This window comes from Bacillus sp. SH7-1 (assembly GCF_008042405.1).
In the GTDB taxonomy this organism is placed as follows: Bacteria; Bacillota; Bacilli; order Bacillales; family Bacillaceae_G; genus Bacillus_A; species Bacillus_A thuringiensis_N.
On sequence record NZ_QNUD01000037.1, the window covers coordinates 1 to 57,671 of the forward strand.

The following is a 57,671-nucleotide window of genomic DNA, read 5'->3' on the forward strand; positions in this document are numbered from 1 at the left end:
AGAACCGTTGCCGCCAGAGCCATTGCCACCAGAACCACTATCGTCCTGAGAACCACTGTTTCCTGGTGGTTTATTATTATCTTTTGAGTTACCTTCTGCTAAATGATCGTTATTTTGTACAATCGCGTTTGTTACTGGAGAGAAGTTTTCCGTTGCTGCATTACCGATATTTAACCCACTAAAAAAAGATAAAGAAAGTGTTGATGCTAAAATAAAGATTTTCGTCATGGATTTCCTCCTGAAAAATTAATATTCCATCTAAAATACATCCCTTTGTAATATTTCATAGGAAAAAGAGTTTTATGCAAAAAAAACTATATATAGAAAAAGGTGGTGTATTTCTAAAGAGAGAAAAGAGTTAGTGTAAATTCTTTATAATAGTAGAGTGGTGGGGATTTTACACTCATTACAGTAGAGGAAGTGACAGCAGATGAAAGAATATATTGCATTTGATATTGGTGGTACGCAAATTAAATATGGAATTGTTTCAGAAACAGGGACGGTATTAAAGCATAAAAAAGTTTCAACAGAAATTCATTTGGGTGGGGAACAAATCATTCAAAAACTTATTCTTCTATCCAAAAAATTAATGAATGAACATACGATTTCGGGAATTGGCATTAGTACTGCGGGAATTGTTAATATTTATAAAGGGGTTGTAACAGGAGGAGTGGAGCATATTCCGAACTACGCGACTATTCCTATTATTGATAGATTGCAAGAGGTATTACAAGTTCCTGTGTCCGTTGAAAATGATGTGAATTGTGCAGCTTTGGGAGAGACATGGAAGGGTATTGGAAACGGAAAAAGAAATTTTATTATGCTTACTCTTGGAACCGGTATTGGAGGAGCAATTTTTATAGATGGAGAGTTGTACCGAGGACATTCATTTAGTGCTGGTGAATGGGGAAATATGTTAATAGAAGGTAAAACGTTTGAAGAGGTTGCTTCCATTTCAGGGTTAATTCATCTTGTACGAAAATATAAAGGTGAAAGTGATTGGAATGGAAAAACAATTTTCGAATTGTATGATAAAGGCGATAGGGGAGTTGCGCAAGCTGTCGAAGTTTTCTTTAAACATTTAGCTATTGGAATTAGTAATCTTGCTTATAGTTTTAATCCAGAAATGATTGTTATAGGTGGCGGAATTACTGATAGAGGAAATAAGTTCTTAAAAGAAGTAAAAGAAGAGGTAGAAAAATATTTACACAAAGAGATTTATAGTAATTGTGAGATTGAACTTGCACAAAACGGTAATTGTGCAGGAATGATTGGTTCTATTTACCACTTCTTACATCATTATAAGTAAATTATATGAATGTTTTCATATAACTGAGAATTTATCCTTTTTATCACTAGGTAAATAATGCTACAATATAAGGGAAGAATACAATATTTTCCGTCTTGGAAAATGCTTTGTAGAAAGGAAGAAACTTCATGCCTATTATTTTAGAAAAAGGTCAAAAGATTGATTTAACGAAAGGACAACCAAAAGTAGCAAAACTACAGGTTGGCTTAGGCTGGGATCCAATTGGGCAATCAGGTGGGTTTCTGTCTTCATTATTTGGAAGTAAACCAAATGTAGATTGTGATGCATCTGTTGTTATGTTAGAAGGGGATCGTTTTGTAAACAAAAACGATTTAGTTTACTTCGGAAACAAGCTTTCTACTTGTGGTAGTATTATTCATTCAGGAGATAATTTAACAGGTGAAGGTGCTGGTGATGACGAAACAATTTTCGTAGAATTACATAAAGTTCCGAGCCGTATTAATCGTTTAGTATTCGTTGTAAATATTTATGACTGTGTAAATCGTCGTCAAGATTTCGGGATGATTCGTAATGCATATATTCGTATTCAAAACCCGCAAACTGGCGAAGAATTAGCGCGCTATAATTTATCGGATAATTATGCTGGCAAAACGACTCTAATCGCAGGTGAAATGTATCGCCACGGAAGTGAATGGAAGTTTTCAGCTGTTGGAGAAGGCACACAAGATAAAAACTTAAGTGAGATTGTATCACGTTATCAATAAAATAAACCGAGGAGGAATTGAATATGGCATCAATTTCATTGAAAAAAGGACAAAAGGTAGACTTAACAAAAACGAATCCGGGTCTTTCAAAAGTTCTTGTAGGACTTGGTTGGGATACGAATCGTTATGACGGACAAAACGATTTCGATTTAGATGTTAGTATTTTCTTAGTAGGTGCTAACGGTAAAGTTTCAGGTGCAGAGGATTTCGTTTTCTATAATAACCCTAAAGGTGCGAATGGTGCTGTAGAGCATTTAGGAGATAACCGAACTGGTGACGGTGAAGGTGATGACGAAGCGATTAAAGTAGATTTGAAAAATGTACCTGCACATATCGAACGTATTTGCTTCACAATTACAATTTATGACGGAGAAGGCCGTAGCCAAAACTTCGGACAAGTCTCTAACTCTTTCGTACGTATTTTAGATGAAGAAAAGAATGCAGAATTAATTCGTTACGATTTAGGAGAAGATTTCTCTATTGAAACAGCTGTTGTAGTAGGTGAATTATACCGTCATGCAGGCGACTGGAAGTTCAATGCAATCGGAAGTGGATTCCAAGGTGGATTAGCGTCTCTATGTAATAATTTCGGTTTAGATGTAGAGTAATAGATTTGCCCGGCTATTCGCCGGGCAGTAGACCCCCACCTCAAAATTTAGCGAGAGCAAAGAAGTTAGGTGGGGATCAACTGCCCGCAAAAGCCTGATTGGTGAGGGCTGATTAAAGTTTCACTTTATATATCCATCGGTGAAACAGATGTTTACTGATGGATATATTTTTAAATATTAAAATATAGAGGTGAATATAAATGGTAATTCAATTGCAAAAAGGGCAGAAGATTGATTTAGGTAAGACAAGCCCTGGTTTAACAAAAGCAGTAATCGGTCTTGGTTGGGATATTAAATCTTATGATGGTGGATCAGATTTCGATTTAGATGCATCTGCTTTTTTATTAGATGCGAACGGAAAATGTACGAAAGAAACTGATTTTATCTTCTATAACAATTTACAGTCTCCCTGTGGATCTGTTTTACATACAGGAGATAACCGTACAGGTGAAGGCGACGGGGATGATGAACAACTTGTTGTAGATTTGAAAAAGGTTCCAGCAGATGTTCATAAAATTGCTATTACAGTTACAATTTATGATGGAGAAGGCCGTAATCAAAACTTTGGACAAGTAGGAAATGCGTTCGTTCGTTTAGCAAATGAAGAAACAAACGAAGAAGTTCTTCGTTTTGATTTAGGGGAAGACTTCTCCATCGAAACAGCAGTTGTCTTTTGTGAATTATACCGTCATAATGGACAGTGGAAGTTTAATGCAGTAGGAAGTGGATTCCAAGGTGGCTTAGGTGCGCTTGTAAGAGCGTATGGCTTGGATGCATAAGAAAGGAAACGATATTCGTTTCCTTTTTTTGACCTTTCTATAAATCTAGCAAAGAATAGGGGATAAAGGTAAGATGAGTATTTTGCAAGGAATCCTTGATACGTATGCTCAGTTTTTCGACTTGGACATGTGGATTAAAGTGTTGCAGGATCCAGTATCTTGGGGATTAATTGGTACACTTGTTGTACTTGAAGGATTATTATCTGCTGATAACGCACTTGTATTAGCAGTAATGGTAAAACACCTTCCGGAAGAAAAACGTAAAAAAGCATTATTCTATGGACTTATTGGAGCCTATGTATTCCGATTTATTGCAATTGGAATTGGAATGTTCTTAATTAAGTTAGCATGGGTAAAAGTGTTAGGTGCACTTTACTTAGCTTGGCTTTCAGTTAAATACTTCATTGATAAAAGAAAAGGTAATGCAGAAGAAGAGGAAGCTCATGGTATGAACCAAAATAGTATTCTCTTCAGAATGTTTGGTGTCTTCTGGGGAACAGTTGCGATGGTTGAATTAATGGATATCGCGTTCTCTGTAGATAGCGTACTTGCTGCATTTGGTGTATCAAATGAAGTTTGGATTCTATTATTAGGTGGAATGCTTGGTATTTTAATGATGCGCGGTATCGCTGGTGTATTCTTAAAATTGTTAGAGCGTATTCCAGAACTTGAAACGACAGCATATATTTTAATCTTAATTATTGCAGCAAAAATGTTACTCTCTGTTATTCATATTGAAGTAAGTCATACATTGTTCTTTATTATTTTAGTTGTAGCATTTGGAGCAACATTTATACTTCACTACATGAAGAATTCTGGACAAGCTAAAGAAGAAGTTGCAGCTACTAAAAATAATCATAAATAATTGAAATGGGTTTGCTCGTTTTACGAGCGCCCATTTTTTATAACCAAAAATAGTTTATAATAGAAGAAGGACTTAGAAAAAACGTAAATGTTTTTGGAGGTGAACTGTTGTGTTTTCACGTTTTACACTTCAACCATATGCATTACAAGATGAATCAGATTTAAAGCAATTTGAAACACTTTTAGAAAAACGTCCACAATATGAGCTGACAGAGAATGAGATGAAATTTAGTTATATAGCATGTCGAATCCTTGGCGTTCCTAATGATGTAGATGAATATTTTAATGACCTATTTGATTATAGTGAGGCGAAAGGAATCGAAGTTTTACACGAACAAAATTTAAACAAAGTGATTGATTCGGAAAAACTTCGTCATATTCAAGAAGTGTTCGGATTACATCAAGAAGCACCAAATGGTTTGACAGTAAATAGGCTAGTGGCGCACTTATCTGGGAAACAACTTTTACCGAAAGTAGACAATCCTGATTTACAGCATTATATACATACGACGTTTATTTCAGTATTGAAATTATATGAGAAACAACATAATCAGTCGTTAAAGACAGAAGGCTTCCGTCGTTTCTTAATCGACATAATTAAATTAAGCGAAAATTACGTAGCGAAGTGGTTTTCTACGATTAATTATAAGAAACAAATGCCGCGTATCGTTTGGTACGGTGATGCACAGGAAAGCCGTATATATTTCTTATACTTTCTTATTATGCTCGGCTGCGATGTACTTTATTATCATCCAGAAGGAAAAGATGGATTTGAGAATGTTGATGAAGAGGGAAGAACTTTTATTGTGTCTCATCCGGGTCGCATTTCTCTTGAACCATTTCCAGATCGCCGCCGCGAGCGTGTGGCAACAGTAGCATATCAAGCTTCAAAAGAAATTGAACAAGTACTTCACCATGATAATTCACTATTATACAAGCCGTGGCAATTCCGTTCCTATACGCCTGTAGCTCGTACCTTAAAAACAACATACGATGAACTCTTTTTAATTACGAAGGAAAAGGCGTTTGTACGCCCGACATTCTTTGTTGAAAATAAACATATTTATATTCCTTCTTTATTTGCGAAAATATCAGGTGTTTCAAAGAATGATAAAGAATATTTTCAACGATTAAAGGCGGTTACATCATTTGATAACAGTGTATTAATTAATACATTCCCGTTTACGAAAGAACAAAAAGCAAATTTCCAATATCATTATCGAGATGCATTAGACCGCGGGGGGAAATTACATCCAGATCTAATTATGAATAGCCATTGGTGGCCACATAAGCGTTTACCGGAAGGTTTACAACATGGGATTGCAGAGGCGATTATCCATACGTGTGAAAGTGAAATGTGTAAACCAATTGCGAAAGAAACGAAACAAGATGTAGCGCTATATGTTTTCGCACAACTCTCTCAAATACCACCGAATATTTTAGAACAGCTTGAGAAATTTGATTATTCACAAGATGTACCGAAAATTGTTATATTTAATAATGAGAAGAGTGGAGAATTAACTCGCTCTGATGCTGTTTTATTACTATTTTTAAATCAAATTGGAGTAGATGTATTCCATTTCAACCCAACGGGAAGAAACGATATTGAACCGTATATTGAAGCAGGAGCATTTGATTCACATTGGCTTGAAGAAGTTAATTTCGATCTTGAGTTTCATGGTTCATCAGCCTATAAAAATTTATCACAAACAATAAAAGGACTATTTCGTCCATTTTTATAAGGAAAGGGAGAATACCATATGAATAACCCAGTCGTACTAGATTCGAAAACAGAATTAAATGAGCAAACAGCACAAGATGTTCGCTTACAACTTAGACAAGATGCGGATGTACAACGTATTTATAATGCGGTAGATATTAAAGATCAGTTAGAATTAATTGAACTTGGAAAAGAACCTTCTATGGAAATTTCACGTTTTGCTGATCAAATTTTACATACAATGTCATTATCAAAAATAGAAGATTCAGGTGAATTATTAAAACAACTTGGTAAGATTATGGACAGGTTTGATAGCAAAGACTTTGCAGAAGAGAAAAGTGGTTTCTTCTCACGTATGTTCAAAAAAGCGGATAAAATGATTGAACAAATCTTTAGTAAGTATCAAACGATGGGCCGTGAAATTGATAAAGTGTATGTGGAAATTACGAAGTATCAAGATGAAATGAAAAAATCAATTGGTACGTTAGATGGTTTATATGAGCAAAACTTAAAATATTACTTAGACTTAGAAAAGTATGTAGTAGCAGGAGAAATGTTATTAGAGCGTTTAAATACAGAGTTAGTTCCAATGTATGAAGAGCGCGTACGTAATAATGATCAAATAGCAGGTATTGAATTAGAATCACTTAAAAACTCTGTTGAAATTTTAGAACAGCGTATTGATGATTTAGAAAAAGCGCGTATGGTTGCACTACTTACAGCGCCACAAATTCGTATGATTCAACGTGGTAATAATAAATTAATTGGTAAAATCAATACCGCATTTATTACAACGATTCCTATCTTTAAAAATGGTATCATTCAGGCGGTAAATGCGAAGCGTCAAAAGCTTGTGGCAGATTCTATGGCTGAACTGGATCGCCGTACAAATGAATTACTTAAGAAAAATGCACAGAACATCGCAACGCAAAGTGTGGAAGTAGCAAGATTATCAGGTTCTTCTAGTATTAAGATGGAAACACTTGAGGAAACTTGGAACATTATTTCAAGAGGCATGCAAGAAACACAACAAATTGAAGAACAAAATAAACGTGAGCGTGAAGAAAGCCGCAAACGTATGGCTACATTAACAGAGAACATTAAAAAAGAATTACAAGGATAAATGAAAAGGCAATGAGGAATAGTCCTCATTGCCTTTTAGTTTTTCTTCGCTAATTTAATGATTTCATTCACAACAAGTGGAATGATACTTAATAAAAGAACAAATCCCCAATCTCGCATCGTTAATGCATGCACACCGAATATATTTGCAAGGGACGGGATGGAGATGATACAAACTTGCATAAGAACACCGATAAGAAGGGAGAAGACTAAATATTTATTTGTAAAGATCCCAATTGAAAAAATCGATTTCGTTCTTGAACGCAAGTTAAATGAATGAACGAGCTGAGAGAAACTAAGAACAACAAATGCCATTGTTTGAGCATGTAATAGAGCATCTTCATCAATTCGTTCTGGGAAAAGAGGGAATAAATTTGTATCTCCAGTATAGAATTTTGCCCCAACGATAAAGGCTGCTAGCGTTAAAAGTCCAATTAGAGCGCCATTGAAAATAAGAAAAGGGACGCTACCGCTAAATAGGCTTTCTTTCGCACGGCGTGGCTTTTCTTTCATCACATCTGAATCTTCAGGATCAACGCCAAGTGATAGTGCAGGAAGTGTGTCAGTAATTAAATTGACCCACAAAATATGGATTGGGCGTAATGGTGTCGCCCAGCCAAGTAAAATCGCTAAAAATAAAGCAATAATTTCTCCAAAGTTACAAGAGAGTAGGAAGAGAATTGATTTTTTTATGTTACGATAAATATTTCTACCTTCCTCAACAGCTTTCACGATAGATGAGAAATTATCATCTGTTAACACTACATCCGCTGCCCCTTTTGCAACATCTGTTCCTGTAATGCCCATCGCTACGCCAACATCTGCTTGCTTTAAAGATGGAGCATCATTGACACCATCACCAGTCATAGAAACGATATTTCCTTTCGCACGTAAAGCTGTTACAATCTTCACTTTATGTTCTGGAGAGACTCTAGCAAAGACATTTAAATGATTAATTTTATTTGCTAATTCTGCATCTGAAATGTTATCTAAATCAGTTCCAATCATAACTTCAGATTCTTTTTCCGTAATACCAAGTTCTTTGGCAATTGCAAAGGCGGTATCTTTATGATCACCAGTAATCATAACTGTACGGATACCGGCTTTTTTACATTCTGTAATAGAATCTTTTACTTCTATACGCGGTGGATCAATCATACCGACAAGACCGATAAAGATGAGGTTTTCTTCAAGATGCTCTATATCCACATCGCTTGAGTTGTATTGTTTAAATGCGAATGAAAGTACTCTTAAAGCTTCTTGAGACATTGCCCCGGCGGCTTCTAATATTTGATTTGTGTCAGAATCAGTTAAAACCTCGATTTTGCCGTTTTTAAAAATATGGGTACAGTGAGGTAAAAGTTTATCAATGGCGCCTTTTGTCATACTGTAGTAGCTTTCATCATATGTATGCACTGTTGACATCATTTTACGATCTGAATCGAAAGGTATTTCGTTAACACGTTTATGCTTATTTTCTAAATCGTCCTTTTGAATGTTAAAAGAGCTTCCCGCAACGAGAAGAGCAATTTCAGTAGGATCTCCGGTTTGTGATTCGTTGTTGTAAGACGCATCATTACATAGCACCATATTTTCTAACAATAGACGCTGCGCATCATTATTTACATTTAAACTTTCTAAGCGATCGTATGTGTTATCACTATAAAAGTGAGTAACGGTCATTTTATTTTGTGTTAATGTACCTGTTTTATCTGAACAAATAATTGTGACAGAACCGAGAGCTTCGACAGCTGGTAGTTTACGAATAATAACATTTTGTTTAATCATACGCTGCACACCAATTGCAAGAACGATGGAAACGATAGCTGGCAAGCCTTCTGGAATAGCTGCAACAGCTAAACTAATAGCAGTCATAAACATTTCTAACGTATCCCGGCCTTGTAAAAAACCGATGAGAAACATAACGATACAAATAGCAACAGCGACAAAGCCTAAATACTTTCCGACTTGTGCTAAGCTTTTTTGAAGTGGTGTCATATCATCGTCTGCTTCATGTAAAAGGGTAGCAATCTTACCAATTTGTGAGTTCATTCCAGTTTCAACGGCAACACCGACACCTCGTCCGTATGTAACAAGAGTAGACATAAAGGCCATATTTTTTTGATCACCTAATGGTACTTGCTCATCACTTTGCATAGAAGGGTGGTAGATTGCATCTTTATCAACAGGGACAGACTCACCAGTTAGAGCAGATTCTTCAACTTTTAAATTTGCGGTCTCGATTAGTCGCAAATCACATGGGATATAACGTCCCGCATCCAGCATGACAATATCACCTGGAACGACTTGTTCGGACGGAATTTCTTTTAGCTCACCGCCACGTTTTACGATGGCTTTAGGTGTTGCCATTTTTTTTAGTGCTTCTAAAGCTTGTTCTGCTTTCGATTCTTGGACGACACCGATAACAGCATTTAAAACTACAACAAGTGCAATAATACTTGCATCAGCCCATTCACCTACAAAGGCAGAAATAAGGGCTGCAATAATAAGGACATATACGAGGACGTCATTAATTTGGGCGAAAATGCGCTGCCATAAAGTGCGTTTTTGTTTTGTAGCTAATTCATTAGAACCGTATTGCTTTAAACGTTCATTTACGATTTCTTCTGTTAAACCGTGTTGTTCATTTGTTTCTAGGTCGATTAATGTTTGGTCTTTCGTCTTACTGTACCAATTGCTCATAAGTAAGCACCTCCAGTAAAAACAGTTAGCAATGGTAGTGTTGCTATTATTTGTGAGTAGTATGTATGGAGAAAAAATCTAAGGTGAGGTTCTACTTCTATTGTACAATATTTTACAGTTGGTTGAGGGAAAGAGAAGAGTTGTCATGAATTTGTTGGAAATAAAAAAGAGCCTCATATAAGAGAGGCTTTTTTTACTTTTTAATTAATGTACCTAATTCTTCTGTAATAGCTTGCATCTCACTAATGCTGAATGTTTCACGTTTCATAACATGCTCATAAATGTCACGTAAGTCTTCGTACATTTCTTCATTAAAGCTAGCAGCTCTCATCGCTCCAGCATTAACCATACGTAATTTTTCTTTAATAGCTTCGACCATATATTCAACATTTTCTTCTGACTTTACGGATAAATCCACCGAAGTGTCCCCCTTTAAAATAACATAAGGCTATCTTAACATTTTTTATCATTTTCGTTAACGAATCTTTTCAATCCTATTAAATTAGTAGGGATTTCCTTTATATTCACTAATTGGTTGTTTATACTATAAGTATATATAAAGAAATGCACCAAGAAAGGAAGAAACAAAAATATGGTTCAAGTATTGTTTGTTTGTCTTGGGAACATTTGTCGTTCTCCGATGGCAGAAGCGATTTTTCGAGATCTTGTCGTAAAAGAGGGACTCGAAGAGAAAATTGTCATTGATTCTGCGGGAACTGGAGATTGGCATATTGGTCATCCGCCACATAAAGGAACACAAAAAATTTTAAAAGAAAATGCAGTCACTTTTGAAGGAATTAAAGCAAGGCAAGTAGAAAAAGAAGACTTAACAAAGTTTGATTATATTATTGCCATGGACAACAAGAATATAGCAGATTTAAAAAGTTTAGGTAAAACTGGAGGCTATATTGGTAGGCTGTCCGATTTTGTTCCAGACGGTGGCTGGACAGACGTTCCCGACCCTTACTATACAGGGAATTTCCAAGAAGTATATGACCTTGTAACAGAAGGGTGTGTAAAGCTATTAGCTTTCATTCGAAATGAACAAGGAATATGAGGAAGCTTAGAAAGAAATACTTTCTAACATAAGAAATGAAAGGGTGAAGGAATATGGCAAAGAAAAATAATATTGCTCGAAACATTGCGATTGGTGTAGCTGCAGGTGTAGCTGTATCTATGTTAAAGAAAGAAAACCGTGAAAAAGTAAAAAATACAGCAGAAAAAGCAAAAACAAAGATGATTGAAATTGGTGAAAATGCAAAAATCAAAGAAAAAGTGCAAACTGTTACAGATAAAGGACGCGAACTTGCTGATTTAAATGTAGTGAAAGCGAAAGTAGCGGAAATTAAAAAATTGACGCCGTCGGTTGTAGAAACGTTAAAAGAAACGAAAGAAATTTTTAGTAAGAAAAAAGTTGAGCCGGCAGAGAAGCCAGAAACGATTGAAATTCAAGCTGTATCTCCAAAAGTAGATGAGCTGAAAGCAGAAGAAGAGCCAGTAGTTGCTGAAGATGGTGGTATGAAAGAAGCACGTGAATTATTTATGAAAGACTCAAATGTAGAGGAAAAAAAAAGTGAAGCGTACATTGAGTTAAAGCAAAATAAAGAAGAGAAGAAAAGCGTTTAAACATATATGAGAAAAATTTTAGAAAAGGTGAAGAGACATCGTACTTATTCGGTTGGTAAAGATTTATATGACCGGACGATGCGCGATGATGTAGCGGGCTTGGCAGCACAGCTCGCTTATTTCTTCTTGCTTGCGATTTTTCCTGGGCTTGTTTTCTTAATTACGCTTCTTGGATTCATTGACCTTCAAACAGAAAGTGTGCTCAATTTATTAGAACCATACGTACCTGAAGATGCAATGTCCTTAATTGAAGTAAACGTTGATAAAGTTGTAAATGAGCAAAATGGTGGTTTATTATCATTTGGTTTATTATCGATGCTATGGTTTGCTTCAAACGGGGTAAACGCGGTTATGAATGCTTTTAATCGTGCGTATGATATAACAGAAACACGTTCTTTTATTAAAACAAGAGCGCTATCAATCGTATTTACATTAGCAATCATTTTCATGATTGTGTTTGCGCTAATTGTTCCAGTGTTTGGACAAGTCATTGGGGCAGCGGTGTTTAAAGCAATTGGTTTATCAGATAGTTTTTCTTACGTGTGGAGCATTACACGATTAGTAGCGAGTTTCTTCGTGCTATTTGCATTGTTTAGTTTTTTATATACATTTGCACCAGATCGAAAGTTAAAAAGAAGAGAAGTCATTTCAGGAGCAGTATTTGCTACTGTAGGATGGATTGTGGTATCGTACTCATTTGCTTATTATGTAGATAAGTTTGCAAATTACGCCAATACATATGGTGGTCTTGGTGGTATCATTATTTTAATGTTATGGTTTTATTTAACTGGATGGGTAATTTTACTTGGCGGCGAAATTAATGGTTTACTCCATCATTATAGGACGGGTGACAATAATTCCCGTAATGAAAAGTGATCTCTTGTTCCATAATAATAGGGAACAGGGGGGATATTTCATGAGTAATAATAAAAAGAACCACAACAATAAAAATAACAATAAACAAAAGAGCAGTTCGCATCCAAAGCATAAAACGAGTAGTAGTGCGAACGGGCATAATAGCTACCATTAGAAAAAAACGGGTCCTCTATGAGGGACCCGTTTTTATTTGTTTCCTTTTAATAATCGTAAGCCATTCAAAATGACAAGAATCGTACTTCCTTCATGCCCAATAACACCGAATGGAAGAGCTAAAAATTGCAAGAAGTTTGAACAAATCAGCAAGGCAATTACAGCTAGTGAAAAGATTACGTTTTGTTTTACAATACGGTTCATTCGTTTTGATAAAAGGATTGCTTGGGAAAGGCGAGATAATTCGTTCTTCATAAGTACAACGTCTGCAGTTTCTAAAGCTACGTCTGTTCCTTCACCCATTGCTACACCAATGCTAGCGGTAGCGAGTGCAGGGGCATCATTTATACCATCGCCGACCATTGCTACTGTTCCGTATTTTTCTTTTAGCTTTTTAATCGTTTCAACTTTTGTTTCTGGCAAGCATGATGCGTAATATTCCTTTATATTACTTTCAGAGGCAATTGCTTTTGCTGTTTCTTCATTATCTCCAGTAATCATAATTGCTTCGACACCAATGCTTTGTAATTCGCGAATAGCAGCTATTGTTTCTTGGCGAAGCGTATCTTTTAAAGCGATAAGTCCAAGGATGCCATCCTCATCACTAATATAAACGACAGTTTTACCTTCTTTTTCAAGTGAGGCAGAAATACCATTATGAAAAGCTTTTGTTTCTTCACCAATAAAATCAGCTTTACCTATTTTATAAGCTTTGTTTTCGAAGATTCCTTTTAGTCCAAAACCAGTTACATCCTCAACGTTTTCTGGTTTTTTTAATGCAATGTCATACGTATGTTGTGCATATTTCACAATAGATTCAGCTAAAGGATGTGTAGAGTGACTTTCAATTGCTGCTGTAATAGAAAGTACTTCTTTTTCTGTTATATTTTCTCGAACATATACATCCGTTACGGTAGGTTTACCTTGTGTTAATGTCCCTGTTTTATCAAAGGCGATGGCTTTTACTGAAGCGAGGCGTTCTAAATGTATGCCACCTTTAAAGAGAATGCCGTTTCTTGCTCCGTTAGAAATTGCAGATAACGTTGCTGGTGTAATGGCAGCAACGAGTGCACAAGGAGATGCGACTACAAGTAAGATCATAGCGCGATAAAATGTTTCATTCCAGCTCCAGTCGAGTAAGAAGTGAGGAACGAACATCATAAGTGCAACAACGAGTAGTACCCCTTTTACATATGTTCCTTCAAACTTTTCGATGAATAGTTGCGACGGTGATTTTTCGCTTTGTGCACTTTGGACGAGACGGATAATTTTTTGGAATAATGTTTGATCGCTCGGCTTCGTAATTTTAACTTCGATAGCACCGCGTAAATTTACCGTACCAGCAAATACTTCATCGCCATGTTTTTTTTCATTTGGAATAGGTTCACCAGTAATTGCTGCCTCATCGATATTTGTTTCACCGTTATGAATTGTACCATCAGCAGGAACGCGTTCACCTGGCTTAATTAAAATAATGTCGTTAATTTGTAATCGTCCAACAGGAACACGTTCCTCGGTTCCATTTGAAATACGTAATGCTTCTTCAGGTTGTAAATCAAGAAGCGCTGAAATTTCTTTTTGGCTTTTACTTAATGTATAAGATTCCATTGCACCGCTTAGTGCGAAGATAAAGATTAAAATAGCGCCTTCTGCCCAGTAGCCGATGATTGCAGCACCGATAGCAGCAAAGAGCATGAGCATTTCGACATTTAGCTCTTTCTCTTCAATTGTATCTTCAATACCTTCTTTCGCTTTTGCATATCCACCAACTATATAAGCAAGGATATAGCAAGTAATGCCTACATTCGTTGCATCGTTCTTTGTGAATAACCAACCAGCTAAAATGAAAATACCAGATGCGATTGCAAATATAAGTTCATAATGTTTCTTTAATGTATCCCATAAAGAGGGATGAGAAATAGACTTTTGTACTTGTAATGTTTTTACTTCTGAATTCATTACTACTCGCTCCTTCCAAATTCTTATTGAGAAAAAGAATCAAAATCGAAAGCCCTATAAAACGACGAAAGCTGCCATCCATAATGGATAGCAGCATTTCTGTTGAATCTGATTTTAATAGTTATTATGTTGTAATTATTCTATAGTATAGCATATGTTTTCTTTAGATGATATGTTTTTGTTTGCGTATAAACTGAAAACTTGTGTTTTCACATTTCCTTTGGTATATATGAATATTGTTCATAAAAAGATCGGAAAGGAAGACAACAAGTGAAGACAGAGAAATTTTTTACCCATCCGATTGGCGTGTTTATTGCTGCGATAGTAGCGACTTTTTTATGGGGGAGCGCATTCCCTTTTATTAAATTAAGTTATGCTGAGCTTGGAATTCAGCCACAAGAAGTTGGGGAGCAAATATTATTTGCTGGTTATCGTTTCTTTTTATCTGGAGTCATGCTCTTATTCTTCTTTAAAGCGTTAGGAAAAGATATGAGCTTCAAAAAAGGAACGGGGAAGCAGTTAGTACAGATTGGTTTATTTCAAACATTTCTTCAATATATATGTTTTTATATTGGAATGAGCTATAGTTCTGGTATTGAAGGAGCTATTATTTCAGGAACATCATCATTCTTTCAAATTTTACTCGCGCATTTTTTATATAAAGATGATGCTCTTAATATGAGAAAAGTAATTGGGGTTTCTATCGGTTTCTGTGGTGTCATTTTAGTAAATGTACCGAGTGATGGTAGTTTGTCATTCCATTTTGGAATCGGTAGCTTATTACTTCTTAGTGCAGCAATGTTGTATTCATATGGAAACATATTGGCGAAAGAAGGTAGCAAAACATTAGATATTGGCTATATGACAGCATACCAAATGATTTTTGGTTCTATTGGGCTATTATGTATAGGGGCTTTGCAAGTGGGAATCACGCCATTTACATTTAGTATACATGCAATACTTATGCTTACCTATTTATCTTTCTTATCCGCAGCAGGCTTTTGCATTTGGAATACAATTATGAAGTACAACAAGGTCGGAAAAGTATCAATGTACATGTTCTTTATACCTGTATTTGGTGTGTTATTATCGAGCATGATTTTAGGAGAAGCAATTCATTCGTTTGTATTATTCGGTTTAGCATGTGTAGCCGCGGGAATTATTGTGGTGAATCGGACGCCAGCTAAGCAGAAAATGGAGCAAGAAAAACAAGTAGCATAGATAATAGGAAAACGATTACAATGGAAGAACAGTACTGTTCTTCTTTTTTTATATAGAAAAAGGATAATAGACTAGGTACAACGAAAAAAGATACAAAAAGCATTTATTGAGGAGAACATGTTATGAATCTACTTTATATGGTGTTAATTGGACAAATCATTCTGTTTTTAATTGGTGCAATATACGCAATAGGACAGACAAAAAAAACAAGAAATAATATGCCGTTACCTTTAGCAGTGCGTCTTATTCTTAGTTTTTCTTTAACAGCAAGTGCAATTTGGATATGGTTACAAGATCCATCAGTGGAGTATAGTACGTGGGTTGCACTAGGTATGACATTATCAACTGTAGGAGATTTATTTATGGCAGGTTTGATTCCAATTGGTCACAGATTAATTGGAGGGATGATTACTTTCGCTCTTGCGCATTGTTTTTATGTAAAAGCATTTTTGCAAACAGGCATTTCATGGAATGGTTTTTGGATTGGTTTACTCGTATACGGACTCTTTCTAATTATAGGGTGGTTCTTGTTTATCCGAAATGATAAACAAGATAAATTATTTACGATAGGAGCTCTAATTTACGGATTGTGGGTTGGAGGAATGGCTTGCTTTGCATTCGCCTTATACTACGAGAATACAGGAATATGGTGGATACCAGCTTTTGGTGGTTTACTATTTGTGATTTCTGATTTTATTATAGGCGTGACAGATATTGGAGGGCGCAAATTAAAGTATGAACCACTTTGGATTTGGTTTACATATGTAGCGGCTCAAATGTGTATTGTATATGTGGGATTATAAAAAGATACTCTCTAAATAGTGGATAGACTATTTGGGGAGTATCTTTTTTCGTTACTATTATGCTACTATATTTTTTTGTTGTAGAGCAGAAAGGCTGTATTCATCAGCGGCTTTATAACCTTGCGCTAATAAATCATTGATGTAAAGTTTGTTGTAAATAAAGCAGAATACTAGGTTAGAGAATCCGAATGTAAACATGCTAGCGATTAAAATAATTAAAAACCATTTCCAATCTCCACGGAATATAGCAGGGAAGAAACCAAAGAAAAATACAGTCCAGCTAAAACCAATTTTTGCTTGTTTAATTTGGCCAGTATTTTCATTTTTAAATTTGTAATATTATGATTATATAATTCAGAATTTTATAGAAATTTATTAGTTGAAGTACTTATAATAAAAGTAAAAAGATGATGAGATGGTGGAATGATGCAAAAGAAAAAACGTTGGCGCGAATTCTTTGGAACAATTGCAATTGCATGTTTATTGATATTTTTGGCGAAAATTTTTGTGTTTTTTCCTACGACTGTAAAAGGAGCATCTATGAGGCCAACGCTACAAGATGGGGATAAGGTGATTGTTAATAAGTTGGCAAAGCAATTTGAAAGTTATGAGAGAGAAGACATTATTGTTGTGAAGACGGATAATTTTTATGTGAAAAGGGTTATTGGTTTGCCTGGCGATGTCATTGAGGTGAGAAATGATCAATTATATGTGAATCATAAAGTGATAGAGGAAGCGTATTTGTATAGTAATAAAAAACAAGCTGAAAAAAAACTGATGAATTTAACAGAGGACTTTGGACCGATTACAGTTCCTAAAAATAAGATTTTTGTTATGGGAGATAATCGCTTAATAAGCAGAGATAGTAGAAATGGTTTAGGACTTATTGATAAAGCGGATGTATTAGGAGAATTAGCGGCAATTTATTATCCATTTGAACATATGAAAATAATGAATTAAAGTAAAAAACCAAGCAAATTTTAGTTTGCTTGGTTTTTTATGTTAAATCGTAGGAGACTCATTAAATTCATAGACGTCTTTATTCTTTCTGTTCGTACTTAAAACGAATTTGTGCTGCAATAGTTGCAGTTTAAAGAATGCTAACGGATCGTGATAAGTTTCAGGGTTGCTTCTTAACGTTGCTAACGTTTGTTCGTCTTCCTCTATTTCAAGTTGAGCTGCTTCTACATTTTGTTTCAATATGCTAAGTGGATCTTTAAAGAACATCATGATATCTCGTTCTAATGCGCCTTCAAATACTTCAAATTGAAGGAAGAATTGTTTTGAAATCATTTGAGCAATTTCCGTATAATCTTCCGTTTCAATATATTGTTTATATTTGTTTGCGAGCATAGATTGATTTTTTTGCATGTTACCAAATAGTTTTCCCGCACTCTTTAAGAAAAATTGTGTCGGTGTAAAGCGTAATAAAATATTGATGTTTGATACTGTAATTCTATTTGTCATGCGTACAACATCTCGATGCCAATCATCTAATAATTTGAAATCGCAAGGAAGTTTCATGCGTTCTTCTTTATATAATTTATTAAACGTTTCACTCATTTCATCTAAATAAGATTGAGCTTGAATAAATTCATTATGTGCTGTTTCAATCCACTCTTGAATAAACCCAGTAAATTTAGGAAGAAGCACTTGCTGTACATGTTTTTGAATTCGTTCGTTCATTGCAGTATTTAATTCTTCATGAACTAATTTGAAATCACTATCTTCTTGAACAAGGTCAGAACAGCTCTGTAATAATTCGGGAATTTGAGAATGGATATCTCGTGTGATTTCTTCTTTCGTTAAAAGATAAGATTCTGTAATAGAACGAATTTTATCTTTTTCAAGAGCAGTAAGATTGTTAATAAATCCATTTAGTTTCACTGAGATATGTTTATTCCATCGTACTGATTTCACTAATGTATTTTCTAATTCCACACGTTCATTTACAAGGTATGCGATTGTTTTTTGAGTAAACCATATTAGTTTTTCTATACGTTCTTGTTCCATATCGCGTCCAGCTAGATTAGAAAGAATAGACTCTGTCACGTCCCCAAGTTGCTGGCTACTCTCTTGTGAAGGAGAGTATGGGAAGAACTGTGCATTTGGGAAATGGACTTTAATCTTACTTAGTAACTTTTCATTATTGGTCGTATTATTTGTGTGTAATACGAAATGAATTTGTAAATTTGGCACTTGTTCACGTAAATAAAGTAATGTATCAAGCTCTTCCCGATGTAATGGTGAAGCAGAATTTAATACGTAAATAAGGCTATCTGCTGCTTGTAAGTATTCAAAATATGGGCCGTTTTTATCCACTTGCCCTTGAACAGATGGCGTAACAAGAAATGCAAATTTATTTTTTCTTAAAAATCTACTTGGTAACTTAATTTCTATGCATTTTTTCTCAAGTTCTGACTCCGAAGGTGTAGCCATTATCTGATGGAATTTATCAAAGTTCGGTATATTGTGTACATCTAACGCGGTGAATTCTGTTATTTCAGTTTGGCTATCATCTTTAAATAGAATAGGAGTTGTTACAGTCTCAGTTAAGATGTTCTCTCCTAATATTGAATTGATGAATGATGATTTATCATGGTCACTAGTTCCCGCTATTAGTAATTGTGTAACATTTAAATCACATAGTTCATGAACGAGTAACGTAAATTGATGACTTAAATCCACATCGTTTTTTTCAGCCCATACAGCAATTGTTTCGAATAAATGAGAAACGGTTTCCATATTTACATTTGTTTCAGCTGTTGAATTAGAGAGTAGGGCTCCCGCACTTTTTACGAGTAATGACTCTAAAGTTGTAGGTGAAACTTCATTCCACGCTAATACTGCAGCAGATACAAATAGGGCATCTTTTGCTTTCGTTAAACTAAACCAATTTGTTAATAGATCGGGTACAAGTCCCTGCATTTCATGCATGAAATGCTCACCAGTAATTAATTCAAAGTACGTATCTTGATAGCGTTCAACAATTTCATGCCAATCGTCATTGTTGTCTGTCTCAATATGTAAGAATAAATGATTTATTGTTTGAATCCAAGGTAGATGTAATTTTTCATTTTGATAGCTGTTCCAAAGAGCAATAACAAGTTCTTTAAATTGGACTTGATCAATTGCATATAAAGCTTTTAAAGATTCATAGAAATATTCTGGTTTACTTTGTTTCGTAAATCCTTGATTCACATAATGGATTAGAGTATCGAACCAGTGTAATGATTTTGTTCGAATTCCTTCTTGAACGGCAAGTTCAATAGCGTTATTCCAATCTTCTTGTTTTTCATAGAATGAGCGAGCAATTGCAGTAATGTTTGGATAGTCAGGTTGAAATGCAACAGCCTCACTAATTGTCTTAAAGGCGAGACCTAAACGATCTTGTTCGATGTAAAGAGAAAGAAGTTGTAAGGAAACTTCCATTGTAAGAGTTGTATCTTCCGTTTGGATAGATTGATAAATTTCTTCTGCTTTTGGTAAGAAGCCTAGTTCAAAATAAGAATCTGCAATATTTTTGGTTGCCCAAAGTGAAAGTTCGTTATTTACTTTCTCCCATTTAAATATCGCTGCTTCAAAGTCTTTATTTTGGTAATAAAATTCACCTTGAGCAAAGCGGATATTAGAAATATTGGAGAATTCATTTGTAGATTCATTTATATATGCTTCACCGAGTACTTCCGATACTGGAGTAGAAGTTTCTTCTGTTAAAAATGTTTTATAGTAAACCTTTTGGATAAATTGATTTTCAATGGTCATGTTCGTTCCCCCTGTATAATTTAGAAAAATGATGTTGTATGTAAAGGGTGCATGTTCTTTTAATAGGTAGAAGTTGCATTATATCGACCAAACTATGTATTTGCTAGGTATATCATTTTTCCTGAGAGTTAAACCGTTGCGAAAAGTAACTTTCCTTTATTGTAACAAAAAAACAAGCATATGAATTTTTATTTTTTAATCCTGTTATTTGTGGATAGTAAGACTGGCGCTTCGAAAAGCGGTGAATATAAGGGAAGGAGGCGGGAGTTTGGCGCACGATTGATGTGTACTAAGAATGAGCGAGGATGAACAAATCCTCACCGATTAATGGTTCACTTTCTTCCTGTTAAAGGAATGGATAGAAGTAGAGTTCATTATAAAAACAATGTATAGTGAATATGTATACCATGTTTGTCTGAAAGATAGAAAGGGCACAATGTGGAATAACGATTGTGCATAGGATGTGTCTTCCGAATGGAACAACATATTGGCGAGTTAATCGCACATTATGGGTATTTTGGAATTATTATAGCTTTGGCCGGTGGGATTGTTGGATTACCGATACCAGATGAGTTTTTATTGACTTTTGTTGGTTATAACGTTTCAAAAGGAGTTATGTCAGGAACTGCTGCGTTTTTAAGTGGGATGGCTGGTGCAATGTTGGGCATTACATTAAGCTATATATTAGGCTTGAAACTTGGACTCCCTGTCTTAAAAAAATATGGGCCGAAAGTTAGGATTAAAGAACATCACATTGAAAAAACACATATTTTATTTGAAAAATATGGCCCATTTCTTTTAATGATTGGTTACTTTATCCCGGGAGTACGTCATTTAACAGCATATTTTGCTGGGATGTCGAATTTAACACTATGGCGTTTTTGTTTGTACGCTTACGGTGGTGCGCTTATTTGGATCAGTGTTTTTATTGGACTTGGCTGGAAGTTAGGAGAGAAGTGGCGTTTCGTTGAGTATAGTTTACATCATTATGGAATATGGATTTTATCCATTTCAATAGTTGTTACATGTATTGTATGGTTTTACATAAAGAAAAAGAAAAACCGCTAATCGCGGTTTTTTTAGCTGAAAGCAATAAATAGTACACCAGCTGTAATAAAGACAACACCAATACCAGTCATAAAGTTTAACTTTTCGCCGAGTATAATCATAGCGAGAATGATAGAAAATACGACGCTTAGTTTATCGACAGGGGCCACTTGTGAAACTTTCCCTGTTTTGAGGGCAAGAAAATAAAATAGCCATGACGAAGCACCTGCAACTCCGCTTAATGTGATAAAGAGCAGTGCTTTTTTATTTAGCAGTACGTCGCCAATATTTTGAAATTTACCTTGTATAATAATAACGCCTACCATAAATAATGCCATAATAATAGAACGAACTGTCGTAGCAACGTTGGCATCGATTCCATCCAAACCAATCTTTCCGAAAATAGATACAAGGGCAGCAGCAATTGCTGATAATAGTGCGAATAAGAGCCATGAACTCATAGTAAAATTCCTCCAATCTTACATTATTATACATGAAAACGATTCTCATGTATTAATAACGAAATAATCCCCACCTTATATTTTTAATAAGGTGGGGATTATTATACTACTCTGCAATTTCCTCATATAAAAAGTACGTTACATTATAAATATGTTCCACTTCATCGTCTGTCATAAACAATAATTCGTCACGCTCAATCCCTTTTTTCTTTTCAATAAATTCAATCATGTTTTTGCGTTCTTCTCTTTTCATCAATGTTATTTCTCCTCTCAATCTGTTTTAATACAGTTTATTTAAGTTACTGCTATTATATAACAGAATCTTTAGAAAGTTCCACCTATTTTATTGTTTTTTTCAGAAGAACTTTTCGACAAAACAAGCCCACCTAAAGGGGGCTTGTTTTGTTTTATAGTCGTAAAAACTCGGGCTCCGTCGTACCGGCACCATCGATGTAATAAATTGTGTCAGGATTGATTTTTATTAAAACGTAATTAGGGTCTTCAGGACCGAGTAACCAACGCTTTAAGCTATTATTCCAAAACTTGTTTTTTAATGTGGAGTCTTCTTCGATGGAGGCTAAGCCTTCCACTTCAATATAATCTTCATCTAATTTTTTTCCTTCACGACCAAGTAGTACATGTACATTTGGATTGTTTTCGATATCTGTTATCTTTTTTGATTGTCGATCTGTTGCAACATACAGTACAAAATCTTCATGGAAAAACATCATAAAGGCGCTATGAGGTTTCTCATTTCGTACTGTAGATAATACGCCAGTACGTTGACCTTGAATAATAGTTGCGATTTTTTCTTTTAAGTGCATAATTTTAACCCCTTTTCACAATTTATAACTCTGTCTGTTTAAACAAGATAATTTAAATATCTTTCATACTGTTTTCTTCAATCCGATTTTTTAAACGCAATTGTGATGAAATCGGACAAGTTAGGAGAAGAATAATATTAATGATGAGGAGAAATACATACGATGGAAGGATGAAAAAACATGTTTAATAAAATATTTCTTATAGTAGCACTTATAGGTGTGCCACTTTCTGTGCTCGGGAAAACACTTCATTGGCCTCAAACAATTATGTTCGCTGTGTATTGTATTACGATTATCGCGTTAGCGGGTTTTATGGGGAGAGCGACAGAAAGTTTGGCAATTGTTTCTGGTCCTAGAATAGGTGGATTACTAAATGCCACTTTCGGTAATGCAGTTGAATTGATTATTTCAATTTTTGCACTTCAGGCAGGGTTAATTGAAGTGGTATTAGCCTCTTTAACAGGATCTGTACTTGGAAATTTATTATTAGTAGGGGGACTATCTTTCTTTGTAGGAGGTCTTAAATACAAAAGACAAAGTTTTAATGTGTATGATGCACGGCATAATTCAGCTTTATTAATATTTGCTGTTGTTGTAGCCTTCGTTATTCCAGAGATCTTTTCAATGAAGATGGACGCTGGGAAAACGTATCAATTAAGTATAGGTGTTTCTATTATTATGATCATTATGTACCTTGCTGCATTGCTATTTAAGTTAGTTACGCACCGCGGTGTATATCAGCATAAAAGTGATGAAGTCGCTCATGAAGAAGAGCCAGAGTGGTCAAAAGGAAAAGCGTTACTCATTTTAGCGATAGCGACAATTGCGGTAGCTTATGTGTCAGAGGCGCTCGTGCATACATTTGAAACAGTCGCGAAATCATTTGGCTGGTCAGAACTATTTATAGGGGTTATTATCGTTGCGATTGTTGGAAATGCAGCGGAACATGCATCTGCAATTATTATGGCTTATAAAAATAAAGTAAATATTGCAGTCGAAATTGCAGTAGGTTCTACATTACAAATTGCCATGTTTGTTGCTCCTGTATTAGTACTGTTATCCATGTTTTTTGCAAACAGGATGCCTTTAGTATTTACCATACCAGAACTTGTTTCTATGATTACCGCTGTTTTCTTAACGATTGCGATTTCAAATGATGGTGATACAAACTGGTTTGAAGGAGGCACTTTATTAGCGGCGTATGTCATTATGGGAATTGGTTTTTATTTATTATGAAAAATAGGCATAACAATTGTGCTGAGAGAAAACAATAAACAAAGTAGTATATACCTTTACGTAGGAAGGAGCCAGACAGGTGAAACGAGTATACAGCATATGTCTTTCAACTATGGTCTCGTTTATTCTATTATTTCCTAACATGAGTTTTGCAAAGACAACGGTAGAAACAAAAATGCCTTCATCTGTTTTAAATATTTCTAAAGACAATACGTTTCCAAATGATGCGCAAGATTTGCCGCGTTTACAGCCGAGTAAGTTTGCTCAAGAACTATTGAAAACAGCAAATATTAAAATTGAAAATCCGGACTTAATTCGAATGTTTAATGAAACGACCATTTCGAATGCACCGCTTGCGGTAGGGTACCGAGCGAAAATTTATTTAGGTCAATGGGCTTTGAATTATGAATCGGTTGATACATCGATTAATTGGGAATATAAACAAGTAAATCGCAACGTATACGATAATCGCGGAGGAGATCGCCTATATCCGCTACGCTATAAACAAGAAACACAGAAGACAGTTGAAGGCGATTTAACAGCGGATATGAAAGATGCTACAGATGTGAAAAAAATGATGCTTCTCAAAGCACTTGAAAAAGTACAATTACCGCTTTCGTTTAAAACGACCATTGGTTATGGTACTGGACATGAGCGAGTGTATAATATTAGTCCGAGTCAACTCGGATATTTATACGCTTATACACCAGCGGTAAATGAAAAAGGAAAAGTGACATTTGGAGAAGTATACCTTGTATTAAAGGGAAATCAAAAAAGACTTGTTGTGAAAAATATTACCTCTCAAGGAATTGGAGCGGCAATTCCAATCCATGATCATTTATTCTTTAAATTCATTTCTTCTTCTCACTCGCAATAATATAAAAAAACGTCAGCTTATAAGCTGACGTTTTTTTATAATGTAATGTTTGCTGTTTTTGATAAGAAATCTTCTGTCGGATAGTAACTGTTTTTTACAAGAACATTCGGTCCAAGGCATTTTACTGCAGGACAGTGACAGCTTAATGATTTTGCTGTTTTTGAAGCACTCCATTTGTCATAAGCTTCTTGTAATGTGTTTGTTTGTATGTTTCCTAGAAGGGGAACGTCACCAAAATCAGTTACAATAATATTTCCATCGAAAATGTTAACGTTTAAACGAGAACGACCATCAGGATCGTTACGAACAGTGACATTTTTACTTTCTTGTAATTTTTTAAATGTGGCGATGTCTCGCTCGTCATCGCTACAAGCATAGAAAGGTAAAGTTCCAAATAACATCCATACATTTTCATCGCGAATTTCTAGTAAATGCTCAATTGCATCACGAATTTCAGCTTTTGTTAAGATCTCTAGATTACTCGCGAAATCACTTGGATACATTGGATGAACCTCATGACGTTTACAGCCCATTTCGTCAACGATTTGACGATGAATATGTTCAATGTGTGGTAGAGTTCGTTTATTCAGCATCGTTTCGGCTGATACGAGTACACCTGCGTCTGATAGAGCTTTACTATTTGTAATCATTCGTTCAAATAACTTTGCACGTTGTTCATACGTAGGTTTACGCTCCATCATTGCAAATCCACCTTCAACGAAATCATCAATTGTTCCCCAGTTATGAGAGATATGCAATACGTCTAAATAAGGAATAATTTGTTCGTAACGTGCTAAATCTATAGTTAAGTTTGAATTGATTTGAGTGCGAACGCCTCGTTCATGGGCATATTTTAAGAGTGGTGTTACATAGTTGTCGACGGATTTTTTTGAAAGCATAGGTTCCCCGCCAGTAATACTTAAAGAACGTAAATGAGGAATCTCATCTAATCGTTTTAATAAAAGATCCATCGGAAGCGGATTCGGGTCTTTCGGCTGTAACGTGTAACCAACAGCGCAATGCTCACAGCGCATATTGCATAACGTCGTCGTTGTAAACTCAACATTTGTTAATAGTAGTTTGCCGTACTCTTCAAGGTCCATATACGCTTCCCATGGATCGTAAGAAGGAGTAATCGGCTTCATTTTTTGTGATATCGTCATATGAAATACTCCTTTGACTATTGAAATAACAATTTGTCCATTCTCTATAATAGAAGAATATGCGCTTTTTATAAAGTGAAACTTTTTTGTGAAAAAAGAGAGAGGGCTTACATTTGAATGAATGACTGTGACAAAATTGATGAAATTACATACCCATAGCAATCACTTTTGCGGTATAATAAAAGCAACTCGAATTAAAAGGAGAGTGCCTTCATGGGAAAAGCAATTCAAGACAAAGATACACAATTAGTATATTTAAAAGAACGTTTAAATATGTTCATTGAAGTAATTGATACAATTGAACCTGAAGAAGTAGAGTTAGAAGATGTAGATCGTCTTCTTGCAATGCTAGATGAATTAGAATTAAAATGTGAGCAATTTAAAAAAGACGAATAATATATTAAAAAGGCTGCCAATTCCAATTTGGTAGCCTTTTTCTGTGCGGATAATAGAAGGACGATAGAAAAAGAGGTATAATCAAGTTGTGAAAAATTTCATTTATGCTTGAATAGCGTGAAACAAATAAAAAGCTGAAGAGCAAATGGGATTTTCATCTCATAACGTTTTGGTAGCGTTCACAATTGAGGGGGAAGTAACAATGGAAAAGCTTCAAGAAAGCATGTATCAACTAATTGTTGAAACGTCAACGAACTTACCGAAAGATGTTCGTCGTGCGATTCAACAAGCGAAAGAGCGAGAAAATGCAGGGACTCGTTCTGCGATGGCACTTGGCACAATTACAAATAATATTAAAATGGCTGATGATAACATCTCGCCAATTTGCCAAGATACAGGGATGCCAACATTTAAAATTTATACACCAATTGGTGTGAATCAATTAAAGTTGAAGGAAGCTATCTATAACGCGCTTGAGCGGGCGACAAAAGATGGTAAACTTCGTCCCAATTCTGTTGATTCTCTTTTTGGAGACAATAGTGGAAATAATTTAGGACCAGGTACACCGGTTATTAAGTTTGAACAATGGGAAAAAGATTATATTGATGCTCGTTTAATACTAAAGGGTGGTGGCTGTGAGAATAAAAATATTCAGTATAGCTTACCATGTGAATTAGAAGGACTTGGACGAGCTGGCCGTGATTTAGAAGGGATTCGTAAATGCCTTCTTCATGCAGTATATCAAGCACAAGGTCAAGGATGTAGTGCAGGTGTAATTGGTGTTGGTATCGGGGGAGACCGCACATCAGGTTACGAATTAGCAAAAAATCAATTATTCCGTACATTAGATGATGTCAATTCAATTCCAGAGTTACAAAAACTTGAAGAGTACGTATTAGAAAATGCGAATAAGCTTGGTATTGGTACGATGGGATTTGGTGGAGAAACAACTTTACTTGGTTGTAAAATTGGCGTGTATAACCGCCTACCAGCTAGCTTCTATGTATCTGTGGCGTATAATTGCTGGGCATATCGCCGCCTTGGCGTAACGATCCATCCTGAAACAGGTGAAATTATGGATTGGTTATATCAAGAAGGTGAGGATACACTGGAGCAGGAAGCACAAGAAAAAACAGAGCAACGTGAGATTGTATTACAAGCGCCAATTACAGAAGAGCAAATTCGTGAACTTCGCGTTGGTGATGTTGTAACAATTAATGGCATGATGTATACAGGTCGTGACGCAATCCATAAGCATTTAATGGATAACGATTGTCCAGTAGATTTAAATGGACAAATTATTTACCACTGTGGTCCAGTTGTTGTGAAAGATGAAAATGACAATTGGCAAATTAAAGCGGCAGGTCCAACGACAAGTATTCGTGAAGAACCGTACCAAGGCGATATTATGAAGAAATTCGGTATTCGCGCTGTTATTGGAAAAGGCGGTATGGGTGCGAAAACATTAGCGGCTTTAGAAGAACACGGCGGTGTATATTTAAACGCAATCGGTGGTGCAGCGCAATATTATGCCGAATGTATTAAAGAAGTGAAAGATGTTGATTTCTTACAATTTGGTATTCCAGAAGCAATGTGGCATTTACGTATCGATGGGTTTAAAGCAGTTGTAACGATGGACTCTCATGGTAATAGCCTACATGCAGATGTTGATAAGACATCACTTGAAAAATTAGCGAGCTTTAAAGAGCCAGTATTTAAGTAAAAAAAATGCATCTCGAATGATTCGAGATGCATTTTTTTGGTATATATAGAAAAACATGTTCAGCATGAAAGAATGCACAGCAACAGAAACTACAGGTACGATTATATATGGAAAGGAGACTATTTATGAAATATAAATGGTTATATATAGGTCTCATTTTTTCAATTATGATGGCACTTGTTCCAGTTTCGGCATTGGCTTATACAAATACTCCACATAACTGGGGGATCCCACGTCCTAAAAATGAAACAGTACCAGATGCAGGGAAATTATATACAAATTTACTACGAAAAAATGGCGGATTTTATTTAGGGGATACGAAGAAAAAAGATATTTATTTAACATTTGATAATGGATATGAGAATGGATACACAGGCCAGATTTTAGATGTATTAAAAGAGAAAAAAGTACCGGCAACTTTCTTTGTAACAGGACATTATATTAAAACGCAAAAAGATTTGCTATTAAGAATGAAGGATGAAGGACACATTATTGGAAATCATTCGTGGAGTCATCCTGATTTCACAGCGGTAAATGATGAGAAACTTCGTGAAGAATTAACGAGTGTAACGGAAGAAATTAAAAAAGTCACTGGACAAAAAGAAGTGAAATATGTACGCCCTCCGCGAGGTGTGTTTAGTGAAAGAACATTAGCTCTTACGAAAGAAATGGGCTATTATAATGTATTTTGGTCACTCGCATTTCTAGATTGGAAAGTGGATCAGCAAAGAGGATGGCAATATGCGCATAATAATGTAATGACGATGATTCATCCAGGATCTATTTTATTACTTCATGCAATATCAAAAGATAATGCAGAAGCGCTTGCGAAAATCATTGATGATTTGCGCGAGAAAGGGTATCATTTTAAAAGTCTAGATGACTTAGTAAAAAGCAATCAACCGTAAGCATGTATGCTTGCGGTTTTCTCATGCTATAATGATGTGTAAAAAGGATGGGGAAACGTATGTGGAGCGAACATGTTACGTTAGAGTATCCGTACCATTTTGAAGAAGTGTTAAAGCGTTTATCTTTTGATCCACTAAACGTCATTCAATTAGATGAGAAAGTCATGTATGTCCCGCTTTGTATAGACGAGGAACAGATTGTTGTCCGCTTGCAAGGGATTGGTACTGTGCAAAATCCACAATTTTGGATTTCTAGTCAGACAGGAGATCCAGAGAAAGTAATGAAACGAATGAAGGCCATTTTTCATTGGAATGAACCGTTTCAAGATATACAAAATCATTTTTTAAACACATCATTACGTCCACTATTTGAAACATATGCTTATACTCCAATTATTTTAGAATTCGATTATTTTGCATGTTTACTTCGCTGTATTATTCATCAACAAATAAATTTGAAATTTGCTACTGCGCTGACAGAGCAATTTGTAAAACGATATGGAACAGAGAAGAACGGTGTATTCTTTTTCCCTACTCCAGAAATAGTAGCAAATATTTCAATTGAAGAATTGAGAGAGCAGAAATTTAGTCAGCGAAAAGCTGAATATATGGTAGGATTAGCAAAGTATATTATAGGTGGTAAGTTAGATTTAACTAGAATAGAAAACGAAACAGAAGAAGGGGTTGCAGCACAATTGTTACCAATTAGGGGGATTGGTGCATGGACAGTGCAAAACTTTTTAATGTTTGGGCTTGGACGGAAAAATATGTTTCCGAAAGCAGACATTGGGATTCAGCGTGCAGTACAAGGTGTATTTCAATTAGATGATAAACCGGGTGATGCGTTTTTAGAAAACGTGAAACAAGAGTGTGAACCATACTGCAGTTATGCAGCGTTATATTTATGGAAAAGTATAGAGTAGAGGTGTAATAATGATACAAAAACAACATGAGAGTAAGTTGGAAGTTGGTCAAACATTTCCTGTGACAATTAAGCGTCTAGGGATTAACGGAGAAGGCGTTGGTTATTTTAAGAGACAAGTTGTTTTCATTCCAGGAGCATTACCAGGAGAAGAAGTTGTTGCTGAAACAACGAAAATTCAGCGTGGTTTCGCTGAAGCGAAAGTGAAAAAAGTTCGTAAAGCTTCACCACATCGTGTGAAAGCACCATGTCCGGTATATGAAGAGTGTGGCGGTTGTCAGCTGCAACATTTAGATTATAAAGAACAATTAAATCAAAAGCGTGATATTGTTGTACAAGCATTTGAGAAGTATATGAACAACAGTTTGGAAGAGAAAATTCGTCCAACGCTTGGTATGGAAAATCCATGGCATTATCGTAATAAGAGTCAATTACAAGTGGGACGTAAAGACGAAAAGGTTATTACAGGGCTGTATAAACAAAACTCACATCAGTTAATTGATATTGCTCATTGTATGATTCAACATAAAGCAACGAATGAAGCGACAAAAGTTGTAAGACGTATTTTAGAAAAATTAAATGTTTCTATTTACAATGAGAAAAAACAAAAAGGTTTAGTACGCACAATTGTGACACGTACTGCAGTTCAAACAGGGGAAGTACAAGTTACACTTATTACAACAAAAGAAGAATTACCAAATAAAGAGCAGTTTATCGCAGAAGTACAAAAACAGATGCCAGCTGTTAAATCAATTATGCAAAATGTGAATTGGCGTAAAACATCTGTTATTTTCGGTGATAAAACATTTAAATTAGCTGGAAAAGAAGTAATTCAAGAAACACTTGGTGATTTATCATTTGAATTATCAGCACGTGCATTCTTCCAGTTGAATCCAGAACAAACGGTTGTTTTATATAATGAAGCCAAAAAAGCAGCGGCTTTAACAGGCGATGAAAAAATTGTAGATGCGTATTGTGGTGTTGGTACAATCGGTCTTTGGCTTGCAAATGATGCAGCGGAAGTACGTGGTATGGATGTAATTCCAGAAGCAATTGCAGACGCAAGAAAAAATGCGAAGCGTCACGGATTTACAAATACGAAATATGAAGCAGGTAAAGCTGAACAATGGTTACCGAAATGGGTAAAAGAAGGATGGCGTCCAGATGTAATTGTTGTCGATCCACCTCGTACAGGTTGCGACGATAAATTACTGGAAACAATTTTAAAAGTGAAGCCGAAACAAGTTGTTTACGTATCTTGTAATCCATCTTCATTAGCACGTGATGTACAAGCATTAATGAAGAGTTATGAAGTGGAGTATGTGCAACCAGTTGATATGTTCCCGCATACAGCTCATGTAGAAAATGTAGTGAAGCTTGTTAGAAAGTAAAGTTTATTCATATTCCCTCACGTTAAGAGGGAATATTTTCTATGAAGGAGAATAAAATGAACAATTATAAATTAACGATTCAGTACGATGGTGCACGTTTTAAAGGATGGCAGCGTCTCGGTAATAACGATAATACGATTCAAGGAAAAATCGAAAGTGTCATATCTGAAATGGTCGGAAAAGAAATTGAAATTATCGGTTGTAGTAGAACAGACGCTGGTGTACATGCTTTAAATCAAGTTGCTAACTTTCAAAGTGATGAGAAGTTAGTGGAACATAAAGTGAAAAAGTATTTAAATCAATATTTACCCAACGATATTAGTATTACGAGTGTAGAAGAAGTACAAGATCGCTTCCATGCTCGTTACAATTCTAAAGCAAAAACATATCTGTATAAAATTTGGAATGAAGAGCATACGAATCCATTTATGCGTAAATACAGCATGCATGTGAATAAAAAATTAAATGTGAAAAGCATGAGAGAAGCTGCGAAACATTTAGTTGGTTCACATGACTTTACTGCTTTTTCAAATGCGAAATCAAAGAAAAAGTCTATGGTTCGAGAAGTATATACACTTGATGTGATGGAAGAGGCAGGATTTGTACAAATTAGGGTAAGTGGTAATGGATTCCTTCATAACATGGTACGAAAAATTGTTGGAGCATTAATTGAAGTTGGATTAGGACAATTAGATGCAGAAGCAATTCCGCAAATTTTAGAGGCGAAACAACGTAATCAAATTAATTGCCTTGCTGAGGCGAGTGGTTTGTATTTGGAGAATGTTGAGTTTTAACAATCAATAAAAAATCGAGCTGTGTAGGCTCGATTTTTTATGTTTTGGCGTTAAAAAGACTTCTCTCTCTTCATACGTATCTTCAAATTCCAAAAAGCAGCGAGCATAATAGCTGCAAAGGAGCCGCTAATTGCTGCGAATAGCTTTGCATAAGGATAGGCATTCATATCAATGAGTAACATCATACATACAATGGTAGGGAAGAAGGCTAAGTATTGTAATAACTTTAATTTGTTATCATTACTCATATATATCGTTCCTTTCTAGTATGTTATATGTTTATTGTAACATATTTTTCCATTTCTAGCACTTGGAGAAACATTCACTTCATATGTGTAAATGCAGTTTTTTAATTCGATATTGTAAGTTTTGTCTACTTAATCCTAAAAACTTTGCAGCTTGTGAAATATTACCGTGATACTCTTTAAGAATTTGATTGATGTAGTTCTTTTCCATTTCTGCTATTGTGTGCTTTAACGTTTTCGGCGCATCAGTATCGTTATTAGTTGGGAGAGGTTGCATATTGAATTCTTTTTTTATTCGTTCGCGAAAGCGGGTGGGAAGATGAAACGCTGTAATGATATGTTCATCTTCAACTAAATTCATTGAACCTTCAATGATATGTTCCAATTCTCGTACATTTCCAGGCCATTCATATGCATACAAGAATTCTCTTACATGTACATCTACATCCGTTACGGCGAGTCCAAATTGAATGTTGTACTTTTCGATAAAGTGTTGAACAAGAGCGGGAATATCTTCTTTTCGTTTTCGTAAAGGCGGGAGACATAAAGTAACGACGCTTAATCGGTAATATAAGTCTTCCCGTAATCGATTGTGTGTAATAGCTTCAAGAGGGTCTTCATTAATAGTTGCTATAATACGAACATCAATTTCTTTTTCTTGTGTGCCTCCGATTCTTCGTATTGTTTTTTCTTGTATAGCTCGCAGTAACTTCGCTTGAAGTGCTGGACTTAACGAATTGATCTCATCTAATAACAAAGTTCCTCCGTTTGCTTCTTCAAATAAACCAGCTTTATCGATAGCTCCTGTAAATGCACCTCGGTTCGTACCAAATAATAAGCTTTCCATTAGCGTATCAGGGATAGCGGCACAGTTTTGTGAAATGAACGGTTTTGTTGAACGTTGACTTTCATTATGGATACTTTGTGCAAATAGTTCTTTTCCAGTTCCTGTTTCTCCTACGAGAAGTATGGAGGAGGATGTACGAATTACCCTTTTTCCTTCCGCAATGGTTGATTGAATGGCTTCAGAATCACCAATTATGTGATCAAAGGTAAATTTAGTGTTTTGTTTTCGAGAAGAGTCCATTCTTATTGTTTGCTTTAAGTGATTCATCTCTTTTGATATTTCAATAGCACCTTTAATTTTTCCATTTTCTATTATAGGGAAAGTATCATTAATCGTCGTAATTTCTTGCCCTTTATTGTTAAAATACGTTTGTTTTATATTTTTGTTTGTTTTTCCTAATTTTAATGCTTCTATAAGAGTACTACTTTTACTTTCTTCAAATGCGAATACTTCTAAAGGACTTTTATATAGCACATCTGAGCGCTCCATTGATTCAATTTCCATCATTTTACGGTTATAGATAATCGTTTTACTTTCCTCATTAATGATATGAATCCCGATATCGAGTTCATTGAGTAAAGTTTCATATAGCATATTCATTTCAATGATCTGTTTAAAATTAATGTCTTCTGTACGCATAGATTATCTTCTCCTCATTTCACCCTATGAAGACCGACTTTTTATAATTTTATTAAAATTCTTATAAAATCGCAAAATTTTTTTGCTATTTTCTTTTTAAAACTTCTTAAATGATAGAAAAATTTTGCGGTTATGAAGACTTTTTTGTGAGGAATCCTCATTTTAAATAGGAATTGGAGATTGGTACGCTTTTTGCATAAATAATAGTTGAAATCTTTAAAGGAGGGGTATGCAACGTTTCAGTACCAATTAATAAGAAGGAGGAGTTTATAAAGTGAAGACGGTTATAGAAGGCGTGTATAGTCCTTGTTACGGGAAAGTAGAGAAGTTATTTGTTACGGAAAGTTCTTACGTATACGAGTGGGAGAAATTAGCGTTAATTGAAACAATAGATAAGCAGAAAGTAGAAATTAAGGTAGGAATCAGTGGGTATATCGAATCATTAGAAGTAGTAGAAGGACAAGCTATCGCTGATCAAAAGTTATTAATAACAGTGAGGGATGATCTTTTAATAACAGGTAGTGATTAATAGGATGATATTTATTTTGCACTTTTTAATAATTTATTTTACGATGAAGAATTTTTAAAACGCTTACATTTAATGGGTTTACAAAGTGAAAAGGGGGGATTTATATGATGAATCAAAACCAAGGATTAAAAAGAGAATTGAAAAGCAGGCACATATTTATGATTGCACTTGGAGGAGTTATTGGTACCGGTCTTTTTTTAGGATCCGGGTATACAATTCATGAAGCTGGACCTGGAGGGGCGATTGTAGCGTATCTTGTCGGAGGATTTGTTATGTATTTAACGATGCTCTGTCTTGGAGAGTTAGCTGTTGCAATGCCTGACGCAGGATCTTATCAAACGTATGCTACGAAGCACATTTCCCCTGCAGCGGGTTATGTAGTCGGATGGATGTCGTGGTTAAACTGGTCAGCTACGATAGGGATTGAACTAATTGCAGTTAGTATTTTAATGAAACGATGGTTTCCAGATGTACCGTCATGGATTTGGTGCGTAGTGTTTGCGGTACTGCTTTTTGCTATCAACGCGTTATCTTCAAAAAGTTTTGCAGAAGTTGAATTTTGGTTTGCAAGTATTAAAGTAATTACGATCATTGCATTTATTATTTTAGGCGGGGCAGCAATGTTTGGTTTTCTAGATATGAAAGGAAATGAACCAGCGCCAATGTTTTCTAGTTTTACTGATTATGGAGGATTGTTTCCAAATGGATTATCAGCTATTTTAATTACGATGATTGCAGTTAATTTTTCCTTCCAAGGAACGGAACTAGTTGGTATTGCAGCTGGAGAGAGTGAAAATCCAGAAAAAACAATCCCGAAGGCAATTAATAATACTGTTTGGCGCATACTTGTGTTCTTTGTACTCTCTATCTTCATTCTTGCGGGATTATTCCCTTGGCAGCAAGCAGGCGTGATAGAAAGTCCATTCGTAGTTGTATTTGATAAAATTGGTATTCCTTATGCAGCTGATATTATAAATTTCGTTATTATTACAGCGGTACTATCCGTTGCAAATTCAGGATTATATGCAACTTCTCGTATGCTATGGTCTATGTCTAATCAAGGAATGATTAGTCCGATTTTTGGTAAGTTATCTAAAAATGGCGTTCCTATTTATGCATTGATTGTAAGTACAATTGTAGGTTGCCTTTCATTACTATCAGGTATTTATGCGGAAGATACAGTTTATTTATGGCTACTTTCTATTGCCGGGTTCGGAGCGATATTAGTTTGGGCATCTATTGCTCTATCTAACTTATTAGCTAGAAGGTCATATATAAAGCAGGGCGGGGATGTGAAAGACTTGAAATTTAAAACACCACTGTATCCATTCGTACCACTGCTTGCATTAGTATTAAATGTAACAGTAATTGTTGGTATGGCCTTTATTCCAGAACAAAGAATGGCGTTATATTGTGGAATTCCATTTATGATTGTTTGCTTACTGTTTTACCGTGCGACAAAAAATAAGGGAAGCAAAATGGAACATGTTGAAAAAGTAGATACAACAGAAGTAGAAAGTTTATAAATATATTAGAAACTAATGCAAAAAAAGAGACTGCAAAATTGTAAACAGTCTCTTTTTTTGTGAAAATAAAGCTGGAAACATACTACGTATGCAAAGGGGAATTAGCGATGAATCAAGAAGTTTCACAGCTATTAGAACAGATTGATTTACGAAAAGATGAGTTACTAGAGCTTACAAAAACTTTAATTCGTTTTGAAACACCAGCACCGCCGGCGAGAAACACAAATGAGGCGCAAGAATTTGTTGCACATTTTCTAAGAAAACGAAATTTTAGTGTTGATAAATGGGATGTATATCCGAATGATCCGAACGTTGTTGGGGTGAAAAAAGGGATAGAAAGTGACACACATAAAAGTCTTATTATTAATGGACATATGGATGTAGCTGAAGTGACAGCAGATGAGGCGTGGGAAACGAATCCGTTTGAGCCATTTATAAAAGATGGTTGGTTAGTTGGACGTGGTGCGGCAGATATGAAAGGGGGACTGGCTGGGGCACTATTTGCTATTCAGCTTTTACAAGAAGCTGGCATTGAATTACCTGGAGATTTAATCTTTCAATCCGTAATTGGGGAAGAAGTTGGAGAGGCAGGAACACTCCAATGCTGTAAAAGAGGTTATGATGCTGATTTTGCAGTCGTAGTGGATACGAGTGATTTACATATGCAAGGACAGGGCGGCGTAATTACTGGATGGATTACTGTGAAAAGCCCCCAAACGTTTCATGATGCAACACGCAGGCAAATGATCCATGCTGGAGGACGTTTATTCGGGGCTAGTGCGATTGAAAAAATGATGAAAATTGTGCAAAGTTTACAAGAATTAGAGCGTCATTGGGCAGTTATGAAAACATATGAAGGCTATCCATCTGGAACAACAACAATTAATCCAGCTGTTATTGAAGGTGGTCGACATGCAGCGTTTATTGCGGATGAGTGCCGGTTATGGATAACAGTGCACTTTTATCCGAATGAAACACATGAACAAATCGCACAAGAAATTGAAGCGTATATTGGGAAAGTAGCGGCTGCCGATCCATGGTTAAGTGAAAATCCGCCACAATTTAAGTGGGGCGGAGAATCGATGATTGTGGATCGAGGGGAAATTTTCCCTTCTTTAGAAGTAGATAGTGAACATGCAGCTGTAAAAATGCTTAGCTCAGTACACGAATCAATCATATCTAAAAATGCAATTTTAGATATGTCTGCAACAGTAACTGATGGCGGGTGGTTTAGTGAGTTTCACATTCCAGCGATTATATACGGACCAGGTACATTAGAAGAAGCTCATTCTGTAAATGAGAAAGTTGAAATTGAACAGTTAATTGAATTTACAAAAGTGATAACAGCATTTATATATGAATGGTGTCATACGAAAAAATAGATGAGTATGTTGAAATCGTACAGGTATGTATACTTGTACGATTTTTTAGTGAACTATTTCAGAGTTGAATAGGAACAACTGAAATAGTTCGTTATTTTTCTATATCTTTCTTTTTAATTCGATTAATTTCTCTTTTGCTAATTCAACAGCAATTGCATCATCTAAATAGCCAATTGGAAAGAGATAGTCGGGAATAATATCTGTCGATAAAATGAAATACAGTAATGCGCCTCCAAGAACGGCACGCTCCTCTTTCGGAATAGTTGCATTGCAAAATTGTTGATACATATCCGTTAATTGTTCAATGAAAGGACCAGCACTATCAATTTGTTCTAATTTGCTTGCAAAACTTTCATGAATCCGTTTTTCACCCTCTGCTGTTTGAGCATAGCGTTCATAGTTTTCAAGTTCTTGCTTTACGCGAGTTGTTGTGTAGTCGAAATCGAATAAGTTAGAGGATTGCAGAGTTTGCTGGATTGTATCAAGGGATGTATACATATCCGTCTTTTCTTTATTAGTGTGAGGAGAATCAGGATACATTTCATCAAATAATAATTGGGGTGGGACTTGCAGACATTCTGCGAATTTTTGCAGATGCTTTTGCTTTGGCGGTTGTTTACCATTCATAATTCTTGAGATGGTTGCGGGATCAATATTTGTAAGCATTCCTAGTTGACGCATAGATAGGGCACGTTCTTTTAAAAGTTTTTTTATTAATTTACTAAGCCGCTCATTTGGATTTTCTTTAGGCATAGCGAAGGCACTCCTTTTTATTGTTGAAAAAATGTTGAGCATTTATTACATGTATATGAAACAGACAGGCACAGTTGCTCAACATTTTCATAAGATGCATGGAAAAGTGAGAAAAAGGGGTGGCTGTTTATGAGTACGGCAGGTCTATTTTCAATTTTTTTAATCGGGATTGCTTCTAATTTAGATAATGCAGGTGTTGGGATTGCATATGGCATTCGTAAAATCCGGATTTCGTGGTTCAACAATTTTATCATCGCATTTTTTGGTTTTTTATTTACTTTATTAGCTGGCTTTTTTGGGAACTGGATTGCGTTATTTATTTCAGAGTTTACTGCAAACTTGATTGGGGCAATCGTTTTAGGGATAATTGGCGTGTTTATTTTGTGCCAGCCTTTCTTGGGGCAAAGAAATACCGTAGGCTCTAAAGATGGTAATGTATTGATGGGAATTTTACGTGATCCAGAAAAAGCAGATTTTGATGGTTCTAAAACAATTAGTTTTTCGGAAGCAATTGTTTTAGGAATTGCGTTGTCTATTAATAATATTGCAGGTGGGTTTGATGCTGGGGTAACAAACTTGAATCTATGGCTTACAGCAACTATTTCTGGGGTGTTTAGTTTTATTTGTATTAGTGGTTTTGCGTATGTAGGAAAACGATTTTTAGCAGAATACTTAGGGAAATGGGCGACGATAATTGCAGGGGTGTTATTAATTCTTATTGGGATTGATCAGTTGTTGTAAGGAGAGTAGAAAACAAGGTTCGAGTATTTCCTTGGAAATACAGCAAGGGATTGCATATATCGACGTACTTTTCTCCATACTAATACGGATTTCTTTTAAGAAAGGGGGATTTGTATGGGACGCGGGAAAGCATTTGATCATAAGAAAAAAGGGCATGATCATCAACCACCTAAAGGTGCGTTCATTCATAAAGATGTAAATGAACATACTTTGGAAGAGGAAGAGCTACCAGTAAATATTGAGGCGTATAAAAATAGTTTGAAAAAACATTAAAAGCACCTACATAGGTGCTTTTTTACCGTATATCTTCAATTAATTGTTCCGATTCTTCATGCATACTGTATTCACTTAATACTTGGATACAAAGCCACTTTAATTCTTCAATCGTATGTTCAAGTTCTTCAGGAAGCACATGATGAATGTCTTCAAGTCCCATTCCGAAATGAATAAGTTCGAGTACTTGATCATCGATGTTGCGATCCATTAATAGTTCAAGTACTTCTAAATTGAATATGTATCGGTGAGCTTCATCGAGTGAAACAACTTTTAGCTTTAAGCTTTCTACAATACTCAATATAAAAAGAAGAATTGTTTTTTCAAGAACAGGCTGTTTTCCCATTTGAAATATTAGTTTCATCTTTCACACCTCCACATATAGCGCTAGGTTGTACTATAGTATTCAAGGGGGGGGAGCAAATATGCATGATATAGAGAAACTTTCAGTACGTTTTTTGTAAGGAGATTGATAGTTGATAAAGTTGAGGTTTTTATGAAATAAAAAAATCCTGCTAGTATAGCAGGATAACTCTGAATTAAAAAATGCTCCAACCTTCTTGAGCAGAAAGAAGTTCAAGAATTTTAAAACCAGCGATACTATTTCCGTTTGCATCTAAAGCCGGTCCGAAAATGCCGATTCCCATTTCTCCTTTTACGCAGCCGAAAATGCCACCAGCTACACCACTTTTCGCGGGGATACCAACACGAATCGCAAATTCACCAGACTCGTTATACATACCGCATGTAACCATAAATGTTTTACAGATTTTTGTAATATGTTTAGGGATAATTTGCTTTTTCTTATATGGATCATAGCCATCCATCGCAAAAATTAAGCCGATACGTGCCAAATCGATACAGTTTACTTCAACTGCACATTGACGAGTGTATAAATCCATCAGTTCTTCGATGTCACAATCGATAATTCCATTTTGTTTCATATAGTAACAAAGTGAACGGTTCAAGTAAGCTGTCTCTAATTCTGAATTGGCAACTTTAGAAGAATAATTAATAGTAGGATTATCTGTTATTTCACGTACAAAATGAAGAATGCGCTCCATCTTTTCTTCATTATCTTTTCCTGTTAACATGCTTGTAATAGCTAGTGCTCCTGCATTAATCATAGGATTAAGTGGTTTAGAAGGACTTGTCGTTTCTAACTTAATAATAGAATTAAATGGATCACCAGTTGGTTCCATGCCAACTTTAGAAAATACATATTCTTCACCACGATCTAAAAGGGCAAGTGCAAGTGTAATTACTTTTGAAATACTTTGAAGAGTAAATAGTGTTTGTGAGTTGCCAGCATGGATGTATTCTGTTTCTTTATGGAAAATGGCAATCCCTAAATCATCTGGATTTGCATTTCCTAGTTCGGGGATATAAGTAGCAAGCTTTCCTTTTTTCGTATATGGTTTTACTTGTTCTAACAACTGTTGTAAGTTGTTTGTTTCAATGCACTGCATAGTACCAACGCTCCTATTTCGAATTAACTAAGTTTACTTTTCCCGATATGCTCGGAAATAAATAATAACATGAAAAAGTGGAATGATAAAACGAAAGTTACATGTTATATCGTGGGTCTTTCGTTTTGAGTATTCTGTATTAAAAAAGGATAATTTTCCTTTTATATAACAGTTTGGAAATAGGAGATGTATCCATAAAAAATTCAAAAATAAAAACTACACATCTATACAACTATATGTTATTATGGTTATGTAAATAGAAAGCGTTTTCTAAGGCGTACTTATAATGATAACGATTTCATAAATTGAATTAGGGGGAATTAAAATGTTGCAGTTTCTACAACGTATTGGTAAAGCGTTAATGCTTCCAATCGCAGTACTACCAGCAGCAGGATTATTGCTTCGTTTAGGGCAACCAGATGTATTTGATATTCCTGTTATGGCACAGGCTGGCGCAGCAGTTTTTGATAATTTAGCACTTATTTTTGCAATTGGTATTGCAATCGGTCTTTCAGTTGATGGTAGTGGTGCAGCAGGTCTTGCAGGTGCAATTGGTTATCTAGTTATGAAAAACAGTATTGATGCACTGAGCAAAGGGTATTCTACTGCTGAATTACAAGATAAATTAGGCAAAGTTCAAGATTTAATAGGTAATAGCGCTAATGTTGATCCATCTAAGCTTGCAGATACAATGACACAAGTATCTAAGGCGGCCGAATTATCGACTAAAGTGGATATGAAAGTTTTAGGTGGCATTATTGTTGGTGTTATAGCAGGACTTCTTTATAATAAATTCCATAAAATTAAACTTCCAGAATGGTTAGGGTTCTTTGCTGGAAAACGTTTCGTTCCGATTGTTACATCGGTTGTAATGCTAATACTAGGAATTCTATTTGCACAAATTTGGCCAACAATTCAAAATGGCATTGATGCATTAGCTCATGGAATTGTTAATTTAGGTGCAATTGGTTCAGGATTGTTTGGTTTATTAAACCGTCTATTAATCCCAATCGGTTTACACCACGTAATGAACACATATTTCTGGTTCGTATTTGGGGACTTTACAAATGCAGCAGGTAATGTTGTGAATGGTGATATTGCTCGTTTCCTTGCGGGTGATAAAACAGCAGGTATGTTCATGACAGGTTTCTTCCCAGTTATGATGTTCGGTTTACCAGCAGCATGTTTCGCAATGATTGCAGCTGCTAAACCAGAAAAACGTAAAATGGTTACAGGTATGTTAGGTGGTCTAGCATTAACTTCATTCTTAACTGGTATTACAGAACCAATTGAATTCTCATTCATGTTCTTATCACCAGTATTATATGGTATTCATGCTGTATTAACAGGTCTTTCTTTATTCATTACAACATCACTTGGTATTCACGATGGTTTCTCATTTAGTGCCGGTGCAATTGATTATGCTTTAAACTTCGGTATTGCAACAAAACCAGTATTATTAGCAGGAATCGGTTTAATTTACGCAGCAATTTACTTTGTGGTATTCTACTTCTTAATTAAGAAGTTCGACCTAAAAACTCCTGGTCGTGAAGACGAAGAGGAATTAGCTGAAGGCGAAGAAGCACCAGTTGCAGGTTCAATTGGTGAAACTTACGTAGCAGCTTTAGGTGGAAAAGAAAACTTAACAGTTATTGATAACTGTGCAACACGTCTACGCTTACAAGTGAAAGATGCTGGTCAAGTAAACGAAGCAGCATTAAAACGTGCTGGTGCAAAAGGTGTTATGAAATTAAGTAACACGAGTGTCCAAGTTATCGTAGGTACAAATGTTGAATCTGTTGCCGATGATATGAAAAAACACGTATAAATAATTAGATAAGAGGATATCCCAAAAAGATTGATAATATCAGTTTTTTAGAGGGTATCCTCTTTTTTTTTTGTTAAAAATTTAACGGGAATCTTACTTTTGTAAATTTTCTTTTTCTTTTTTATACATATAGGTTGGTAATATGTGCAGTGCGTGATAAAGTAGGGATGACATAGAATGAAGTATCCATAATCTACTAAAATAAATCTTTAGTAGGGAATTAAATTATCGGTAAATAAGGGGAAAAAGGCAATCATGGATCAGGAAAAAAATAATGCGAATGGGAAAGCACGTCGGCCGATTGTATACATAAAAAGAACAATCATTCTCGTCTTACTATTTTCACTTGTATATTTCATGTATACAAAAATTGTTGTGCATAATAAGAAAGAAGAAACTTTAAAAGCAGCAGCAGAAATGAAAAAACAAGAAGAGCTAAAAAAGAAAGAAGAAAAAAAGAAGCAAGAAGCACAAAAACAAAAGCAAAAAGAGCAGGAAGAACAAGTGAAGCAAGCACAAGCTGTGGAAAAGCCTGCTGAGGGACCACCTCAAGAAATTAATGAAAACGCTCAATTAGATCAATACTTACAAAAAGCAGGATTTAGTGGAACAGCGGTTATTGTGAAGAACGGAAAAGTTCTTTTGAATAAAGGATATGGTATGGCGAACAAAGAGAAACAAGTACCGAATAATTCAGAGACAACTTTTTATATTGGTTCTATTTCAAAGGCGTTTGTAGCGACTGCTATTATGCAATTAAAAGATCAAAATAAATTAAATGTAGAGGATACGGTTGCAAAGTATATTCCAAATTTTCCACAAGGTAATAGTATTCAGCTAAAACATCTATTAACACATACATCAGGGATTCCCGAATATGAGCAGGGGAAAGAAGATATTTCTCATGAAGAACTGATAAAGCGGATAGGAAATCAAAAGCGTATTGGTGGTCCAGGAGAGAAGTGGAAATATTCCGATTCGAACTATTCTATACTTGCCTATATTGCCGAGAAGATAAGTGGACAACCGTTAGAAGAGTATATTAAACAACATATTTTTGCTACTGCTGGTATGAAACATTCTGGTTTCGGTAAAGCGTTAGAGCAAACAAGGTTCCCATCAACAGGTTATAAAATAGTAAATAACAATATGACAACACCTAATATTCCAAGTATGTCACAACTATATGGTTGTGGTGATATATATACAAGTGCACATGATTTATATTTATTTAATGAAGCACTCTTCTCTGGAAAGTTAATTTCAAAAGAGAGCTATGATCAAATGTTTACGGCCGTGAAAAAGGATTACGGATTTGGTTGGTATGTAGACCCGGGAAGTTACTCGAATCACGGTGTAATGCCAGGATGGAATTGCTTAAATGGATTTAGTAAAAATGGAAGTGTGTATGTCGTTTTATTATCTAACATTCAAAACAACATTAAATCGTTTGGTAAAGTGAATAACGACATTTATTCGATGTTGCGAAATATTGAAGTGTAAGAGGCTATCCTTTTGGATAGTCCTTTTTTATTGAGGAAGTGTATGTGCAATGGGATAATGAAATAAAGTGAAAATTTAATCAGTGGGTTTTTCTTCATCCCCCACTGATTATTAGTTGAACCAATCGGGCTTTTACGGACAGTTGATCCCCCACCTAACTTCTTTGCTTTCGCCGAATTTTGAGGTGGGGGTCTTACTGCCCGGCGAATAGCGGGGTAAATGGAAAAGGGGGAGGGATATGAGTATACATAAGCATCACGCACGTAATGCGAAACGTATTTTTTTTGTATCTGTCATTGTATGGATTATCGTCGCAATTGGATTAGTGATGGAATATAAAAAAGGGATGCTATTCACTTCGGAGAAAGAAAATCTGAAATTAATAGGTGTTGTACTACCGGCATTTGGATTATTAATATATGGCTTTATAGAAAAACGAAGATCAAAAATGCTCAAACAGGAAAATTATAATATAGAGACTTCTGAATTATTGGAGCAACAAAAATTTGTTGTTCGCAAAGAGGTAGGAGTATTTCAAGTAATTACATACTTTGGATTAGATGGAAATACAGTAGGGTTTTTAAAAGAAGAGTATGATTTTGTGATTCAAAGTGTATGGCAAGCTGTACTCTCTTTTCTTTTTAAGGGACTACATAAGCAACAATTTTATTTATATAATCACTCGGGAGAAAGGTTGTTACGTGTTCAAAAGAAGATGGGAGTACGTAATTTCTATGTTTTTTCTAATGTAGATGGAAAGAAAATTGGAGAGTTGAAACAAGTACTAAGTTTAACAAAGTGGGAATGGATCTTTTTAGGGGGGGATGGTAAAGAATTTGGTAAAGTGACTGGGGACCTTTCAGCAACAATGCAGAAAATAGACTGGCGAGATGGAACGCATATTGATGTGAAAGAAGATGGTATTCCGTTAGAAGCTGTTAAGTATTTTTCGGCAAGCGGTGGTTCTCTTGTTACAGCTTCTATAAGTGAACAGGCAGCATTACCAAGAGCGGTTTATTACAGTGTCTCTGCGATAGTTACAATTAAAAATTAAGATATGAAAAAAGATAGATGGGATACCATCTATCTTTTTTGTGTGATTAGAACATATTGTTTTGCTGAAAAATGTATGTCTTACCTATCACAAAAAAGTTTGTTTTGTATACATTAAGATGTATGGATGTATTTTTATAATTTAAAAATAATAGGAGGAGAAGTGTATGTGTCTGTTCGGTAAGTATTGGAAAAAGTTATCGAGATTGTTTAATAGACAATTAGATTATTTTTTAGATAATAAGTTATTACCTGCTGTGGAACGACTTTTATTTTCACAAAACTTCGCGAGATTTATTCAAAGAAACTCTAAGCAAGCTACGGAAGAATTTATTGAATCAAGCAGATTTCAATCTATTATTTGCAAAATATTAAAAGAATGTAATACATCACCTTTTAAAGAAATTGCAGAGCAGTATTTGGGTAAAAACGTAGAAATTACGGTGACAGTTGGACAGTTAACAGGTGTTATTGTAGCAGTTGGTGATGATTTCTTAACACTGCAAGAAGGAATAGGAACAGAAGTTTTATTACCATTTACAAGTATTATATCAATTAAAGAAGCGTAAGAAAGGAGACTTATATATGTTATTTACTGATGAATTGCGTAATCATGTTGGTGAGTTAGTGCAAGTTGTGACAGCGGTCGAAATTGTTGCAGGTATTCTGTTATCTGTGACAGATGGGGCAGTAAGTGTCCGTACTTCTCCTTCTTATGGACCACCGGAAGATGTAGTTGTACGTATTCCTATTATTTCTTATGTTCGCTTGGAAGGGTAAGCGTGATACAAGTATGAGAGTATCAGTTGTAATTCCGGCGCATAATGAAGCGAGTACTTTATCAAAAGTTTTAGTAGAAGTGGAGAAATTGAAGCCATATGAAATTATCGTAGTAGATAATGGATCGACAGATGGGACAAAAGAAATAGCGTTCCAACATCATTGCCGTGTAATTTATTATAAATATTCTCTTGGCAATGATGTTGGAAGGGCGATTGGAGCAAGAGAAGCGAAAGGTGACATTGTTTTGTTTTTAGATGGTGACATCGTTATTGATAACAAAGAGCTGCAACGTTTCATAAAAGGAATTCAGCAAGGCCACCAAATTGTTGTGAATAATTTAACATGGTCTGTTTATTTAAAGATGAGACCGCATTATACGACAGTTGGCAAATATATGTTGAATCGTTATTTAAATAAAAAAGAGCTTGTTGTTGGATCTTTAATCGCAATTCCACATGCAATGAATAGGAAAGTTATTCAGAAGTTTGGTTGGTGGAATTTAGCGGATCCAGCACTATTTCAAGCGATGGCGATGTCTAGAGGAGTAGATATTGTCGATATGGCTTCGGTCGATGTCATTCATACAAATAAAGTGCGTCCTGTTCATACTGGCACATCACCTGGTTCCCCTTATCCAAAAGCGACTAGTCGTATTATGGGAGATCATTTACGTGCTTTGCAATATGTAATCGAAATATATGGTAAGCGTGGTGGCTTTTCGGAAGGAAATAGGGATAGAGGGTTTGTAGGAAAGTATAAACCAGTTTTATTACAAAAGAAAAAAGCGAAATATAGTGCGATTATCCCAGTATCAGAAGAAAAGACGACTATAAGATCTGTTATACAAGAAGTGAAAAAAGCAGGTGTAGATGAAATTATAGTTGTTGCGAATGGAGCGGACGTTGAGACAATTAAACAAGCAAAGTTAGAGAATATCATTGTTATTGAATTCGAGGAAGCGCTCGGACATAATGTAGCCCGAGCGATAGGAGCTATGCATGCGACGGCCGATATTTGTTTATTTGTCGATGGTGATTTTGCTATTCCGGGGAAAAAACTAATTCCATTTTTACATGCTATTGAAGATGGAAATGATGTGGCATTAAATGATTTACAGTGTTTATTAGATATGTTTCATCCGGCAGACCCAATTAGTATGGGAAAATATTTTGTGAATTTAGTAGCGAAACGACCAGATTTATGGAATAACTCATTAACGGCAGTACCACATGCTATGCATAAAAAGGTAATAGAGAAAATCGGATATGATTCTTTGATTATTCCACCATTAGCTCAAATGAAAGCTATTTTGGAGGGGTTCTCTATTACAGCGGTAGAATTTGTAGATGTTATAAAAACAAATCGAGTACGCCCAGAACAACATGGATTTGTAAATGGGCGTATTCCAGCATTTGACCGTATTTTCGGTGATCAACTTGAGGCAATTGCATATTTATTGCAATCCACAGACGAGCGCGGGAGTTTTACAGATGGAGAGCGGGATAGAAATATCATTCAACAATTGAGAAAGGAAGAAGAGAATACAGATGAATGTTAGTAGTACAGTTGCCATTATCGGATTAGGATATGTTGGTCTTCCTTTGGCAGTTCATTTTGCAGAGAGAGGACATAGAGTAGTTGGATTAGATAAAGATACTAGAAAAATAGAATCAATTATAAAAGGAGAAAGTTATATCCCGGATGTTTCTTCTAAATTGTTACAAAGTTTATTGAATAGCAAAAGATTAATAGTAAATACACCGGATCAAGGTATTGCTGATTTTCAAAATAGTGATTACGTTATTGTCACTGTCCCAACTCCAATTAATGAACAAAGAGAACCAGACTTAAGTGCCCTCATTTCAGCTTCGCATTATATACAACAAAACCTTCAAAAAGGACAAACCTTCATTTTCGAAAGTTCCACATATCCAGGTACGCTCGAGGAAGTGATTATTCCGATTATTTCTCAAACAGGAAAAAAGGTAGGAGAAGATTATTATATTGGATATTCACCTGAGAGAATTGATCCAGCTAATAGTCAATATTCTGTTCAGGACATTCCAAAGGTTATAAGTGGACAAACTGAGCAGTGCAAACAAAAAGTACAGGATTTATATAGCACGATCTTCGATGTAGTTGTTCCAGTTAGCTCTCCAAAAGTAGCAGAAATGTGTAAGCTATTTGAAAATATTCAGCGCTTAGTCAATATTTCGTTAGTAAATGAGTTAAATACACTATGTGAAAGTTTAGGAATTGACTTTTATGAGGCACTTGAAGCGGCATCTACAAAACCATTTGGATTTACGCCGTATTGGCCAGGACCAGGGATAGGGGGACACTGTATTCCGGTAGATCCTTTATATTTCCAGTGGAGAATAAAAAAGAATGGAGAAATTAGTCAATTAATTGAGGCGGCACATGTAATTAATGAGGAAATGCCAGAGAAAATGGTCCGGAAAGTAAAAGGTGTGGTGCAATCACCTGCATCAGTTTTAATTGTAGGGGTTGCGTATAAGAAAGATGTAAATGATTTGAGAGAATCACCGGCGTTACCAATTATTCAATTACTAATTAAAGAAGGATACGAGATAAAATACCATGATCCATATATTTCTTCTGCCGAAATTGGAGATAAGGTGTATCAATCTGTTTCCTTGGATGAAAAAACAGTTAAAGAAGCAGATTGTATTTTAATTTTAACTGACCATTCGAATATAGATTGGAAGCTTTTTAGAGGAATGAAGAGAGTAATAGATACACGTGGAATTATAAAGAAGGTGAGTGTATGAGTAAGAAATGTTTAATTACAGGTGGAGCAGGATTTATTGGATCGCATTTAGCCGAAGAGTTGGTGAGAAGAGGTTATGATGTCACGATCGTTGATAACTTCTATAAAGGAAAAAATAAATATCATGATGAGTTAATGAAAGAAATTCCGGTTATTCCAATAAGTGTTTTAGATAAAAATTCTATTTATGAATTAGTAAATCAACATGATGTAGTGTTTCATTTAGCAGCAATTTTAGGTGTGAAAACGACAATGGAAAAGAGTATAGAGCTCGTTGAAACGAATTTTGATGGAACGAGAAACATTTTACAAGCAGCGCTAAAAGAAAAGAAAAAAGTAGTCTTTGCGTCTACTTCGGAAGTATATGGTAAGGCAAAGCCACCCTTTTCTGAAGAGGGTGATCGATTATACGGGGCAACTTCTAAAATACGTTGGAGTTATGCAATTTGTAAAACGTTAGAAGAAACATTATGTTTAGGATACGCTTTAGAAGGTTTACCTGTAACGATTGTTCGTTATTTTAATATTTATGGTCCAAGAGCGAAAGATGGTCCGTATGCAGGGGTAATCCCACGATTTATTAGTGCGGCACTGCAAGGAGAAGACATTCTCGTATATGGAGATGGAAAGCAGACACGTTGCTTTACGTATGTAAGTGATGCGGTAGAGGCAACGATTCGAGCAATGGACGAGAAGGTAAATGGTGAGATTATTAATATAGGTTCTGAGAATGAAAAGAGTATAAAAGAAGTAGCAGAAGTAATTAAAAAGCTAACGAAATCTTCTTCAAAGATTGTTCAAGTTCCTTTCGAAGAGGTATACCCACATGGCTTTGAAGAAATTCCAAATAGAAGACCAGATGTAACGAAATTAAGAGAACTTGTTCAATTTCAAGCGAAAGTAACGTGGGAACAAGGGTTGAAAGAAACTATTAAATGGTTTCGTGAAGAAAACAATGGCTAAGTCACTATCGATTATTATACCTGTATGTAATGAAGCGGATACGATTTCAGATGTTATTCAATCGGCAAAAGGATTAAATCCAGTAGAGATTATTGTAGTAGCAAACGGCTGTAATGATGGTACAGAAGAGGTTGCTGATCGTTTAGGCTGTAAAGTAATCAAGTATACAGAGCTACTGGGGAATGATGTGGGCCGTGCAGTTGGCGCAAAACACGCGATAGGTGATGTATTACTATTTATAGATGGAGATTTTGCCATTCAAACTTCAAAGTTACAATTATTCCTGAATCCAATTTTACATGATCAGGCGGACATTGTTTTAAATAATTTGGATGCATTATTTTTCAAGAAACAAAAACCGCACTCCGTGACAGTATGGCGCCAAATATTAAATGCAATGTTAGAGCGTGAAGAGTTAAAAATTGATTCTTTATTATCTGTACCTCATGCGTTGACGAAAGAAGTTGTTCAAAGTATTGGATATGAATGTTTTGTTAATCCTATTGTGGCTCACTTACGACTAGTACAAAGCGAATGGAGAATTAGTCGTCATTGCGCAATTGACGTTATTACGCCGAATAAATTTCGGCCGACCGAGCATGCTGCATATGGAACAAGCCTCTCCCAATCTGAAAAACGAATGATAGGTGATCATATAGAAGCTGTAGCAGAGCAGATAGTAGATAGCGATGAGCGCGGAAGATATCATGATGGAAATAGGAAAAGAGAAAGTGTCTATCATACTTTAGATTTTGAAGATTTTTATCAAGGGTGGGGCGCTACGTCTCATTTGTATAAGGGAAAGCAATTATCGGTCATTATTCCTGTACAAGATGAAGAGAAAACAATTGGAAACGTTATAGAAGAGCTTCGCAAAATTGAACCTTTTGAAATCATCGTTGTTGTAAATGGTTCGTCTGATAAAACAGCAACGATTGCAAAAGGCAAAGGAGCAACGACAATTGTATATAAAGAAGCACTCGGAAATGATGTGGGGCGCTCACTTGGAACGTATTTTGCAAAAGGAGAAATTGTGTTATTTATAGACGGTGATTTTGTTATTCCAGCGAGTGAGCTATATCCTTTTGCAAAAGCTATTGCAGATGGAATGGATGTCGCATTAAATGATCTAAATTATTATTTAGATTTAAGAGTACCGCTTCATCTTGTAACTGCATTTAAATACGCATTAAATTTAGCTTGTGATAGAAAAGATTTAGGAGTAGGCTCTCTTATTGCTGTGCCTAATGCGTTTAGCCAGAAATGTTTGAAAGAAATTGGGTATAGGTCTTTACTGGCACCGTGTGTAGCCCAAGTAAAAGCTATTCTTTCAGGATTTGAAGTCGCATGTGTAAGTCGTGTTGAGGTCGATAAGATGAACCGTATTCGTCCCAGTGAACATTTTGCAAAAATAGGTCATCCGCCAGCTGTACTCCGAATTATTGGTGATCATATAGAAGGGTTAGAGCAATTAATTGTATTAACAGGCAGTCGTGGTGGATTCCATGATGGAAATAGAAAAAGGGATATTCTATAGGTAACAAAAAAAGTGTACAACATATGTACACTTTTTTGCTCTGTTATAAAAACTATAACAGATTAGGAGATAAGAGTATTACAGCTCTACAATGGGTATTGTTCTTATATTACAAAATAGGACTCGTATATAAGAATACCAAAAAAATACAATTAAGGAAAGGGTTAATTTTAAAGACTTTTAAATGAAGTTAACACTATACATATAGTAGTTTGCTCAATATTTCACAAACATGTCACAACTATTTCGTTCACTTTCACTAAAAAGTAGTATTCTAAGTGTGTAAGCTGTTATATAAAAAATCTTAGTCCTGTACTAATCAAAAATGGAGGAGATTAGGATGACTCAAGTATTAGAAAATGTTAAAAACGCATGGGAAAACTTTAAAGGTGAAAAATGGAAAGCAGAGATTGATGTTCGCGATTTCATTTTAAATAATGTAAACGTTTTCGAAGGGGATGAATCTTTCTTAGCGGGAGCAACTGAAGCAACGAAACAACTTTGGGATCAAGTAATGGATTTAACAACGAAAGAACGTGAAAACGGTGGCGTTCTTGACATGGATACAAAAATCGTTTCTTCTATTACATCACACGAACCAGGATATTTAAATAAAGATATTGAAAAAGTAGTCGGTTTCCAAACTGAAAAACCATTTAAACGTTCTTTACAACCATATGGCGGTATTCGTATGGCGGAACAAGCTTGTGAATCTTATGGATACGAAATGGATAAAGAACTTAGTCGTATTTTTAGAGATTGGAGAAAAACTCATAACCAAGGTGTATTCGATGCATACACACCAGAAATGAGAAATGCACGTAAGTCAGGTGTTATTACTGGTCTTCCAGATGCATACGGACGTGGACGTATTATCGGTGACTATCGCCGCGTAGCGTTATATGGTATTGATCATTTAATTGAAGCGAAAAAAGCTGATTTAGATTTAACTGGCGGTGTAATGAGCGAGGATACAATGCGTTTACGCGAAGAGTTATCTGAGCAAATGCGTGCACTTCAAGAATTAAAACAGATGGCTGCTTCTCATGGCTTTGATATTTCTAAGCCAGCAACAAATGCACAGGAAGCATTCCAATGGTTATACTTCGCATACCTTGCAGCAATTAAAGAGCAAAACGGAGCTGCAATGAGTCTTGGACGTACTTCTACATTCTTAGATATTTATATTGAAAGAGATTTAGCAAATGGTACTTTAACAGAAGAAGACGTACAAGAAATTGTGGATCACTTCATTATGAAATTACGTCTTGTGAAATTTGCAAGAACACCTGATTATAATGAATTATTCTCTGGTGACCCAACTTGGGTAACTGAGTCTATCGGTGGTATGGCATTAGATGGTCGTCCATTAGTAACAAAGAACTCATTCCGTTTCTTGCATACATTAGATAATTTAGGACCAGCTCCAGAACCAAACTTAACAGTTCTTTGGTCTAAACAATTACCACAGAACTTTAAAAACTACTGTGCGAAAATGTCTATTAAAACATCAGCAATTCAATATGAAAATGATGACATTATGCGTGCTGACTACGGCGATGACTACGGAATTGCTTGTTGTGTATCTGCAATGAGAATTGGTAAACAAATGCAGTTCTTCGGCGCACGTGCAAACTTAGCAAAAGCATTATTATATGCGATTAACGGTGGTAAAGATGAGAAATCTAAAGCACAAGTTGGTCCTGAGTACGCACCGATTACTTCTGAAGTATTAGATTATGAAGAAGTTATGCATAAGTTTGATATGACAATGGAATGGTTAGCGGGTCTATATTTAAACACATTAAATGTTATTCACTACATGCACGATAAATATAGCTATGAGCGTATTGAAATGGCACTTCATGATACAAATGTTCTTCGCACAATGGCAACAGGTATCGCGGGTCTATCTGTAGTAGCAGACTCTTTAAGTGCAATTAAACACGCAAAAGTAAAACCAATTCGTGATGAAAATGGAATTGCAGTTGACTTTGAAATCGAAGGAGATTTCCCTAAATACGGTAACAATGATGACCGTGTAGATGAAATCGCTGTAAATCTTGTGAAAACATTTATGAATAAACTTCGTAAACATAAAACATACAGAAATTCTGTTCATACAATGTCAATCTTAACAATCACATCTAACGTTGTATACGGTAAGAAAACTGGTAACACTCCAGATGGTCGCCGTACTGGAGAACCGTTTGCACCAGGTGCGAACCCTATGCATGGACGTGATACAAAAGGTGCATTAGCTTCATTATTATCTGTGGCTAAATTACCATATGAAGATGCACAAGATGGTATTTCTAATACATTCTCTATTATTCCAAAAGCACTTGGTAAAGAAGATGATGTACAAGTACGTAACTTAGTATCAATGCTTGATGGTTATGCAGTAAAAGAAGGCCATCACTTAAATATTAACGTATTTAACCGTGAAACATTAATGGATGCAATGGAACATCCTGAGAAATATCCACAATTAACAATTCGCGTATCTGGTTACGCTGTAAACTTTATTAAATTAACTCGTGAACAACAAATTGATGTAATTAACCGTACAATGCATGAAAGCATGTAAGTGAAAAAAGTGTCCCTCTGCATTTTATAAATAGCAGAGGGAGGCTGTTTCAATAAAGGAGGAAGTAAAATGGTAAAAGGAAGAATTCATTCTGTAGAGTCTTGTGGTACTGTTGATGGCCCGGGAATTCGTTATGTCATATTTACACAAGGGTGTTTATTACGTTGTCAATATTGTCATAATGCTGATACGTGGGAGATCGGTAAAGGAAAAGAAATAACAGTCGAAGAAGTAATGCAGGATGTGACATGTTACCTTCCTTTTATTGAAGCTTCCGGAGGCGGTATAACAGTTAGTGGTGGGGAACCATTATTACAGCTAGATTTCTTAATTGAGTTATTTAAGAAATGTAAAGAAGTTGGAATTCATACAACAATTGATTCTTCGGGTGGTTGTTATTCTGAAGAACCAGAATTCCAAAATAAGCTAGATATTTTAATGGATTACACAGATTTAGTTTTATTGGATTTGAAACATATTGATTCAAAGAAACATCGTAAATTAACAGGAAAACCAAATGAACATATTTTACAATTTGCTCGTTATTTATCGGATAAAAATAAACCGATTTGGGTACGACACGTATTAGTTCCTGGTATTACTGATAATGAAGAGGATCTACAAAAATTATCTAGCTTTATTCAAAGCCTGTCTAATGTTCAGAAAGTTGAAGTGCTACCATACCATAAGCTTGGTGTATATAAATGGGAGGCACTTGGGCATAAGTATCCACTCGCGAATGTAGAACCGCCTACTGAAAAAAATGTAGAACAAGCAAGACATATTTTACAAGCAGTCTAATCCAAATATTGGATTAGGCTTTTTGCTTTCTTGACAATAAAACCTAGAGTATATATATAGAAAAGAGTATACTGAAAATAGAATATCCATATTTTTGTAAGGAATAAGTGGAGAAATTTACATAATTGTAAAGGGAAATCAAAATAGTAAAAAGAATTAAGAAGTAAAAGAGTGAGTATCATGGAATAGAGAACATTTGTAAGTTATTGCGAAAGCTCTTATAGGAAAGTATAATGTAAAGATATGAGCACAGATAGGATTAAGGGGTCAATCTTATATGCTTTGCATATCCACGACAGGTACATAGCTGAAAGAGAAGTATTAGAATCTGTTTATGTAATTTTTAAGGAAAATGTTTTTCCTATTGTCGTATATGCAATATGGAGAAACAATAAGCTAGGAGTGGATTTGTTTGATAAAAAACCCCAAGGTTTTAATATTAACTGCACATTACGGTAATGGTCATGTGCAAGTAGCGAAAACATTAGAACAAACATTTCGCCAAAAAGGAATTAAAGATGTAATTGTATGCGATCTGTTCGGAGAATCACATCCAGTTATAACCGATATTACAAAATATTTATATTTAAAAAGTTATACAATAGGAAAAGAATTATACCGCTTGTTTTATTATGGCGTAGAAAAAATTTATGATAAAAAAATAGCATCTTGGTATGCGAATTTTGGAAGAAAACGTTTGAAATTACTTTTACAAGCAGAGAAACCGGATATTGTTATTAATACCTTTCCAATCATAGCTGTACCAGAGTTAAAAAAGCAAACAGGTATTTCAATTCCTGTTTATAACGTATTAACGGATTTTTGTGTGCACAAAATATGGATTCATCGGGAAGTAGATCGTTATTTTGTAGCAACTGATCACGTGAAAAAAGTTATGATTGATATTGGTGTGCCTGCGGAGCAAATTGTTGAAACTGGAATTCCGATTCGTAGTAGTTTTGAGCTAAAGATCAATCCAGACATTATATATAATAAATATCAGTTATGTAAGAATAAAAAGATTTTACTAATTGTAGCAGGTGCTCATGGGGTATTAGGAAGTGTAAAAGAACTATGCCAATCATTTATGTCAGTACCTGATTTACAAGTAGTTGTCGTTTGTGGGAAAAATGAAGCGTTAAAACAGGATTTATTAGGGTTACAGGAAAAAAATTCTGATGCATTAAAAGTATTTGGTTATGTTGAAAATATTGATGAACTATTCCGTGTTACTTCTTGTATGATTACAAAGCCAGGCGGTATTACGTTAAGTGAAGCGGCAGCATTGCAAGTACCTGTCATTTTATATAAGCCTGTTCCAGGACAAGAAAATGAAAATGCGATGTACTTTGAAAGAAAAGGAGCTGCAGTTGTCATTCGTGATGATAGTGAGGTTTTTGCAAAAACAGAGGCGTTATTACAAGATGATATGAAGCTTCTTCAAATGAAAGAAGCGATGAAAAGCATTTATCGTCCAGAGCCAGCTGGTCATATTGTGGATACAATTTTGGCAGAAAATCATGTAGAACCGAATCATATACCTATTAAATCACCTGCTCTTGCACAATTATTTACTTAATATGAAACCCTCTTTTATATGTTTAAAGAGGGTTCTTTATTGTTTTATAAGATAAAGTAGTAACTTATCCACATGAAGATTACGCTTTCATTAAACAGTAAAGTCGAAATATTAACAACTATATCCACATTGTCCACAATTTTTAGAAAAATATCCACAATTCTAACATTTACTATGCGTTACAGCATATAAACTTGTGAAGGGTTTATAGAATTTATTCACAATTCTATAAATTATGTGGATAACGTTATCCACATAAAAAAGGTTCCTTATTTATAAGGAACCTTTTTCCTACTCTATCACGTAGAAAAAATATGTAATGAGAATGAATAATTAGGGGGGAGAACTTCTAATTATTCATTCTCACTTTAAATACTTTTCGAGCGATAACCCGCTGCGCGATCTGCTTTACGAAATTCTCGTTGGTAGAGAACTTCTTGTGTACTAGATAATGCGTTTTTTGCTTTGTCACGTTTCTTTTTATCCATTACAAATCACCTCGTGTCCTAAAGTCACTATCTATCGTTTCCAAAGACATGGGGTGATATACGTATATATCAAAATGTTAATGGTTAATTATTATTTCTGAAAATTTAGATTACGCTTCTTTTAAGTGATGAGAATCTTGGAACGTTGTATCTCGCATTGTAGCAAGTGTATATTGATCTTTTGGAATCTCATATAAGTTATATACTTCTTCATTCGCGTTAATTTCATCATAAACGGCTTTTCTTGTTTCGTTTGCTAGATTTACATATTGTAATTTTTCTGCAGCTTTAATAGAACGAATATTTATTTTGCGAATACGCATAAAGATCGTTTCAATATCTAACTCGTAGAAAAGTTCGCTAAAAAATGAATCTTTTGCCAATTTATTGTAGCCTTTTCCGTGATAAGGTTTGCCAAGCCATGTTCCAAGGAATCCGGCTTTTTCTTGCACATCAAATAAAGTAATTGTTCCGATAGGGTTACCCCATTCATCTAAAATTGTGCGTGAAATTAATTCCCCACGCTCTTCAGCTTCAATCGTTTGTTTCGTTAAAAATAAATATTCCTCATAAGAATAAGCCTTTTGACGCACAAAAGGGAAGACAGCTGGATCCACCATTAACTCGTATAGAACGTGGCTGTCGTGTAAGTCGCGTTTTTTCAACATACTAACTCCTCCTCACACGAGGGTAGCATGACGAAAAAACACCCCACCCTCGAAATTTTTATATCAATCTTTAAAAAATTTCGGGGTGGGAATCGAACCCACTAGAACCAGTTTCTAACGCTGGTGGCGCACCATTTGCCTTCCCCATTCATCAATTTGAAAATGATAATCACGACACAAATTGATTATGGTTTCATTCAGTTTATAATCGTATAATACTTTATCTAGTCAAAAAAATAAACTAGTTTTTTTTATTTTTTTTGTAAATTATTTTTCCATCAATCATGGTTAGTACAGGCTTGGCTAAATAATGGAAAGGATGATGGGTCCACAACACGAGATCAGCGTCTTTTCCAGCCTCAATGCTTCCAATTCTATCCTCTAAACGTAAATTTCGCGCTGGAAATATAGTGATTCCTTCTAGTGCCGTTTTTTCGTCTAATCCTTCCCTTACTGCGACAGCAGCACAAATATTTAAATATTGAATGGGTGTATAGGGGTGATCTGTTGTGATGGAAACTTCCACTCCATTTTTTGATAATATATGGTAAGTATCCCATGTTTTGTTTTTTAGTTCGATTTTAGAACGGCGTGTAAGCGTGGGGCCAACTGAAACCTTCAAATTGTGTTTCGAAAGTTCTTCAACAATAAAGTGTCCTTCTGTACAATGTTCAATACGTAAATCAAGATTGAACTCTGTTGCAAAGC

At 35.3% G+C, this 57,671-nt stretch carries 56 protein-coding genes and 2 pseudogenes (1 of these 58 running past the window's edge); 40 read left to right on the top strand and 18 right to left on the bottom strand.

The window, feature by feature from the left end:
• Positions 1–228: pseudogene (locus DN390_RS24495) on the bottom strand (cell wall anchor protein); the annotation flags it as partial.
• Positions 229–430: 202 nt separating this feature from the next.
• On the opposite strand from DN390_RS24495, the gene DN390_RS24500 reads away from it, so the two are divergent.
• The 7 genes from DN390_RS24500 to DN390_RS24530 all read left to right on the top strand — a co-directional run bounded on the left by DN390_RS24500 (position 431) and on the right by DN390_RS24530 (position 7,128).
• On the top strand, positions 431–1,309 hold the full coding sequence (locus DN390_RS24500) for an ROK family protein (RefSeq protein WP_147808729.1): 879 nt from the start codon (positions 431–433) through the stop codon (positions 1,307–1,309).
• Positions 1,310–1,437: 128 nt separating this feature from the next.
• Entirely contained in the window at positions 1,438–2,034 is a 597-nt protein-coding gene (locus tag DN390_RS24505) for a TerD family protein (protein WP_001974780.1), read from the top strand.
• A gap of 23 nt (positions 2,035–2,057) precedes the next feature.
• The gene (locus DN390_RS24510; protein ID WP_000146724.1) at positions 2,058–2,642 is read left to right on the top strand and encodes a TerD family protein; all 585 of its coding nucleotides are present in this window, start codon (positions 2,058–2,060) and stop codon (positions 2,640–2,642) included.
• A 200-nt stretch (positions 2,643–2,842) separates the two neighbouring features.
• The gene (locus DN390_RS24515; RefSeq protein ID WP_000236647.1) at positions 2,843–3,421 is read left to right on the top strand and encodes a TerD family protein; all 579 of its coding nucleotides are present in this window, start codon (positions 2,843–2,845) and stop codon (positions 3,419–3,421) included.
• Positions 3,422–3,494: 73 nt separating this feature from the next.
• Positions 3,495–4,286 (top strand): TerC family protein, encoded by a 792-nt coding sequence (locus tag DN390_RS24520; RefSeq protein ID WP_042515766.1) that lies wholly within the window; start codon positions 3,495–3,497, stop codon positions 4,284–4,286.
• Positions 4,287–4,395: 109 nt separating this feature from the next.
• Positions 4,396–6,027 carry a YceG family protein gene (locus DN390_RS24525; RefSeq protein ID WP_147808730.1) on the top strand — a complete coding sequence of 544 codons (1,632 nt, stop codon included), beginning with the start codon at positions 4,396–4,398 and terminating at the stop codon, positions 6,025–6,027.
• Between the two features lie 18 nt (positions 6,028–6,045).
• Positions 6,046–7,128, top strand: coding sequence for a toxic anion resistance protein (locus DN390_RS24530; RefSeq protein ID WP_060629400.1), 1,083 nt, complete (start codon positions 6,046–6,048; stop codon positions 7,126–7,128).
• Between the two features lie 35 nt (positions 7,129–7,163).
• On the opposite strand, the gene DN390_RS24535 is transcribed toward DN390_RS24530, so the two are convergent.
• Together DN390_RS24535 and DN390_RS24540 are read right to left on the bottom strand one after the other, a co-directional pair.
• Entirely contained in the window at positions 7,164–9,830 is a 2,667-nt protein-coding gene (locus tag DN390_RS24535) for a cation-translocating P-type ATPase (protein ID WP_147808731.1), read from the bottom strand.
• A gap of 193 nt (positions 9,831–10,023) precedes the next feature.
• Entirely contained in the window at positions 10,024–10,248 is a 225-nt protein-coding gene (locus DN390_RS24540; protein ID WP_000366197.1) for a DUF1128 domain-containing protein, read from the bottom strand.
• Positions 10,249–10,422: 174 nt separating this feature from the next.
• Between DN390_RS24540 and DN390_RS24545 the strand changes: the two genes are divergently transcribed.
• From DN390_RS24545 to DN390_RS24555, 3 genes are read left to right on the top strand one after another with little or no spacing between them, the layout of a single operon-like run.
• Complete coding sequence (locus tag DN390_RS24545; RefSeq protein WP_060629402.1) at positions 10,423–10,887, top strand: low molecular weight protein-tyrosine-phosphatase; 465 nt, start codon at positions 10,423–10,425, stop codon at positions 10,885–10,887.
• 53 nt (positions 10,888–10,940) lie between these two features.
• Entirely contained in the window at positions 10,941–11,456 is a 516-nt protein-coding gene (locus DN390_RS24550) for a DUF4075 domain-containing protein (RefSeq protein ID WP_060629403.1), read from the top strand.
• 6 nt (positions 11,457–11,462) lie between these two features.
• Positions 11,463–12,332, top strand: coding sequence for a YihY/virulence factor BrkB family protein (locus DN390_RS24555; RefSeq protein WP_147808732.1), 870 nt, complete (start codon positions 11,463–11,465; stop codon positions 12,330–12,332).
• A gap of 186 nt (positions 12,333–12,518) precedes the next feature.
• On the opposite strand, the gene DN390_RS24560 is transcribed toward DN390_RS24555, so the two are convergent.
• Complete coding sequence (locus DN390_RS24560) at positions 12,519–14,444, bottom strand: heavy metal translocating P-type ATPase (protein WP_147808733.1); 1,926 nt, start codon at positions 14,442–14,444, stop codon at positions 12,519–12,521.
• Positions 14,445–14,714: 270 nt separating this feature from the next.
• On the opposite strand from DN390_RS24560, the gene DN390_RS24565 reads away from it, so the two are divergent.
• Together DN390_RS24565 and DN390_RS24570 are read left to right on the top strand one after the other, a co-directional pair.
• Entirely contained in the window at positions 14,715–15,665 is a 951-nt protein-coding gene (locus tag DN390_RS24565) for a DMT family transporter (protein WP_060629406.1), read from the top strand.
• A 122-nt stretch (positions 15,666–15,787) separates the two neighbouring features.
• Positions 15,788–16,468: a lysoplasmalogenase gene (locus DN390_RS24570; protein WP_147808734.1), complete on the top strand. Its 681-nt coding sequence runs from the start codon at positions 15,788–15,790 to the stop codon at positions 16,466–16,468.
• Between the two features lie 57 nt (positions 16,469–16,525).
• On the opposite strand, the gene DN390_RS24575 is transcribed toward DN390_RS24570, so the two are convergent.
• Positions 16,526–16,774 (bottom strand): hypothetical protein, encoded by a 249-nt coding sequence (locus DN390_RS24575; protein WP_147808747.1) that lies wholly within the window; start codon positions 16,772–16,774, stop codon positions 16,526–16,528.
• Between the two features lie 117 nt (positions 16,775–16,891).
• Here DN390_RS24575 and lepB point away from each other — a divergent pair, with 117 nt between their 5' ends.
• Positions 16,892–17,428: a signal peptidase I gene (gene lepB / locus DN390_RS24580; protein ID WP_060629408.1), complete on the top strand. Its 537-nt coding sequence runs from the start codon at positions 16,892–16,894 to the stop codon at positions 17,426–17,428.
• Between the two features lie 42 nt (positions 17,429–17,470).
• Here lepB and DN390_RS24585 read toward each other — a convergent pair whose 3' ends face one another.
• Positions 17,471–20,233 carry a tetratricopeptide repeat protein gene (locus tag DN390_RS24585; RefSeq protein WP_147808735.1) on the bottom strand — a complete coding sequence of 921 codons (2,763 nt, stop codon included), beginning with the start codon at positions 20,231–20,233 and terminating at the stop codon, positions 17,471–17,473.
• 474 nt (positions 20,234–20,707) lie between these two features.
• Here DN390_RS24585 and DN390_RS24590 point away from each other — a divergent pair, with 474 nt between their 5' ends.
• Complete coding sequence (locus DN390_RS24590; RefSeq protein ID WP_097949149.1) at positions 20,708–21,301, top strand: DedA family protein; 594 nt, start codon at positions 20,708–20,710, stop codon at positions 21,299–21,301.
• Positions 21,302–21,312: 11 nt separating this feature from the next.
• Here the strand turns inward: DN390_RS24590 and DN390_RS24595 are convergent, their stop codons facing one another.
• From DN390_RS24595 to DN390_RS24605, 3 genes are all read right to left on the bottom strand, one after another.
• Positions 21,313–21,741, bottom strand: coding sequence for an EamA family transporter (locus DN390_RS24595; protein ID WP_000100306.1), 429 nt, complete (start codon positions 21,739–21,741; stop codon positions 21,313–21,315).
• 106 nt (positions 21,742–21,847) lie between these two features.
• On the bottom strand, positions 21,848–21,994 hold the full coding sequence (locus DN390_RS24600) for a BH0509 family protein (RefSeq protein WP_000817786.1): 147 nt from the start codon (positions 21,992–21,994) through the stop codon (positions 21,848–21,850).
• A 154-nt stretch (positions 21,995–22,148) separates the two neighbouring features.
• Positions 22,149–22,565 (bottom strand): pyridoxamine 5'-phosphate oxidase family protein, encoded by a 417-nt coding sequence (locus tag DN390_RS24605; protein WP_000550219.1) that lies wholly within the window; start codon positions 22,563–22,565, stop codon positions 22,149–22,151.
• A gap of 180 nt (positions 22,566–22,745) precedes the next feature.
• Between DN390_RS24605 and cax the strand changes: the two genes are divergently transcribed.
• Positions 22,746–23,801: a calcium/proton exchanger gene (cax, locus tag DN390_RS24610; protein WP_060629412.1), complete on the top strand. Its 1,056-nt coding sequence runs from the start codon at positions 22,746–22,748 to the stop codon at positions 23,799–23,801.
• A gap of 79 nt (positions 23,802–23,880) precedes the next feature.
• A complete protein-coding gene (locus DN390_RS24615; RefSeq protein WP_060629413.1) occupies positions 23,881–24,678 on the top strand; it encodes a YfkD famly protein in 798 nt (265 codons plus the stop codon).
• 35 nt (positions 24,679–24,713) lie between these two features.
• Here the strand turns inward: DN390_RS24615 and yfkAB are convergent, their stop codons facing one another.
• A complete protein-coding gene (gene yfkAB, locus DN390_RS24620) occupies positions 24,714–25,841 on the bottom strand; it encodes a radical SAM/CxCxxxxC motif protein YfkAB (protein ID WP_000156006.1) in 1,128 nt (375 codons plus the stop codon).
• A 213-nt stretch (positions 25,842–26,054) separates the two neighbouring features.
• Here yfkAB and DN390_RS24625 point away from each other — a divergent pair, with 213 nt between their 5' ends.
• From DN390_RS24625 to truA, 6 genes are all read left to right on the top strand, one after another.
• Complete coding sequence (locus DN390_RS24625) at positions 26,055–26,237, top strand: SE1561 family protein (RefSeq protein WP_000513558.1); 183 nt, start codon at positions 26,055–26,057, stop codon at positions 26,235–26,237.
• A gap of 202 nt (positions 26,238–26,439) precedes the next feature.
• Positions 26,440–27,960 carry a class I fumarate hydratase gene (gene fumA / locus DN390_RS24630; RefSeq protein WP_179955781.1) on the top strand — a complete coding sequence of 507 codons (1,521 nt, stop codon included), beginning with the start codon at positions 26,440–26,442 and terminating at the stop codon, positions 27,958–27,960.
• A gap of 125 nt (positions 27,961–28,085) precedes the next feature.
• Entirely contained in the window at positions 28,086–28,868 is a 783-nt protein-coding gene (pdaA, locus tag DN390_RS24635; protein WP_147808737.1) for a delta-lactam-biosynthetic de-N-acetylase, read from the top strand.
• 59 nt (positions 28,869–28,927) lie between these two features.
• Positions 28,928–29,791: a DNA-3-methyladenine glycosylase family protein gene (locus tag DN390_RS24640; protein ID WP_147808738.1), complete on the top strand. Its 864-nt coding sequence runs from the start codon at positions 28,928–28,930 to the stop codon at positions 29,789–29,791.
• 10 nt (positions 29,792–29,801) lie between these two features.
• On the top strand, positions 29,802–31,181 hold the full coding sequence (gene rlmD, locus DN390_RS24645) for a 23S rRNA (uracil(1939)-C(5))-methyltransferase RlmD (RefSeq protein WP_063221666.1): 1,380 nt from the start codon (positions 29,802–29,804) through the stop codon (positions 31,179–31,181).
• 56 nt (positions 31,182–31,237) lie between these two features.
• Positions 31,238–31,975 carry a tRNA pseudouridine(38-40) synthase TruA gene (gene truA / locus DN390_RS24650; RefSeq protein ID WP_098264383.1) on the top strand — a complete coding sequence of 246 codons (738 nt, stop codon included), beginning with the start codon at positions 31,238–31,240 and terminating at the stop codon, positions 31,973–31,975.
• Between the two features lie 50 nt (positions 31,976–32,025).
• Here truA and DN390_RS24655 read toward each other — a convergent pair whose 3' ends face one another.
• Both DN390_RS24655 and DN390_RS24660 read right to left on the bottom strand, forming a co-directional pair.
• Complete coding sequence (locus DN390_RS24655) at positions 32,026–32,223, bottom strand: hypothetical protein (RefSeq protein ID WP_097949145.1); 198 nt, start codon at positions 32,221–32,223, stop codon at positions 32,026–32,028.
• A gap of 79 nt (positions 32,224–32,302) precedes the next feature.
• On the bottom strand, positions 32,303–33,706 hold the full coding sequence (locus DN390_RS24660) for a sigma-54 interaction domain-containing protein (RefSeq protein ID WP_147808739.1): 1,404 nt from the start codon (positions 33,704–33,706) through the stop codon (positions 32,303–32,305).
• A gap of 274 nt (positions 33,707–33,980) precedes the next feature.
• Between DN390_RS24660 and DN390_RS24665 the strand changes: the two genes are divergently transcribed.
• The 3 genes from DN390_RS24665 (at position 33,981) to DN390_RS24675 (ending at position 37,143) form a co-directional block, all read left to right on the top strand.
• Complete coding sequence (locus DN390_RS24665) at positions 33,981–34,235, top strand: biotin/lipoyl attachment domain-containing protein (RefSeq protein WP_000859494.1); 255 nt, start codon at positions 33,981–33,983, stop codon at positions 34,233–34,235.
• Between the two features lie 104 nt (positions 34,236–34,339).
• Positions 34,340–35,761 carry an amino acid permease gene (locus tag DN390_RS24670; protein ID WP_097949143.1) on the top strand — a complete coding sequence of 474 codons (1,422 nt, stop codon included), beginning with the start codon at positions 34,340–34,342 and terminating at the stop codon, positions 35,759–35,761.
• 107 nt (positions 35,762–35,868) lie between these two features.
• The gene (locus DN390_RS24675) at positions 35,869–37,143 is read left to right on the top strand and encodes an acetylornithine deacetylase (RefSeq protein WP_097949142.1); all 1,275 of its coding nucleotides are present in this window, start codon (positions 35,869–35,871) and stop codon (positions 37,141–37,143) included.
• Between the two features lie 99 nt (positions 37,144–37,242).
• On the opposite strand, the gene DN390_RS24680 is transcribed toward DN390_RS24675, so the two are convergent.
• Positions 37,243–37,896 carry a helix-turn-helix domain-containing protein gene (locus tag DN390_RS24680; protein WP_097949141.1) on the bottom strand — a complete coding sequence of 218 codons (654 nt, stop codon included), beginning with the start codon at positions 37,894–37,896 and terminating at the stop codon, positions 37,243–37,245.
• A 129-nt stretch (positions 37,897–38,025) separates the two neighbouring features.
• Between DN390_RS24680 and ytaF the strand changes: the two genes are divergently transcribed.
• Both ytaF and DN390_RS30820 read left to right on the top strand, forming a co-directional pair.
• The gene (ytaF, locus tag DN390_RS24685) at positions 38,026–38,637 is read left to right on the top strand and encodes a sporulation membrane protein YtaF (protein WP_061685936.1); all 612 of its coding nucleotides are present in this window, start codon (positions 38,026–38,028) and stop codon (positions 38,635–38,637) included.
• A 114-nt stretch (positions 38,638–38,751) separates the two neighbouring features.
• A complete protein-coding gene (locus tag DN390_RS30820; RefSeq protein WP_000532409.1) occupies positions 38,752–38,910 on the top strand; it encodes a hypothetical protein in 159 nt (52 codons plus the stop codon).
• A gap of 22 nt (positions 38,911–38,932) precedes the next feature.
• Here DN390_RS30820 and DN390_RS24690 read toward each other — a convergent pair whose 3' ends face one another.
• Positions 38,933–39,274, bottom strand: a complete 342-nt coding sequence (locus DN390_RS24690) for a DUF3969 family protein (RefSeq protein ID WP_000766603.1) — start codon at positions 39,272–39,274, stop codon at positions 38,933–38,935.
• 175 nt (positions 39,275–39,449) lie between these two features.
• Positions 39,450–40,379 (bottom strand): glutaminase A, encoded by a 930-nt coding sequence (glsA, locus tag DN390_RS24695; protein ID WP_063221674.1) that lies wholly within the window; start codon positions 40,377–40,379, stop codon positions 39,450–39,452.
• 325 nt (positions 40,380–40,704) lie between these two features.
• Here glsA and nagE point away from each other — a divergent pair, with 325 nt between their 5' ends.
• From nagE to DN390_RS24760, 13 genes and pseudogenes are all read left to right on the top strand, one after another.
• Positions 40,705–42,207, top strand: a complete 1,503-nt coding sequence (gene nagE, locus DN390_RS24700; protein WP_097949139.1) for an N-acetylglucosamine-specific PTS transporter subunit IIBC — start codon at positions 40,705–40,707, stop codon at positions 42,205–42,207.
• A 255-nt stretch (positions 42,208–42,462) separates the two neighbouring features.
• On the top strand, positions 42,463–43,710 hold the full coding sequence (locus tag DN390_RS24705; RefSeq protein ID WP_147808740.1) for a serine hydrolase domain-containing protein: 1,248 nt from the start codon (positions 42,463–42,465) through the stop codon (positions 43,708–43,710).
• Positions 43,711–43,948: 238 nt separating this feature from the next.
• Positions 43,949–44,764, top strand: coding sequence for a sugar ABC transporter ATP-binding protein (locus DN390_RS24710; RefSeq protein ID WP_147808741.1), 816 nt, complete (start codon positions 43,949–43,951; stop codon positions 44,762–44,764).
• Between the two features lie 166 nt (positions 44,765–44,930).
• A complete protein-coding gene (locus DN390_RS24715; protein WP_097949136.1) occupies positions 44,931–45,332 on the top strand; it encodes an LSm family protein in 402 nt (133 codons plus the stop codon).
• A 16-nt stretch (positions 45,333–45,348) separates the two neighbouring features.
• A complete protein-coding gene (locus DN390_RS24720) occupies positions 45,349–45,543 on the top strand; it encodes an LSm family protein (RefSeq protein WP_002166988.1) in 195 nt (64 codons plus the stop codon).
• Positions 45,524–47,104, top strand: coding sequence for a glycosyltransferase family 2 protein (locus DN390_RS24725; protein ID WP_141439075.1), 1,581 nt, complete (start codon positions 45,524–45,526; stop codon positions 47,102–47,104). Before DN390_RS24720 ends, DN390_RS24725 begins: the two co-directional genes overlap by 20 nt.
• On the top strand, positions 47,094–48,338 hold the full coding sequence (locus tag DN390_RS24730; RefSeq protein ID WP_097949135.1) for a nucleotide sugar dehydrogenase: 1,245 nt from the start codon (positions 47,094–47,096) through the stop codon (positions 48,336–48,338). Before DN390_RS24725 ends, DN390_RS24730 begins: the two co-directional genes overlap by 11 nt.
• Positions 48,335–49,300 (top strand): NAD-dependent epimerase/dehydratase family protein, encoded by a 966-nt coding sequence (locus DN390_RS24735; protein WP_097949134.1) that lies wholly within the window; start codon positions 48,335–48,337, stop codon positions 49,298–49,300. The genes DN390_RS24730 and DN390_RS24735 overlap by 4 nt, the downstream gene beginning before the upstream one ends.
• Complete coding sequence (locus tag DN390_RS24740; protein WP_147808742.1) at positions 49,293–50,837, top strand: glycosyltransferase family 2 protein; 1,545 nt, start codon at positions 49,293–49,295, stop codon at positions 50,835–50,837. Before DN390_RS24735 ends, DN390_RS24740 begins: the two co-directional genes overlap by 8 nt.
• Positions 50,806–51,025 (top strand): annotated as a pseudogene (locus DN390_RS31400) (hypothetical protein). The gene DN390_RS24740 and the pseudogene DN390_RS31400 overlap by 32 nt, the downstream one beginning before the upstream one ends.
• Before the next feature lie 152 nt (positions 51,026–51,177).
• A complete protein-coding gene (gene pflB / locus DN390_RS24750) occupies positions 51,178–53,427 on the top strand; it encodes a formate C-acetyltransferase (protein ID WP_060629431.1) in 2,250 nt (749 codons plus the stop codon).
• A 69-nt stretch (positions 53,428–53,496) separates the two neighbouring features.
• Positions 53,497–54,228, top strand: a complete 732-nt coding sequence (pflA, locus tag DN390_RS24755) for a pyruvate formate-lyase-activating protein (protein WP_060629432.1) — start codon at positions 53,497–53,499, stop codon at positions 54,226–54,228.
• A 412-nt stretch (positions 54,229–54,640) separates the two neighbouring features.
• Entirely contained in the window at positions 54,641–55,807 is a 1,167-nt protein-coding gene (locus DN390_RS24760; protein WP_060629433.1) for a diglucosyl diacylglycerol synthase, read from the top strand.
• A gap of 368 nt (positions 55,808–56,175) precedes the next feature.
• On the opposite strand, the gene DN390_RS24765 is transcribed toward DN390_RS24760, so the two are convergent.
• The 3 genes from DN390_RS24765 to DN390_RS24775 form a co-directional block, all read right to left on the bottom strand.
• Entirely contained in the window at positions 56,176–56,295 is a 120-nt protein-coding gene (locus DN390_RS24765; RefSeq protein ID WP_000358480.1) for a YfhE family protein, read from the bottom strand.
• A 110-nt stretch (positions 56,296–56,405) separates the two neighbouring features.
• Positions 56,406–56,963 carry a GNAT family N-acetyltransferase gene (locus DN390_RS24770; protein WP_000914738.1) on the bottom strand — a complete coding sequence of 186 codons (558 nt, stop codon included), beginning with the start codon at positions 56,961–56,963 and terminating at the stop codon, positions 56,406–56,408.
• Positions 56,964–57,204: 241 nt separating this feature from the next.
• Positions 57,205–57,671, bottom strand: partial view of an amidohydrolase gene (locus tag DN390_RS24775; RefSeq protein WP_060629434.1) — the final stretch only. It continues 664 nt past the right edge of the window; only the last 467 of its 1,131 coding nucleotides appear in the window; its start codon lies beyond the right edge, outside the window — the gene reads right to left on this strand; the stop codon is at positions 57,205–57,207.

What these genes read in the sequence shown, in the direction of transcription:
- DN390_RS24500 (WP_147808729.1), top strand. Translation starts at nt 431, where the DNA reads ATGAAAGAATATATTGCATTTGATATTGGTGGTACGCAAATTAAATAT.
- DN390_RS24505 (WP_001974780.1), top strand. Translation starts at nt 1,438, where the DNA reads ATGCCTATTATTTTAGAAAAAGGTCAAAAGATTGATTTAACGAAAGGA.
- DN390_RS24510 (WP_000146724.1), top strand. Translation starts at nt 2,058, where the DNA reads ATGGCATCAATTTCATTGAAAAAAGGACAAAAGGTAGACTTAACAAAA.
- DN390_RS24515 (WP_000236647.1), top strand. Translation starts at nt 2,843, where the DNA reads ATGGTAATTCAATTGCAAAAAGGGCAGAAGATTGATTTAGGTAAGACA.
- DN390_RS24520 (WP_042515766.1), top strand. Translation starts at nt 3,495, where the DNA reads ATGAGTATTTTGCAAGGAATCCTTGATACGTATGCTCAGTTTTTCGAC.
- DN390_RS24530 (WP_060629400.1), top strand. Translation starts at nt 6,046, where the DNA reads ATGAATAACCCAGTCGTACTAGATTCGAAAACAGAATTAAATGAGCAA.
- DN390_RS24535 (WP_147808731.1), bottom strand. Translation starts at nt 9,830, where the DNA reads ATGAGCAATTGGTACAGTAAGACGAAAGACCAAACATTAATCGACCTA.
- DN390_RS24545 (WP_060629402.1), top strand. Translation starts at nt 10,423, where the DNA reads ATGGTTCAAGTATTGTTTGTTTGTCTTGGGAACATTTGTCGTTCTCCG.
- DN390_RS24550 (WP_060629403.1), top strand. Translation starts at nt 10,941, where the DNA reads ATGGCAAAGAAAAATAATATTGCTCGAAACATTGCGATTGGTGTAGCT.
- DN390_RS24555 (WP_147808732.1), top strand. Translation starts at nt 11,463, where the DNA reads ATGAGAAAAATTTTAGAAAAGGTGAAGAGACATCGTACTTATTCGGTT.
- DN390_RS24560 (WP_147808733.1), bottom strand. Translation starts at nt 14,444, where the DNA reads ATGAATTCAGAAGTAAAAACATTACAAGTACAAAAGTCTATTTCTCAT.
- DN390_RS24570 (WP_147808734.1), top strand. Translation starts at nt 15,788, where the DNA reads ATGAATCTACTTTATATGGTGTTAATTGGACAAATCATTCTGTTTTTA.
- lepB (WP_060629408.1), top strand. Translation starts at nt 16,892, where the DNA reads ATGATGCAAAAGAAAAAACGTTGGCGCGAATTCTTTGGAACAATTGCA.
- DN390_RS24585 (WP_147808735.1), bottom strand. Translation starts at nt 20,233, where the DNA reads ATGACCATTGAAAATCAATTTATCCAAAAGGTTTACTATAAAACATTT.
- DN390_RS24590 (WP_097949149.1), top strand. Translation starts at nt 20,708, where the DNA reads ATGGAACAACATATTGGCGAGTTAATCGCACATTATGGGTATTTTGGA.
- DN390_RS24595 (WP_000100306.1), bottom strand. Translation starts at nt 21,741, where the DNA reads ATGAGTTCATGGCTCTTATTCGCACTATTATCAGCAATTGCTGCTGCC.
- DN390_RS24600 (WP_000817786.1), bottom strand. Translation starts at nt 21,994, where the DNA reads ATGAAAAGAGAAGAACGCAAAAACATGATTGAATTTATTGAAAAGAAA.
- DN390_RS24605 (WP_000550219.1), bottom strand. Translation starts at nt 22,565, where the DNA reads ATGCACTTAAAAGAAAAAATCGCAACTATTATTCAAGGTCAACGTACT.
- cax (WP_060629412.1), top strand. Translation starts at nt 22,746, where the DNA reads ATGTTTAATAAAATATTTCTTATAGTAGCACTTATAGGTGTGCCACTT.
- yfkAB (WP_000156006.1), bottom strand. Translation starts at nt 25,841, where the DNA reads ATGACGATATCACAAAAAATGAAGCCGATTACTCCTTCTTACGATCCA.
- DN390_RS24625 (WP_000513558.1), top strand. Translation starts at nt 26,055, where the DNA reads ATGGGAAAAGCAATTCAAGACAAAGATACACAATTAGTATATTTAAAA.
- fumA (WP_179955781.1), top strand. Translation starts at nt 26,440, where the DNA reads ATGGAAAAGCTTCAAGAAAGCATGTATCAACTAATTGTTGAAACGTCA.
- pdaA (WP_147808737.1), top strand. Translation starts at nt 28,086, where the DNA reads ATGAAATATAAATGGTTATATATAGGTCTCATTTTTTCAATTATGATG.
- DN390_RS24640 (WP_147808738.1), top strand. Translation starts at nt 28,928, where the DNA reads ATGTGGAGCGAACATGTTACGTTAGAGTATCCGTACCATTTTGAAGAA.
- rlmD (WP_063221666.1), top strand. Translation starts at nt 29,802, where the DNA reads ATGATACAAAAACAACATGAGAGTAAGTTGGAAGTTGGTCAAACATTT.
- truA (WP_098264383.1), top strand. Translation starts at nt 31,238, where the DNA reads ATGAACAATTATAAATTAACGATTCAGTACGATGGTGCACGTTTTAAA.
- DN390_RS24655 (WP_097949145.1), bottom strand. Translation starts at nt 32,223, where the DNA reads ATGAGTAATGATAACAAATTAAAGTTATTACAATACTTAGCCTTCTTC.
- DN390_RS24660 (WP_147808739.1), bottom strand. Translation starts at nt 33,706, where the DNA reads ATGCGTACAGAAGACATTAATTTTAAACAGATCATTGAAATGAATATG.
- DN390_RS24670 (WP_097949143.1), top strand. Translation starts at nt 34,340, where the DNA reads ATGATGAATCAAAACCAAGGATTAAAAAGAGAATTGAAAAGCAGGCAC.
- DN390_RS24675 (WP_097949142.1), top strand. Translation starts at nt 35,869, where the DNA reads ATGAATCAAGAAGTTTCACAGCTATTAGAACAGATTGATTTACGAAAA.
- DN390_RS24680 (WP_097949141.1), bottom strand. Translation starts at nt 37,896, where the DNA reads ATGCCTAAAGAAAATCCAAATGAGCGGCTTAGTAAATTAATAAAAAAA.
- ytaF (WP_061685936.1), top strand. Translation starts at nt 38,026, where the DNA reads ATGAGTACGGCAGGTCTATTTTCAATTTTTTTAATCGGGATTGCTTCT.
- DN390_RS30820 (WP_000532409.1), top strand. Translation starts at nt 38,752, where the DNA reads ATGGGACGCGGGAAAGCATTTGATCATAAGAAAAAAGGGCATGATCAT.
- DN390_RS24690 (WP_000766603.1), bottom strand. Translation starts at nt 39,274, where the DNA reads ATGAAACTAATATTTCAAATGGGAAAACAGCCTGTTCTTGAAAAAACA.
- glsA (WP_063221674.1), bottom strand. Translation starts at nt 40,379, where the DNA reads ATGCAGTGCATTGAAACAAACAACTTACAACAGTTGTTAGAACAAGTA.
- nagE (WP_097949139.1), top strand. Translation starts at nt 40,705, where the DNA reads ATGTTGCAGTTTCTACAACGTATTGGTAAAGCGTTAATGCTTCCAATC.
- DN390_RS24705 (WP_147808740.1), top strand. Translation starts at nt 42,463, where the DNA reads ATGGATCAGGAAAAAAATAATGCGAATGGGAAAGCACGTCGGCCGATT.
- DN390_RS24710 (WP_147808741.1), top strand. Translation starts at nt 43,949, where the DNA reads ATGAGTATACATAAGCATCACGCACGTAATGCGAAACGTATTTTTTTT.
- DN390_RS24715 (WP_097949136.1), top strand. Translation starts at nt 44,931, where the DNA reads ATGTGTCTGTTCGGTAAGTATTGGAAAAAGTTATCGAGATTGTTTAAT.
- DN390_RS24720 (WP_002166988.1), top strand. Translation starts at nt 45,349, where the DNA reads ATGTTATTTACTGATGAATTGCGTAATCATGTTGGTGAGTTAGTGCAA.
- DN390_RS24725 (WP_141439075.1), top strand. Translation starts at nt 45,524, where the DNA reads ATGTTCGCTTGGAAGGGTAAGCGTGATACAAGTATGAGAGTATCAGTT.
- DN390_RS24730 (WP_097949135.1), top strand. Translation starts at nt 47,094, where the DNA reads ATGAATGTTAGTAGTACAGTTGCCATTATCGGATTAGGATATGTTGGT.
- DN390_RS24735 (WP_097949134.1), top strand. Translation starts at nt 48,335, where the DNA reads ATGAGTAAGAAATGTTTAATTACAGGTGGAGCAGGATTTATTGGATCG.
- DN390_RS24740 (WP_147808742.1), top strand. Translation starts at nt 49,293, where the DNA reads ATGGCTAAGTCACTATCGATTATTATACCTGTATGTAATGAAGCGGAT.
- pflB (WP_060629431.1), top strand. Translation starts at nt 51,178, where the DNA reads ATGACTCAAGTATTAGAAAATGTTAAAAACGCATGGGAAAACTTTAAA.
- pflA (WP_060629432.1), top strand. Translation starts at nt 53,497, where the DNA reads ATGGTAAAAGGAAGAATTCATTCTGTAGAGTCTTGTGGTACTGTTGAT.
- DN390_RS24765 (WP_000358480.1), bottom strand. Translation starts at nt 56,295, where the DNA reads ATGGATAAAAAGAAACGTGACAAAGCAAAAAACGCATTATCTAGTACA.
- DN390_RS24770 (WP_000914738.1), bottom strand. Translation starts at nt 56,963, where the DNA reads ATGTTGAAAAAACGCGACTTACACGACAGCCACGTTCTATACGAGTTA.